The organism is Saccharothrix luteola (assembly GCF_020859565.1).
Lineage (GTDB): Bacteria > Actinomycetota > Actinomycetes > Mycobacteriales > Pseudonocardiaceae > Actinosynnema > Actinosynnema luteola.
Genome location: NZ_JAJHUO010000038.1, coordinates 29,973 through 87,184, shown reverse-complemented (window position 1 = coordinate 87,184; position 57,212 = coordinate 29,973). Strand labels below are relative to the sequence as shown.

Genomic DNA, 57,212 nt, shown 5'->3' with positions numbered 1-57,212 from the left:
TTCGTCAACACCCCGACCGGCATCGACCTCACCGGTCTCGTCGTGGGTCGGACGGTCCGCGTGACCGGTTTCAGCAGCCAGTTCGACACCCACTACGAGATCGACCCGCGATTCCCGGAGGACATCGCGGTGCGGTGACCGCGACCGGCCGGGTCGGGTCGTCCCCGAGCCCGGACCGGTCCGCCGGCGGCCGGATCACGCCACGGGACGGCCCATCCACCAGTTGCCCGGCGCGCCCGGGTCGGTGCTGGACCAGAACTCGACGCACGCGCGCGTGAACTCCTCGGCGGTGAGGTAGCCGTCGCCGTCCGAGTCGAGGTGCTCGAACGCCTCCGCGGCTTCGGCTTCGGTCAGGCCGGGGAAGTGCCCGCGCTGGAACACGAGGTACTCGGCCGGGCTCACCCGGCCGTCGACGTCGGTGTCGGCGATGGCCAGGAACGCCTCGGCGACCGCGCCGACGCTGGCCAGCGCGGCGTCCGGGTCGTCGGCGAGGGAGCCGGTGGAGGCGAGGAACTGCTCGCGCGAGATGGCCGTGCCGCCGCCCGGGATGTGCGGCAGGTGCAGGTCGTGCCAGATCCGCAGGTAGGCGTCGACGATGCGCTGCTCCTGCGGCGAGTCGGGCGCGTGCCCGAGGGCTTCCGCGGCCCTTCTGCCCATCAGGACGTGGTCCTGCTCGGTGAGCAGCCCGTCGCCGTCGACGTCCAGGTGGGTGAAGCCGTGGTTGATCTTCGCCTCGAGCATGTCGTTGACCGGCACGAAACCTCCGTACGGACGTGATCGGTTGACCGGGACGGCACACAGGATGGTGCCGTCGGGAGTGGCCGGGCAACGCCCGAAAGGGTCTCCGGGCGACTCGATCGGGTGGTGCGGCAACGACCTCTCAGCCTGCGGTCGCCGCGGCGCGCAGCCCGGCCGCCGAGCGCACGAGCGAGGCGATCGCCGGTGAGCGGCTCCCCGCCGGCCAGGCGATCACCGTGGTGACGTCCGGCGCGTCCACGACGGGCACGGCGACGTGGTCGGGCCACTGCCAGGCACGGCTGGAGGCGGGGATGACGAGCAGCGCCTTGCCGAGCGCCACGAGCTGGGCGAGCTGCGACTGGGTGCGCACCTCCGGTCCGGGACCGTCCGGGTAGGACCCGTCGAGCCGGGGCCAACGCGCGATCGGCAGGTCCGGCACGTCGCGGACCTCCGCCAGCGTGAGCGAATCGCGTGCCGCGAGCGGGTGCCCGGCGGGCAGGAGCGCGATCTGGCCCTCGACGTGGAGGTCCTCGGTGTCGAACCCGACGAGGTCGTCGAACGGGCGGTGCATGAGGGCCACGTCGGCGCTCCCGTCGCGCAGCAGCCCGGCCTGCTCGCCGACCTCGCACAGGAGGACGTCGACCGGCGCCGCACCGGGTTCGCGGGCGACCGCGTCGAGGAGCCGTTGCAGCAGCTCGTGGGACGCCCCGGCCTTCGTCACCAGCACCAGCGGCCGCTTCGGATCGCCTGCTCGCCGCGTCCGGCGCGCGGCGGCCGCGACCGCGTCGAGAGCCGCCCGGGACTCGCGGAGCATCACCCTGCCCGCGTCGGTGAGCGCCGCTCCACGACGGTCCCGGTCGAGGAGCCGGACGCCGAGCCGCTGCTCCAGCCGGCGGATCGCGCGCGACAGCGGCGGCTGCGCGATCCCGAGCCGATCGGCGGCACGGCCGAAGTGCAGTTCCTCGGCGACGGCGACGAAGTACCTGAGTTCGCGGGTCTCGAGGTCGGGCACGGGTGAAGCCTACCCGCGTGATACCCGGCGAGTATCAGCGCGTACCGGATCGATCTTGGACACGGGCGGGTGACGCGCCGAGCATGGGACGGGTGAACGACACGAAGATCGCGCTGGTCACCGGCGCGAACAAGGGAATCGGTCTCGCCATCGCGCTGGCCCTCGGGGCGATCGGCTTCACGGTCGCGGTGGGCGCGCGTGACGGGACCAGGCGCGAGGAGGCCGTCGAGCGGCTGCGTGCCGCGGGCGTCGACGCTTTCGGGGTCGCCCTCGAGGTCACCTCCGACGACAGCGTCGCGGCGGCGGCGGCGACCATCGAGCGCACGGCGGGACGACTCGACGTGCTCGTCAACAACGCGGGCATCTCCGGCCGACTCGACGGTGGCGCGCAGGACCCCACGACGCTCGACCTGGACGTCCTGCGCGCCGTCCTCGACACGAACGTGTTCGGCGTGGTCCGGGTGACGAACGCGATGCTCCCACTGCTGCACCGCGCGGGCTCGCCCCGCATCGTCAACATGTCGAGCAACATGGGCTCGCTCACGCTGCGAACCGGCCCGGTCATGGCCGCGTACGCGCCGTCGAAGTCGATGCTCAACAGCGTCACGGCCCAGTACGCCCGCCGGCTCGCCGACACGAACGTCATCGTGAACGCCGCCTGCCCCGGCTACGTCGCGACCGACTTCACCGGCTTCAGCGGAACGCGGACGCCCGAGCAGGGCGCCGCGATCGCGATCCGGCTCGCCACCCTGCCGGACAACGGTCCGCGCGGCGGCTTCTTCGACGACGAGGGCGCCATCCCCTGGTGATCAGGTCGCCCGGGGCTTCGTCAGTTCCGGTCGCTGATCGCGTCCACGACGGTGCGCACCAGCTCGACGTCCGCCGGCCGCAGCGCGGTGACCTCGCCGGCGTAGGACGCGTTCATGATCACGACCTGGTCGCCGACGTTGACCCGGGCGTCCAGCGCGTTGGCCTCGGTCACCATCACCCGGACGCCGTCGGCGAGGTCGGCGTGGGTGATCTGGTCCGGCGGGACGGCCGCCTTCGCCGCCCGCCCCGCGTCGGCGAGCAGGCTGACTTCGAGCTTCCCGCCGCCGCCGCTGAAGTGGCAGGTCATGCCGCCGCCCTCGGACACCACCGACCGGGCCATCACCAGCTTGGCGCCGACGACCTCGGCGGCGGGCTCCAGATCGACGTCCGCGCACCGGCCCTCCGGCGCCCCGTCGGGGATCGTCACCTCGTCGGGCAACCGTTCGAGGGCTGTCACGAGGATCACCGCGGCGGCGGCCCCGTCGGCCTTGGGCATCGCGCCGCGACCGTCCGTGTAGGTGTAGAACAGGTGCAGTCCCCTGTTCCCCGAGAGCGTCCGAACCTCGATGTAGTGGGTCGAGGTGCCGTTCGCCTTGTAGGCGACCGCTTCGGCGCGGTCGCCCAGCTTCGGGATCGCCTGCACGTTGCGGAAGTTCTTCGCGAACGGCGCGAAGAACCGCTCGGCATCCGTGTCGGCCACCGTGCCGATCTCCAGGCCGAGCATGCCCGGCACGTTCTCCGGGAAGTACGCGCACCCGGCACGACGACTGCCGTCGGACTGGGTCATCGCCGAACGGCCGGTGACGTGCACGGCGTTCACGCCGATCGCCTTGGCGACCTCGGCCGGTTCGACCAGTCCGCACTCGTCGAACCCGCTCTTCCGGTCCTTCCCGGCATCGGTCGACGCCGCACCGGACCGCGACTCGGGAACCGCCGCACCCGTGACCGCTTGACTGCAGCCCGTCACGATGAACAGCACCGCGACCCCCACCGCGGCACGCAGGCGAATCCCCGGCTTCATGCCCACCCCTCGGTTGGATGTGAAATGGCGGCGCCCCGCCCGCTGCCCCTCAACAGCGAGTACGCGCGCCGCCACCGTTGCCGATCAGGCTAGGCGGAACGCGGGGCCCGTGATGTCAGGTGAACGCCTGACACCTCGCCGGCCGCCGGACGACGAACCCGACCGCATCGAGAACCCGCCGGCGTCCCGGGCCCGTCGTACGGGTAGGGGGACGGAAGGAGCACGATGCAGGCGGCGTTGGAACGGGAGTACGTGGAGTACGTGCGGGCCGGCCTCGACCGGCTCCGCCGGTCCGCGTACCGGCTGTGCGGCGACGCGCACCACGGTGACGATCTCGTCCAACAGGCGATCACGAAGCTCTACGTCAACTGGCGGCGAGCGCGTGCTGCCGACAACACCGACGCCTACGTGCAGCGGATCCTGGTCCGCGTGTACCTGGACGAGCGCCGGTTGCGCTGGTCGGGCGTGTCGTTGTTCGCCTCCGCGCCCGAGGTCGCCGTCGAGCCGGACCACCGGGCCGACGACCGGGCCACCCTGCGTGCCGCGCTCGGCCGGCTGCCACGCCGGCTGTCCGTGGTGCTGGTGCTGCGGTTCCTGTTCGACATGTCGGTCGAGGACGTCGCCGGAGCGCTCGGCTGCAGCCCCGGCACGGTCAAGAGCCAGACCGCGCGCGGGCTGGCGACCATGCGGCGGCTGCTCGACGAGCGCCCGCTGCCCATCACCGCGAAGGAGGCCTGATCGTGGACCGACTGCTGGACCCGCTGCGCGACGAGGACCCGTTGCCACCGTCCGAGGTGGACATCGACCGGGCGATCCGGGTGGGACGCCGGCGGGTGCGGACGCGGTGGGTCGGCACAGGGGTGCTCGTGGCCGCGGTGGCGTTCCTGGTGCCCGTCCTCGGGCTGCCGGGCGGCGCGGGCTCGTCCGTCGATCCCGCCACGTCGTCGCAACGCGCGGCGGAACCCCGCGACTTCGACCCGATGCGGAGGGTGGTCACGGTCGCCGACGTGCCGGGGATCGTCACCGATTCCTATACCACCGCACGGCGCTGGCAGCGGATCAGCGTGCGCAACGCCGGGTGGACAGGGCTGGGGTCGGTCACGGTGCACGCCCCGGGCAGGCAGGCCGCGGACCCCGGGGGTGACGTGCTGCGGCCGGAGGCCGGCGCCCCGACCGAACCCGTCGACGGCCGGCCCGCCTACTGGGTCGACAGGCCGTCCGGTGACCTGCTCGCCTGGCAGTGGACCGACGGCGCCTGGGCGTTCGTCAGCTACCAGGACGTCAGGACCGAGGACGAGGCGGACCGCGACACCGCGCGCCGCATCGCGCTGGCCGTGCGGGTCGGCGCCGGCGAGCCGGTGACCATGCCGTTCACCGTCCCGCGCCCCGCGCCGTACCAGTTGGTCGGCACCACCGCGGACCTGCGCCCGCCCGGCGACCCGTTCGTGCGCACCGGGCTCCTCTTCGCCGCCGAGGACCCCGCCGACGCGGGTCAGTGCGTCGACTGCGTCGCGGTCGCCGTCGAGAACGGCGACCGGATGGCCTTGGGGAACGGGGTGAACCGGACCGTGGACGGTCACCCGGCGATGGTCGACGGGCGCAAGGTCACCATCTACGGGGTCGCCGCCGGGTTCGCGGTCGACGTCTGGGGCGGAGCCGCCGACGACGCCGCCTCGCTCGCCGTCGCCCGGAGCGTGCGGCTGGTGCCGACACCGGACGACAGGTCGACCTGGACGGCGCGACCACTCGGCTGACGACCGTGCCGTCGCGGCTGCGCGTCGACCGCCACCGCGGAGCAAATCGAGGTGGACGTGATCGATCACCGTGCGACAATCCGCGCGTGGACAGAGGGAACAACGTCCCGGGCGCGCACTTCCTGCTCTCGTTGATCGACCCGGACGACGCCGCGACCGTGCGGCGACGGCTCGGGATCGACGAGCCCGAGGCGAATCCCGCGCGGTGGTGGGCGTGGTGGCTCCAGCGGCTCCAGGCGCCGACGTCGGTGCTGCTGTGGATGCTGGAGCGGGACGACCCCGCCACGAATGCGCTGGCGTACCACCACCCGGACGCGACCGACGCGATCAGGCGCGACATCATCCGCGGCGTCCCGTTCGGCACGGCGAGCGGACCGCTGCCGGTCGTGCGGACGTGCGACACGCCCGGCTGCTCCCACGGCGCACCGCCGCTCGTCGTCGGCCCGGCCGGGCTCGTCGGCGAGCTGCGGCAGGCCCGGTCCATGGCCGCGGCACGGGTGGCGGCCGATGCGGTGGGCAGGGCCGACTGGCCCGAGATCGTCGACGCGGACCGCGTCGAGCCGCTGCCGGGGTACGCGCGCTGGGCGCTGTCGATCCGCGTCGACTGCCCGCCGGAGGTGCGTGCGCAGTTCGGGTCGCACCCGAAGTTCGCCCACCGGCTGAGGCGGGCGGGCATCGTCGGCGACCCGCGCGAGTACGTCGAGCGCTGGACGCCCGCGCGGTCCGTGCTCGACGTGCTCCAGGTCGGCACGGCCCTGTTCCCCGAACGCGCCCGTGAGGCCACGGACCTCCTGACGCCACTCGTCCGGCGTGAGCTGGGCGCGAACCCGGAGGCGTGGGCGGTGCTGGCCCAGGTGATGCCGACATTCACCGGCACGGCCCCGGAACTGGTGCGCACGTGCGGCGCGGTCGCCTTGGTCTAGGTGACGGGCGGCTGGATTCGAACCAGCGTGATCTGCCTTGGCAAGGCGGTGCGTCTGCCCCTGCGCTACGACCCGTCGCGTCGATCGTAGGTGACCAGCGGACAAGTGGGCGGAGGAGGAGTCATCAGCAGGCACAGCGTGAAGCGGCACGTCGTCGACCTGACGGACCGGCAGGCGCTGGTCTCCTGGCGACCGGCCGAGCCGTCGGTCGTCGCCGAGGCCGAGCGGCTCAAGGAGGCCGCGCTGCTGGACTTCGGCCTGACCGAGTCCGCGGTGGCGTCCTGGCTGTTCTCCAAGTGCCGCCACCAGCTCGCGACCACGGCGATCGACACGGCGGCGGTCGTCGCCTCCGGTGACGGCACGTGCCTGCTGCTGTTCAACCCCGACTTCTTCGTCGGCATCGGACTGGACGGCGTCAAGTTCGTGCTGTTCCACGAGGCGCGCCACCTGGTGCACCGGCACCTGTTCGCCGAACCGGAACTGCGCGAGGACCCGGTGTTCGCGATCGCCGCCGAGGTCGCGATCAACCACGTGGCCATGGTCCGGCTGCGCCGCGCCGCGCTCCCCCGGCTCGACGGGCGGCCGACCGGCGTCGACCCGAGGGAGGTCCACGCCGACTACGTCACCGACCTGACCGGCCAAGGCCTCGAACCACTGCCCTACGACGACTTCCTGGACACCGACCTGGCCGTCTACCGCGAGCTGAAGCGGATGCGCAACCCGCCGGTGCCCGCGCCCCTGTGCGTGCACCTCGTCCCGGGTCACGTCCCGGCCGACCAGCAGACCGTCGACGCGATCGCGTCCTCGGTCCTGCTCAACTCCCTGCTCGCCGCACGCCGGGGGCACGGGAGCGCCGAGGCCGAGCTGCTCGACCTGATGGACCGCACCGCGAGCGCGTCCGAGCGGGCCGCCCGGATCTGGGGCTCGCTCGGCGCGGGCGCGTTGCGCGGCACGACCGCGCGGACCGGCGTCGTCGACTGGTGGCAGCGGTGGCTGGTCGACGTGCTCGCGTCCAAGCTCCGCCAGGGCGAACGGCTCGTGTACCCGAGGAAGCGGGGCGCGGTGCTGGCCGCGCTCGGGCACGACCCCGTGCTGTCGCGGCGTGGCCCCGAGCGCGACAAGGTGCTGGTGATCGCCTACGACACGTCCGGCTCGATGCCGGACGGCGTGGTCGAGTGGATGACCGACCTGGTCGGCCGCATCGAGGGCGTCGAGGCGCACTGGCTGTCGTTCGACGCCGTGGTGATGCCGTTCGAACCCGGTCAGGCGGTGCTCGGTGGCGGCGGCACGAGCTTCCAGGCCGTCGTGGACTACGTCGAGGGCCGCACCGCGCTCGACGGCGTGCCGTTCGAGGAGCGGGCCGACGCGGTCGTCGTCCTGACCGACGGTCACGCACCGCACGTGACACCGGCCGAGCCCGACAAGTGGATCTGGCTGATCACGCCGGGCGGCGACGACTGGCCGGACGCCCACGACCCACCGATGGCCTGCCACCGCGTGCGGCCAGTGACCCGGACGGCAGGCCGATGAACGACACCAAGAGCAGACCGTGGCGGCCCAACGCGACCTACCCCGTGCCGCCCGAGGGCTGGACCGGCGGGTCGCGGTTGTCCGCGTTCATCGACGCGATGATCGACATCGGGCAGACCGGGCAGGTGTTCGGCGCGCACGGCATCGGCAAGACGGCCACGTTCTTCTCGCACGTCGCCGAGGCGTACCCGGACACCGAGCTGGTGTTCGTGCCCGCGGCCAACCTCACGCCCGACGACCTGCTGATCAACGCGCCGGTGCGCGACGCCGACACCGGTGAGCTCGTGCTGCGGCAGTTGGTGATGAGCCAGCTCAAGCCGGGCAAGCGGTTCGTGCTGCTGATCGACGACTCGTTGCAGGCCGGTGAGACGATCCAGTCGCAGCTGATGCAGATCGCCTGCGACTGGACGCTCGGCGAGCACGACCTGCGTGCCCTCGGCTGCGTCGGGGTGTTCCTCAGCGACAACGAGTCCCTCGCCGAGACCTCCACCCGCCGCGGCGACCTGGCGATCCTCGACCGGATGGTCACCGCCCGCGTCACCGCGAACGACACCGCGTGGCGCACCACGCTCGCGGCGAAGTACCGGGACTGGGACCTGCGCGGGGTGTTCGGCGTCTGGAACTCGCTCGACCCGGCGACGCGCGAGCTGCTGTCGCCGCGCACCGTCGACCACGTGCTCGCGAACGCCCGCGAGGGCTTCCCGCTGCGCTGGGGGTTGCCGCTGGTCAACGGCGAGCGGTTGCGGCTGGTGGAGCGGCGCGCGGACGGTCGGCGCGGACGGGACCGCGACCGCACCGCGGAGGTCCTCGACCGGATCGCCGCCGCGCTCGGGGTGCCCAACCCGGCCACGGTGCCGGACCCCGTGCGGCGGGTGCTGCGGGCGGCGGTGCGCAACCGGTGGAGCGTGCTGCTGCAAGGGCCGCCCGGCTGCGGCAAGACCCAGCTGGTGCGCCAGACGATCCGCGAGGAACTGGGCCGGGAGCCGCTGTACTTCTCGCTGCCGGTGACCAACGTCGAGGACCTGTGCGCGCCGATCCCGACCGCCGACGGCACGTTGGAGAACCTGATGGCCAGGCAGTTCACCGGTGGTGAGCCGAAGGCGATCGTGTGGGACGAGTACAACCGGCCCAAGGACAAGGCCGCGTTCGCCAAGCTGATGGAGATCACTCAGGAGTGGTCGCTGGCCGGCCGCCGGATCGAGAACCTCCGCGCGCAGGTGGCGATCCAGAACCCGCCGTACCACCTCGGCCGCAAACTCCTGGTGTCGCGCAACAACATCGCGCAGGCCACCAGGTTCACCGCGTCGCTCACCGTCGAGCCGGAGGACATCCCCGCCAACGAGTGGCTGATCGGCACTTACGGAGGTGTCGCCGAGACCGTGCTGGAGTGGTGGAAGCACGACATCGACGACGACGGCCGGGCGTGGATCACGAAGCGCACCATCGAGCGGCTGGTGAAGCTGCACGAGCGCGGCCTGCCGCTGGAGATGGCCACGATCTACCTAGGTGAGGGCGAGTACGCGCCCGTCCCGCTCACCGCGCTGGTCGACCGGCTGGCGCGGCGCGCGGTCACCGGGCTCGGCGAGCTGGCGCGGCAGGTCGACGCGTGGGAGGCCAGGTTGCGGCGGTCGCGCGAGGAGTCCGGCGAGGGCACGAACGACAGCGACGTGGTCCACCAGGTGCTCGCCAACGCCGAGCTGTCGCAGCTGCGCCGGTACCGCAAGGTGGTGGTCCGGCTGGTCGCGCTGCTACCGCCGAAGCTGCGGGCGACGTACCTGGTGGGTGTCGCCGAGGACCGGCAGCGGTTCTGGGTGGAGACGTTCGCCCGGATGGCGCGTCAGGGCTGACCGGGTGGTGGCCGGTCGGGCGGTGGCCGGCGGTGCACGCTGCGCACGGCGGACACGTCGGCGTGCGGCGCGGGTTGGTCCGGGATGTCCGCGCTCAACGCGTCCAACCTGCGCCGGACGCTCGTGGCGATGCCCTTGCCGAGCGCGAAACGCGTCGGCGTGACGGCCCGCAGCGCACCGTCGAGCAGCCGGTGCGCCTCGCCGCTGCGCAGCCCCGTGTCGCTCAGGACCAGGTGCCGCAACCCGTGCGGCCGTGCCGAGAGCGCCTCGGCGATCGTGGTCGTCGCGGTCCCGTCCAGCCGGTTGTCCCGCGCGCCGAGGACTCCCGCCGCCTTCACCCGGCCGAGGTCGCACACCTCGACGCCCGCCGCCACGGCCGCGACCACGAGCCGGGTGGCGGCGGCCGGTCCGATGCCGTTGCTGGCGACCGAGAGCCGCCGCAGCCGCCCACCCGGCACGAGCGCGTCCGCGATGGTCTCCGCGCCCCGGTCGCCGAGCCGCGCGGCGGACACGTACAGCTCGCTGACCACGTCGGCGCGCAGGAGGACGACGAGGTGCGCCGCACCCTCCGCGCCGAGCGGGTTGCCGCCGACGTAGAGGCGTTCGACCCGACGCCCGGCCGCGGCGGCGGTGACCAGCGCGTCCACCAGGACGGCGAGGCCCGGCGCGTCCAGCCCGGTCTGGACCAGGTCGAGGGTGCGCAGCGAACGGGCGGCCTCGACGATCCCCGCCGCGGCCTCGCCCGCGCCGCCGTCGAGCGGGTTGCGCTTGAGCCAGATCCCGGTGACCCGGGCCGCCTGCGGCGACGCGCGCAGGTTGTCCGCGATGTCGCAGGCGCCACCGGCGGTGATCCCGTTGCAGCCCAGGTACAGCGTCTCCACTTCCCGTTCGACGGCCCGACCCGCCACCTCGGCCGCACCCTCGTCGCCGAGCTCGTCGGTGCCCAGCAGCAGGTGCCGGACCACGCCGGGGCGCAGCGCGTCCGCGACCAGCCTGGCCCCGGTCGGCCCGAGCGCCTGCTTGCACAGGTCGAGGCGACCGTCCGGGAGGGCGGTCCCGGACGGGAAGTCCAGCCGCCGGTCGGTCGTGCCGCCGGTGCGCAGCCACGACAGCAGCGGTTCGAGGTCGCCGGTCGGGCGCGGACGCATCGGGCTCACCAGTCCACCTCGCGGTAGTCCTTGAGGAGGACGCCGGCGACCGGCGCGCCCGCTTCACCCCGCACGATCGGGTCGTAGACGCGCGCCGAGCCGTCGACGACGTCGAGCGGCGTGCGGAAACCTCGTTCGGCGAGCCGGGCCTTCTTCGGCGCCGGGTTCTCGTCGGTGATCCACCCGGTGTCCACCGCGCACATGTACACGCCCCGCCGGGCCAGGTCGGGGCCGCTGGTGCGGGTCAGCATGTTGAGCGCGGCCTTGGCCATGTTGGTGTGCGGGTGCCGGGCGGTCTTGTTCCGGACCGCGAACCGGCCCTCGACGGCCGAGACGTTGACGACGTAGCGACGCGGGAAGTCTGAGGCCAGCAGCAGCGGCAGCAGGCGGTCGCACAGCAGGGTCGGCGCGAGCGCGTTGACCAGCTGCGTTTCCAGCACCTCGGTCGGGTCCAGCTCGCCGATGTGCTGCGACCAGGAGTTGACCGGCGCGGTGTCGGGCAGCAACCCTGCCTCGTCCACCTCCACCCCTCCCGCCGCCGGTACGAGGGCGAGCGCCTGGCGGGTGTCGCCCAGCGCGGGCATCGGGCGGAACCCCGGCGCGAGGCGGACGTTCGCGGGCAGCACGCCGGTCTCGCCGCCGACCAGGGCCGCGTACGACTCGGGTGGTCGGCGCACGGTCTGGGCCGCGTTGTTGACCAGGATGTCGAGCGGTCTGCCCTCGGCGCGCAGCGACTCGCACAGGCCGAGCACCTGGCGCGGGTCGCACAGGTCGATGCCGACGACCGACAGCCGGTCCAGCCACGCCTCGCTGCCCGGCGCCGCCCGGAAGCGCCGCACCGCGTCGTGCGGGAAGCGCGTGGTCACGATCAGTTCCGCGCCGTCGCGCAGCATCATCAGCGCGAGGTGGAAGCCGATCTTCACCCGGCCGCCGGTGAGCAGCGCGCGGCGTCCCACCAGGTCCGCGCGCGCTGCCCGGCGCTCGGCGTTCTCCGCCGCGCAGGTCGGGCACAGCCGGTGGTAGAACGCGTCGGCCAGCCGGTACCCCGCCTTGCAGACGTAGCAGCGGCGGGGCCGGGCGAGCGGACGTGCCGGCGCGGCCGGCTCCACGTGCAGCGGGGCGTCGTCGCGCCGGTCGTGGCCGCCGGTGGCGGTGGTGGCGTCGACCGCCGCGTCGGCCGCCGCGCGCTCGGCGGCACGCACCTTCCTCCGCCGCTGCTTGCCGTCCCGGACGAACGACTCCGCGACCCGCTCCGCGCGCAGCCGCACCGGATCGTCGGCGGGCAGGGCGCGCAGCCTGGCGACGGCAGCGTGGAACGCCGCCTGCCCGTGCTCGTCCATCCCGCCCGTCTTCCCTGGTCGTTGTGGTCCCGGCAGGATTCGAACCTGCGTGTCCGCCTTGCGGAGACGGCGCGTCTGCCTCTGCGCTACGGGACCGGACAGCCTGCCCAGGCGGCCGGATTCGAACCGGCGTGACCCGCACTGCCAGTGCGGAGCGCCTGCCTCTGCGCTACGACCTGGGCATTGGGCGGCATCCTATCTCCGAGCCACACCGAGGTCGCCAGGCGGACCGAAGGCGATCGGGTGGACGGAGGTCAGGCGTCGAACCGCACCTTGGCCCACACGGTCGTGTGCCCCGCCGCCGAGACGACACCCCACTGCTCGACCAGGCCGTCGACGATCAGCAGCCCGGCTCCGAGGGGCCACGGCGCGGTGTGCCGGGGCGCGTGGTCGCGGACGCGGACCGTCAGGGTGTCGGTCCACGCGTCCGTCGTCAGTTCCAGCACGTAGGGCGGCTCGCCGTGGCATCGGGCGTTGTCCAGCAACTCGCCGACGACCACACCCACCCGCAGGACGTCCTGGCCGGGCCGACCGCCGACGCGGTCCCGCAACCACGACGCGACCTCGGGTGCCGATGGGGAGTCGTGGTCGTCCATGACCAGGACGACGGTGTCGTGGCCGCGTGCCGGGTCACGGGGTTGGCGCTCGAAGGACACGTTCCAGCATCCCGTGAACCGGCCGCGGCGAACCTGACGATCGCCTTGCGGTCGCCGGCGGCTTCACCCCGCGCAGGCACGGGTGGGGCCGATCGGGTCGTCCACCGCGAAGAATGGTCGACTCGCGTGGGTACCGCCCCCGCGAGTCGCCACACCATCATGCCCCGAACAGCGCCCGTCGGACCTGACGAACACCTGACGATCCCCCTCTCGGCCCAACGTGCGAGACGATGGACCGTTCAGGTGGTCAACCGACGACCCACCGCTGGACGGCGAGGCCGTTGCACGTCCACTGCTGCACCGGCGAACCCGCCGCCGTGCCCCAGTCCTTGTTGTCCAGGCACAGCCCGCTGTGCCGGTTGACCAGCGTGGTCGTGCCGTTGGTCGTGGTCAGCCGCCACTGCTGGACGGCGAGGCCGTTGCACGTCCACTGCTGCACCGGCGAGCCCGCCGCGGTGCCCCAGTCCTTGTTGTCCAGGCAGAGCCCGCTGTGGCCGTTGGCCACGGTGTAGTAGCCGTTGCCGACCGGAGTGAGGTACCAGTCCTGCACGGCGAGGTTGTTGCACGTCCACTGCCGCACCTCGGCGCCCGGTGTGGTGACGAGGTTGTAGTCGTCCAGGCAGAGGGTGCTGTGCTCGTTGCGGATCCGCACGCGCGGGCCGCCGCCGGTCTCACCGGACGGTCCCGGGAGCACGGTGGAGGTGGACACGGGTACGCCGAGGTTGGGCGTGCCGTCGGCGTTCCACGAGATCTTCTGCACCCGCGTGGTGCGCGTCTTGCCGCAGCCCTGGGACGCCGAGTCGTTGGCGTGGTAGGCGATCCAGGTCTCGGTGCCGTCCGGCGAGGTGAAGAACGAGTGGTGGCCGGGGCCGTAGACGCCGGCGGCGTCGTTGCGCTGGAAGATCGGGTTCGCGAACTTCGTCCAGGAGCTCTGCGCCAACGGGTCGCCACCGCGGTACTCCAGCATGCCCAGCTTGTAGTCGGCGGTGCCGCAGAAGCTCGCGGAGTAGGTCAGGAACGTCCGGCCGCCGCGCTGCAGGGCGAACGACCCCTCGTTGACCGGTTGCCCCTGCCGCTCCCACGCCAGGGTGGGCGCGGAGATGCGGGTGCCGTGGGTCGAGACCGTGGTCGGGCTGCTCATCGGCGCGATGTAGATCGACTGGAGCCCGTCGGCGTGGAAGGCCGAGTAGTGGAAGTACAGGGCTCCGTTCAGCTTGAGCACCGCACCGTCGATCGCCCAACCGTTGTTCGGCATCAGGTTGAGCACGCCACGATAGGTGTACGGGCCCGCCGGGTCGTTCGCGGCGCTCTCCAGCACGTGCGTGCGGCGCGACCCGTACCCGGACCGGGGTTCCACCGAGTAGTAGAGGTACCAGCGGGTGCCGATCTGCTCCAGGTGCGGGGCCCACATCGTGCAGCAGCCCTCGTTCTGGGTCGCGGTGAAGATCCGCGTCTCCGGCGCACTGCGCAGTCCGGCGATCGTGGACGACCGCCGCATCAGGATGTCGGACGTCCACGTCGTGGCGACGTAGTAGTACTGGCCGTTGTGCTGCACCAGCGTCGGGTCGGCGCTGTTGGGCGCGGGCACGACCGGGTTGGTGAACGACGGGCCGGGCGCGGCGTCGGCGCGGTCCTGGCTCACCAGGACCACGGACAGCGCGGCGACGAGGGCGACGACGAGCGACAGGGCTCGCGGGCCCGCACCACGCCGATGGGCAAGCATCATGGGAACTCCTGGGTGGGGAGCGGGGTGGGGTCGGACGCGCGACCAGCCGGTCGCTTCCGCCGGTCGGTCAGCGACCAGGCCTGTTAGCGTTAACATTCCCGCGCGGACGACAGCCCTTCGCGAAGAGGGTTCGTGACATGGCCGAGAACAGGCGAAGAGGGCCAGGGCTCCGCCACTAAGCCCTTCGACCAGAGAGGCCTACCGGGTGGAGGCCCCACCCGAAGAACACTGCCCGCGCATCGGTTTGTGCCGCAGAATCACGCTTCGCCTCCTTGCGAGCAAGATCCGACCACGCTCACGCCGGATGCCGGGCCCACACGATCGGGAGCGTTCGCAGCACCGTAGCGCAACGTTTTCGTCGCGAGCAAGACCCGATCGCCGCGCCTGGGCCGCGTTCGGTTAACGCTCACAACCGTCACCGCCGAGCCGATGGCGGCCTAGCCGAGCCGTAGGTCACGCCGGTCCGACCACCGTTAAACCGCTTTCATCGACCACTCCGGCGCGGCCAGGTGCCCATAGTCGCTGTTGCCGAACGAACCTCGCCCGACGACCGCATGTTGACAGCCGCTCCGACGGCCTGGTTCGCTACGTGCGAGGTAACCGTTTTCACGCGGTTACCGGTACGCAGCGCGCTCGCCGCCGGATCGACGCACGCCGCCACAACCCAACTGTCCGATCGTCAGGGTGCGCGCCACCCCGGCACGTCAAGGGACCATCATGAGACGACCGACAAAGACGTCCGCAGTCGTTGCCGTGACCGCAGTCCTGTCCGGTATCGCGGTGGCGGTGGTGTCCGCGCCCGCCGTGCACGCCGCGACCACCCGGTACGAGGCCGAGGCCTCCCCCGCCACCTGTGACGGCGCCGTCGCCTCGAACCACTCCGGCTACTCCGGCTCCGGGTTCTGCGACTCCACCGGCGCGGTCGGCGCGTCGGCGCGGTTCACGGTCGACGCGACCACCGCCGGCGCCGCGACCCTCGCCATCCGGTACGCGAACGGCTCCGCCAACCGGCCGGCGGACATCAGCGTCAACGGCGCGGTGGTGCAGGCCGGCTCCGCGTTCGACGGCACCGGCGCGTGGAACACCTGGGCGACCAAGACGCTCACCGTCCCGGTGACCGCGGGCGCCAACACCGTGCAGCTCGCCGCCACCACCACCGGCGGGCTGGCCAACATCGACTACCTCGACCTCACCACCACCGACGGCGGCTCCGACGGGGCCAGGCGGATGGAGAGCCTCGGCCGGGGCGTGGTGGCGGTGCGCTCCAGCAGCACCGAAGTCCTGGTCAGCTGGCGGCTGCTGGGGCTCGACCCGAGCGGGATCGGCTTCAACGTCTACCGGTCGACCGACGGCGGCGCCGAGGTCAAGCTCAACTCCTCCGTGCTGACCGGCGGCACCAACTTCACCGACGCCACGGCCAACGCCACCCGCGCCAACAGCTACCGGGTGCGCCCGGTGGTCAACGGCGTGGAGCAGGCGCCCAGCGGCGCATTCGCCCTGGCCGCGAACCGCGCGGTCGAGCCGGTGGTCCGGGTGCCGCTGCGCGCCGGCGGCGCGGTGAAGTTCCTCTGGGTCGGAGACCTGGACGGCGACGGCGAGTACGACTACGTGCTCGACCGGCAGACCTCGCCGCAGAAGATCGAGGCCTACCGCCGTGACGGCCGGTTCCTCTGGCAGGTCGACATGGGCCCCAACAGCACCAACCAGAACAACATCGAGGGCGGCTCGGCCACCATCGACGTCGGCCACAACGACGGCGTCACCGTCCAGGACCTCGACAGCGACGGCCGCGCCGAGGTCGCCGTGCGCATCGCCAACGGCGTCACCTTCGGCAACGGCGTCCGGTTCACCGACAGCAACGACAACCGCCAGCACATCGCCATCCTCGACGGCATGACCGGCGCGCCCCGCGCCACCGCGCCGGTGCCCACCGACTACCTGGCCGACGGCCCGATGTACGCCCGCTTCGGCGTCGGCTACCTCGACGGCGTCAACCCCAGCCTGGTGGCGTTCATGAAGAACCGGATCGGCAGCGGTGACTTCAACCTGATGTTCGCCGCCTGGCGGTTCACCGGCAACGCGCTGACCATGCAGTGGAAGTTCCTGCGCGGCAACCAGAACCTGCCCGACGGCCACAACACCCGCATCATCGACGTCGACGGTGACGGCCGCGACGAGATCGCCGAGATCGGGTTCGTGCTCAACGGCGACGGCCGCCTCCGCTACTCCCTCGGCCCGGCTGGCGTCGTGCACGGCGACCGCTTCCACATCGCCGACCTGGACCCCGCCCGTCCGGGGCTGGAGGGCTACGGCGTGCAGCAGGTCAACCCCAGCGGCCTGCGCGACTACTACTACGACGCCGCCAACGGCAACATCATCTGGCGCCACACCGAGCCCGGCACCGCCGACGTGGGCCGCGGCATGGCCGGCGACATCGACCCCCGTCACCCCGGCATGGAGGTCTGGGCGTTCTCCGGTCTCTACAACGCGGCGACCAACCGGCTCACCCAGTCGAGCACGTCACTGCAGCCGTGGCCGCAGCTCGGCCTGTACTGGGACGGCGACACCACCATGGAACTGCTCAACGACGGCAAGTTCGAGAAGTGGAACCCGACCAGCCCCACCACCACCAACAGCGTGCCGCGACTGCTCACGACCTCGCAGTACGGGGCGGTCGACGCGGCCCAGGGCAACTCGCCGGTCATCTACGGCGACATCCTCGGCGACTGGCGCGAAGAGGTCCTCTACACCAACGCCGCGTTCAACGAACTGATCATCTTCACCACCAACCGACCGAGCAGCACCAGGCTCTACACCCTCGCCCACAACCCGGCCTACCGCAACGCCATGACCCTCAAGGGTTACATGCAGTCCCACCACGTCGACTACTTCCTCGGCGCGAACATGGCCGCACCGCCCCGCCCGAACATCACCTACCCGTCGAGGTAGGCGCGTCCGGCACCGCCGCGTGACGTGAACCGCGGAGCCGCCCGCCGTCCCACCGGCGGCGGGCGGCTCCTCCTCGGATGGGCCGGCATCGGCAACCACCTCATCGGGTCACGACTGGGAGTGCGCCCGCCTGTCCGGACGGGTCGACGCGGTGCGCATCCCCAAGGAGTCGTTCCACGCGTTCCGGGTCACGCAGAGCCCCGTCGCGGACATCCACGTCATCGGTCACCGGACCTACCCCGCTGGCACCAGGAAGACCACGTACGTCATGGCCCCCGCCGCCGTCCGCCGGGTCCGGCTCCTGGTCAACGGGACGCAGGTGGGCGAGAGCGGCTCGCCGAGCTCGGACTTCCTCCACACCTTCCCGAACCACCACGGGCACGGCCACCGCACTGCGCCTGACCGCGCACACCGCGCCCGAGGGCCTGCGCGCGGACGGCAGCGACATCGCGTTCTTCGACGTCGAGGCCGTGGACGCGCAAGGCTGCCGGATGCCGACGCACCAGGCCAGGGTCGACTTCACCCCCACCGGGCCCGGACGGTTCCTCGGCGGGTTCAACCCCGGCAAGCCCGGCAGCGTCCACAAGTCCTACGTCGACACCGAAGCCGGGGTCAACCGCGTGTTCGTCAGCGCCTCACGCACCGCCGGCACCCTGCCCCTGCGTGCCACCAGCAGCGGGCTGACCGCGGCCTCGGCCACCACCACCTCCGCCGCCTTCACCACGACGGGAGCCCTGACCACCCGGATGCCCGCCGGCTGCTGACGCGCGCACGCCTGTTCGGCGAACCCTCAGGAGTCCTTCGCAGGTGGCAGACCGGCGCGATCGGGCATCGTCGCGGGGTCCTCCGAGTCACGCCGCGTGAGCACCAGGGGTTCGTCGTCGGTGATGGCGATCGTGTGCTCGGAGTGGGCCGTGCGCGAGCCGTCGGCCGACCGGATCGTCCAGCCGTCCTCGTCGTAGACGATCCGGTCGGTCGTGCGCGTGAACCACGGTTCGAGCGCGAGGGTCAGCCCCGGCCGGAGCTTCAGGCCGCGACCAGCCCGGCCCTTGTTGGACACGTGGAGGTCCTCGTGCATGGTGCGGCCGATGCCGTGGCCGCCGAACTCGGTGTTGACCGGGTAGCCGTAGTCGCGGGCCACCGCCCAGATCGCCGCCGAGATGTCACCCAGGTGGTTGCCCGGACGCGCCACCCGGATCGCCGCCTCCAACGCCTCCTCGGTGGCGCGGATGATCCGCAGGTCCTCCTCGGCGGGGGTGCCGACGATGACCGTGCGCGCCGAGTCGGCCACCCAACCGTCGATGCCGACCGCGAGGTCCGCGCTGAGCACGTCCCCGTCGCGCAGGGTGTAGTCGTGGGGCAGGCCGTGCAGGACGGCGTCGTTGACCGACAGGCAGATGACGTTGCGGAACGGGCCGCTCCCGAACGACGGCGAGTAGTCCCAGTAGCACGACTCGGCCCCGCGCCGTTCGATCATGCCGCGCACGTGGTGCTCCAGGTCCAGCAGGTTGACGCCCACCTCGGCGAGCCGGCCGACCTCGGCGAGCACCTCGGCGACGAAACGCCCGGCCACGTGCATGCGCTGGATCTCCGCCGGCGTCTTCAACTCGATCACGACACAACCTCGCGCCCCGGTGTTGGTATAGTTATACCATCACTGTAGCACTTGCAGGTATAACTATACCAACCCTATCCTGGGCACATGGTCCGCCAACCGCTCACGCCCGAGCAGATCGAAGCCGGCCGGCGCCTCGGCGCCCTGCTGCGCAGCGCGCGAGCGGAACGCGACCCAGGCGAAGTCGCGCACGCGGCCGGCATCTCGCCGGAGACCCTGCGCAAGATCGAGACCGGACGCCTGCCGTCACCCGGGTTCGGCACGATCGTCCGCCTCAGCGAGGCGCTCGACGTGCCGCTGCACGACCTGGCGGCCACCTGGCTCGGCGCCGACCAACCGCTGAAAGCCGTCTCGTAGCCACCTGACCGGGCGGCACTACCGCGGGCGCACGGCCCTGATCCACATGTGCCACGGGATCGGGTCGTTGCCGACCCGCGGTTCCCGCAGGGCCTCGATGAGCAGACCGGAGTCTTCCAAGGCCGTGGTGTAGGCGCTCAGCGGGTGGTTCCACCCCTGGAACTTCATCCGCATCCCGTCCCGCTCGACCTCCTCCTCGAAGCGGTGCCGGCCGAAGTAGGGGCGGTCGAGCACGAACACGCCGTCACGGCGGCTGCCGGTGTTCGTGATCGGGTGCGTGACCGCCAGGCAGAGCCTGCCACCCGGTTCGAGCACCCGGCCGATCTCGGCGACGGTGCCCGGCAGGTCGTCGACGTCCATCAACACGCAGTACGCGATGACGAGGTCGAAACTGTGGTCCGGGAAGGGGAGGTCCGCCGAATCGGCCAGCAGGTACCGCCCCTCGGGGTGAGCCTGTCGCGCCGCGTCCAGCAGGGTGGGCGAGGCGTCGATGCCGGTGACCCGGTGCCCGCGCTCGACGAGGTCGCGGGACACGCGGCCCTCGCCGCAGCCGAGGTCGAGAGTTGCCCGGCCGGCGGGCGGCACCAGCTCGAAGAACGCGTCGCGATAGCGCCAGTACGAGTCGAAGCCCGGTTTTCGCACCCAGGCGGTCCAGTTCCGCGCCTGCTCTTCCCAGTCCTGCCCGGCCGCGGTCAACGCATTGTCGGTCATTGGCCGCAGCCTAACGCGGGCCCGGAACGGGGCAATCGACTTTCCACGGCCACACCCGGGGCGTGCCGGTCTCAGCCGCACGACGGGAGGCGGACGGTGAACACCGCGCCACCCTCCGCCACCCGGCGAGCGACGCCGACCAAGCACGGCCTGGTCACCATCCAGCGCGTGGTCCGTGCCGTGCCGTAAGGAACCCCCGGACCGGCGACACCGCGACCACGGTCGTGCACGGGTCCGCCGCACCGGCCGCCCGGCATGACCCCCGGTGGTGCACCGCTCGGTGATCACCTGCACTATCGGGGCATGCGCAGCTCACTGTTCAACCACGCCGAGCGGTCCGTCGAGCCCGGCAGCTTCCAGTTGCAGAACGAACGCATGCTCAAGGTGGACCTCACCGGCAGCGGCGGGTTCTTCTTCGCCAAGCAGGGGTCGATGGTCGCCTACCAGGGCGATGTCGACTTCGCCTACGAGGGCGCCGGCGGCCTCGGCAAGCTGTTCAAGAAGGCCCTCACCGGTGAGGGCATGTCGTTGATGAAGGTGTCCGGCAGCGGGGACGTGTTCCTCGCCCAGGACGCCGACGAGGTGTTCGTGCTCTACCTGGAGGACGAGGGCGTCACCGTCAACGGCAAGAACGTGCTCGCGTTCGAGAGCACGCTCAAGTGGGACATCAACCGCGTCGAAGGCGCGTCGATGCTCAGCGGCGGCCTGTTCAACACGACGTTCACCGGCACCGGCGCGCTCGCCGTCACCGCTTTCGGCACGCCGGTCGTGCTGAACGTGGACGTGCCCACGTACGTCGACATGCAGTCCTCCGTCCTGTGGTCCACCTCGTTGCAGTCCTCGATCCGCAAGACCGCCAAGCTCGGCGCGGCCATCGGGCGCGGCTCCGGTGAGGCGTACCAGCTCGCGCTGTCCGGGCAGGGCATCGTCGTCGTGCAGGCGTCGGAAGGCCACCCGCCAGTGCCCAAGCAGTGACGCGCACCGCGGCCGGGCCCCACCACGCCCGGCCGCGGTCGACATCGCGGTCCGCCGGCCGGCCTCCGGGAGCCGAGTCGGGTGTCCTTTGTGGACGGCTGCCTGCCGTCCGGCGGTGGGTCGGTGGAGCCGAACGCGGGTAAGGGGCACGCCGGCCGGCCGAACGTTCGCACACGTCCCGGAGATTCGTCGCGGATCGTGGTGCCGAGCCAGTGGCGACGGGTACTTTGACCGGATGGTGACCGTTTCCGGGCTGGCCTTGTACCCGGTCAAGGGGTGTGGCGGTGTCGTCGTGGAGCGGGCCGAGGTCGCCCGGACCGGGCTGGTCCACGATCGGCTGTACGCGCCGGTCGGGGCGGACGGCGGGATCGTCTGGCAGGGCGAGGCGCCGCGACTGGCCGCGGTCCGGGTCCGGCTGCTGCACGACGGCGCGAAGCTGGCGCTGAGCGCGCCCGGCGCCGGCGAGCTGGTGCTGGACATGACCGCGGACGGCACGGCCCGGCCGGTGGACGTGGAGAAGTGGCCCGGCTCCGGCATCGACCAGGGCGACGAGGCGGCGCAGTGGCTGTCCGACGCGGTCGGCAAGGCGGTCCGCCTGGTACGCGAACCGGACCGGGCGAACCGCGCCCGCAACGGCACCGACCCGACCGCCCTGCTGGTCCTCTCGCTGTCCACACTGGACGGCCTGAACGCCCGGATCGCGAGGAAGGGCGCGCAACCGGTGCCGATGGACCGGTTCCGGCCCAACGTCGTGATCAGCGGCTGGCCCGAACCGCACACCGAGGACCGGGTCGCCCGGATGACGATCGGCGACACCGAGATCGGCTTCGGCGAACTGGCCATCCGCTGCGCGGTCACCCTCGTCGACCAGACGACCGGCGTCCGCGTCGGCCCCGAACCGCTGCGCACCCTGGCCGACTACCGCCGCGAGCCCGACGGCGTCAGCTTCGGCCTCAAAGCCGCCGTGCTCACCCCCGGTCACATCACCGTCGGCGACACGGTCACCGTCACCGAGTGGCGCTGACCCGACGACCGAGCCATCCCGGCCTCAGAGCCGCCGGGTGCGGAGCAGCGTCGCGAGCGTCGCGACGAGGGAATCAGCGGTGCGGCGCTGCCCGTGCGGGAACTCGGCCTGCTCCGGTGAGCCGAACCGGACGTCCATTCCGATCCTCGGGAGGTGCATGCCTGCCGTCGCCGCGCGCCAGCTGCTCACCGTGTCACGTGGGCCGACAGCCGCGCTCCCGCTGACCCGCGCGAGTCCCGCGACCCAGTCCACCCGGTCGTCCAGCACGTTCCACAGGCCCGCCAGCACGCCACCGGGCGCGAGGACCCTGGCCATCTCCGGTCCCGCGACGGTCAGGTCGAACCAGTGCAGGGCGTTGCCGGCCAGCACGGCGTCGACCGACGCGTCCGGCAGGGGGATCGCCTCGGCGCTGCCCGCCAGGGCACGGACGTCCGGCAGCGCGCGGCGCAACTCAGTCAGCATCGCCGCGTCCGGCTCGACCGCGACGACTTCGGCGCCGGACGCCACCAGCGCGGCCGTCAGCTTGCCGGTTCCGGCGCCGAGGTCGAGCACCCGGCGGCCGGGCGCGAACTCCACCGCCCACCGCACCGCGGCCCGCGCGTAGTCCGGGCGGTGCTCGGCGTACGCAGTCGCCGCCGTGCCGAACGACGAGCCGAGCAGTGGTCGTTCTCCCACTCCCCCACGCTACCGAAGTGCGGCGGCTAGACGGCCTCCAGGACGAAGAACAGGAAGCAGAGGAACGCCCCCGAGGGGAACTTCGCCAGCTCGTCGGGGAAGAGTTCGCGGGCTTCCGGCGCGGGGTGCGGTTCGCTGATGACGGCGGTGCGGAAGCCGGCCGCGGTGAAGGCGTCGGTCATCGCGTGCAGCGGCCTGTGCCAGCAGGTGAGCACGGCCGACTGGCCGTTGAAGCTGTACTCGCTCGACCACTTGCTGGTCGCGAAGTAGTCGGCTGCGGGATCCGCCAGTTTGATGATGATCGGGTGGTTGACGACCACGATCAGCCGCCCGCCCGGCTTCAGCACGCGCCGCAACTCGGCCAGCGGTCCGGCCCAGTCCTCCAGGTAGTGCAGCACCAGGGCCGCGACGGCGTCGTCGAACGCGGCGTCGGGGTACGGCAGCGGAGCGGTGATGTCGGCGACCCGCAGGTCCGCGTCGTCGCCCAGTCGCCGCCGGGCGAGCTCCACCATCTTGGCGCTGCGGTCGAACCCGGACACGAGGGCGCCCCGGTCGCGCAGCGCCGCGGTCACGGTGCCGGCGCCACAGCCGGCGTCGAGGATCCGCCGCCCGGCCACGTCCCCGGCGAGGTCGAGGACCGCGGGCAGGGTGTAGTGAGCGTTGACGAGGCTGGTCTCGTTCTCCGCCGCGTAGGCCTCGGCGAAGCCGTCGTAGTCGTTCTCCACGGCCACGTCGACAGGACTCTCGGGGTTGGCCGGCATGGACCCCATACTGCCGACTGATCAACCTGGCCGCCACGAGATCGCCGAGCCACTTGCGCAGCCCGGCTAGTGCGTTGACCACATACGTTCGCCGGGTTGGGGACACGCCGGACAAGATCCCCGACGGCGGTTCGTGGTGATCTCATGCTCGGTGGTGACGTAGTCGCCGCCGAGCATGAGGACGGGTCGATGGCCGAGCCGGTCAGAGCACGTCGATTAACCGAGGACGAGGGCCGCCGTCTGCTGAACTACGTGCGGCGCGGCAAGCAGGGCACGATCCGGATGCGCCGGGCGATGATCATCCTGGCGTCGTCGTCCGGGACGCCGGCGCCGTCGATCGCGCGGCTGGTCGCCGCCGACCCGGACACCGTCCGGGACGTGATCCACGACTTCAACACCCGCGGCCTGGCGGCGCTGGACCCTAGCTGGGCGGGAGGCCGTCCCCGCCTGATCGGCCCCGACGACATCGCGTTCGTCGTGGCGACGGCCAAGGCCCGCCCCGCGAGGGCGGGCCTGCCCTTCACCCGGTGGAGTCTGCGCAAACTCGCCGCCCACCTGCACCGCAACCCGCACCGGCGGGTCCGTATCGGTCGGGAACGGCTGCGGCAGGTCCTGCGCGAGCACGGGATCAGCTTCCAACGGACCCGGACCTGGAAGACCTCCAACGACCCCGCTTTCGACGCCAAACTCGACCGCATCGACGAGGTCCTCACCAGGTTCCCGCAGCGCTGCTTCGCCTTCGACCAGTTCGGACCACTCTCGATCCGGCCGCACCACGGCTCCGGCTGGGCACCACGCAAGCACCCCGACCGACTGCCGGCGACCTACCGGCGCACCCACGGCATCCGCTACTTCCACGGCTGCTACTCCATCGGCGACGACAAACTCTGGGGCGTCACCCGCCGCCGCAAGGGCGGCGACCACAGCCTGGCCGCCCTGAAATCGATCCGGGCGGCCAGACCGGACGGCGCACCGATCCACGTGATCATGGACAACCTGTCGGCCAACAAGACCCCGAGAATCCTCGGCTGGGCGGCCGACAACAACGTCGAGATCTGCCTGACCCCGACCTACGCCTCCTGGGCCAACCCGATCGAGCCGCAGTTCGGGCCGCTACGCACCTTCGTCATCGCCAACTCCGTTCATCCCAACCACACGGTGTTGGCCAGTGAGCTGCAACGACACCTCCGCTGGCGCAACGCCAACGCCCGCCACCCCGACGTCCTCGACGCCCAACGCCGCGAACGAGCCCGCATCCGCAGCGAACGCCACCAACGCTGGGGCCGACCACACGCAGCCTGACCAACCCGGCAAACTTAAGTGGTCAGCGCACTAGAGGTAGGAGACGAGCCGCTCGGCCAGCTCCGCCGGGTGGCTGACGGGGACGCAGTGCGGCCCGTCGATCTCGTCCGGTTCCAGGCCGAGCCGCTCGCGCGCGACCCGCCGCTGGAACTCCGGCGGGAAGAACCGGTCGTCCCGGCACAGCAGCACGCGGGTGGGCACGTCCGGCAGCGCGTCCAGTGGCCAGGGCTGGGTGGCCTCGGCGCTGACTTGCGAGCGGCCGTGCGACTGGGCCCGCGCCACGACGTCGGCCGGTACGCCGTTGAAGAACACCTCGGTGTCGTCGAGGCCCTCGGGGTGCTCGAACCCGGTGTTGCCCCACCAGTCACCCGGTACCTCCCCCGGCGCGGGCACCATCCCGGCGAGGAACACCAGGAGCCGCACGGGCAGCCGGGCGCACACCAGCGACGCTGTGAAGCCCCCGTAGGAGTGCCCCACGACGACGAGGTCCCGGCGGTCTCCGACGGCGGCCACGACGGTGTCGGAGAACTCGGCGAACCCCGCCGCGGGGTCGTCGATGGGCAGGTCGGGGGCCACGACGTCGTGCCCGCGCCGGCGCAGCTCGGGTTCGAGGCGCTCGAAGTCCCGACCGCTGCCGCCCCCGCCGTGGATCAACACGAAGGTGCTCATACCGACACCCTGCCATTCCCGGTCGCCGTCCTCCTGAGCAGGGCGGCGCACCACTGGAAGTGGCCGTCGCCGCCGTCGGAGGAGAACAGGTCGTACGTGGTGAGGGCGTACACGGCCTGGTAGAGCTCGAGGGTCTCGACGGGGTGGCCGAGCTCGTCGGCGAACAGTCGGGTGAGGGTGGCGGTGTGGTGGTGGGCGTGTGGTCCGTACATGTCCCAGACAGCGGCGGTGACAGCGGCCTCGAACGCGGGATCGCCGGCGGTGGTGAAGAAGCCGAAGTCGAGGACGGCGGTGGGGCGGCCGGTGTGGTCGACGTGGATGTTGGGCGGGACCAGGTCGCCGTGGACGGCGGTGACGGGTGGGTCGGGCAGGGCGGTGAGGGCGGCGACGACCTGCTCCACCGTGGCGGGCAGGCCCGGGACGTGGGCGGCGAGCAGGTCGCCGTGGCGCCGGGTGGCACGGCGGACGAGGGCGGCGAGCGCGTCGGGGAAGCGCGTGTGCCCCTGCCAGAGCGGCCGGTCGTCGCCCTGGACGGTGAGCTCTCGCATGGCGTCGGTGCCCGGGACGGTGGCGAGGCCGCGCAGGACCGTCAGCAGCGCGGCGGTCTCGGTGGCGGGCAGGTCGCGTTCGGCGGAGGCCGTGACGGGCTCGGAGCGGAAGGGGGTACCGGTCAGCTCGCGCTCGTAGGTGACGAGAACCCCTTCGTGGACCTCGCTGTCGAGGATCTCCGGCGTGGCGAAGGGCAACCGGTGGCGGGCGATGTCCACGTAGACCCGGCGCAAGAGGTCGAGGTCCGCCGGTGGCCGGCCGCTCCACACCTTGGCGACCAGTCCCTCGTCGAGCCGGTAGACGGCACCCTCGACCCCGGCGGCCAGGGGGCGCGGCGCGCGGTGGCCCCGACGGGTGAAGTACGCGACCCACTCGTCGGAGTGACGCTGGTGGTATTCGACCATGAGGGGAGTACACCCGCCCTTCCCCGTGCCCGCACCCGGATTTCGCCGGGCCCCGGTGTCACGAAGCGTCCCCACGCCGAGCCCACCACCGCCCACGCCGTTCCACTCCGGACGGTGAGGGTCGCATCGAGGGCCGGTCGCGAATCCCGTCGACCAAACCGTAGGCGAGGGCTTCCTCCGCGGTGAACCACCTGCCCCGGGCGGCATCCGCGGCGACCTGCTCGACGGACCGACCGGTCTGCGCCGCGACGATGGCCGTCATCTCCTCCGTCACCCGGTCGAGCAGGTCGAGCCGCACCGGGGTCGGGTGGGGTGGGCCGGCCGGCGCCCGCATCATGATCTTGGCGTGGGGTAGCGCGTACCTCTTGCCCGGCGCGCCGTCCGACAGCAGGACCTGGGCGATGCCGACGGCCAAGCCGGCGGCCCAGGTGACCACGTCGGGGCGGATGAGCCGCATCGTGTCGAAGATCGCCATGCCGGCGGTGACCAGGCCACCCGGCGAGTCGATGGAGAAGTGGATGTCCGCGGTCGGATCGGCCTGCTCCATGAGCAGGAGTTGGGCGACGATCCGGTCGGCTTGCGCGTCGTCGACCTCGGAGGTCAGCAGGACCACGCGTTCCCGCAGCAGTCGCCGGGTGTCGCGTCCGCTCAGCATGGCTTCGAGGGGAAGAGCATTCCCTCACCATAGGCAACGACGGACCGGCGGCAGGACCCGTGACCTGAACCTGCCAGACCCCACAGGCAGGACGAAGGGCTGCGGGGACGTCGCCCCGCAGCCCTTCGCCTCCCGTACCCGGTCAGCGGGCGGCGTGCTGGTCCGCCACCTCCGCGTCGGTCAGGGCGCGGTCCACGGCGTGGACCTCGTCGACCGAGCCGTGCCAGAAGTCGCCACGCACGCCGGCGTACTTGGCTCGGCCGATGGCCAACGGCCCGGTGCTCACCTCGTCCGGCCCGATCGGGATCGCCGCCGCACGCGCTCCGTCGACGTACAGGCGCGTCTCGCCCGCCGCCTCGTCGCGCACGCCGACCAGGTGGTACCAGCGGCCGAGCTCCGGCGTGGCGGCCAGCGTGGCACGCCGGCCGCCGGGGACGCTGAACGCCCACCGGCCCTGCCCGTACTGGAGGTAGAACGGGTTCTCCACGCGCCGGCCGTCCTGGCTGACGGCGGTGGCGTAGTTGTCGGGCAGCGAGTCCATCCGCACCCACGCCGACACCGAGTACGAGCCGGTGGTGTCGAGCACCGGTCCGACGGTCTGGGCGTAGTCGCCGTTCCCGTCGAACGTCAGCGCCTGCCCCCGCACGCCGGTCGTCCACGCCGCGTCCCCGGTGAGGGACAACGGGTTCGGCGCGCCGCTCGTGTCGTCGCCGTTGCCGTCCAACGACCAGGAGCCCTTGCCGTCGTACGTGCGCTCGGCCGCCGCGGCGCCGGCGGCGATGACCCGCTTGTTGATCTCGCGCACCGGACCCGGGTCGACCTTGATCTCACGCCGGTCGTAGGTCCACAGGCCGTTCAGCTCGGTCTCCACGTCGGTGATCTGCGTGTAGACCGACCCGGACAGCTCCGCGCCGGCCGCGTCGAGGTAGAACGCCTCGGTGTTCGACACGTACTTGGCGGTCAGCGCGGCCTTGTCGGGCACGCCGCTGTAGATCACGGCCGGCGCGCCGGGCCACTGGTGGCCGGGGGTGCGGAGGGTGAACCCGCCGTGCTCGCCGTCCATCGCGACGCGGGTGGCGTCCGGCCAGGCCGGGTCGGTGTTGTTGTAGTCGTGGTGGTCGATCACGTCACCCTTGCCCGAGTCACCCTTCGACGCGCAGCAGTTGACGCCGCTGTGCGCGTTGACGACCCGGGACGGGTCCGCGGTCTTGACCGACTCGGTGATGCGGCCGGTCTCCTCCCGGTCCCACTCGCCCCAACCCTCGTTGAACACGACCCAGCCGATGACGGCGGGCGAGTCGTGCAGCTGCTCCATGGCGCGCCTGCCCTCGGTGAGGAACGCCTGCTGCCCGGTCACGTCGGTGACGTTGACGTTCACGAAGTCCTGCCACACCAGCAGGCCGAGCTTGTCGGCGTGGTAGTACCAGCGGGCGGGCTCGACCTTGATGTGCTTGCGCAGCGCGTTGAACCCGAGGTCCTTCTGGGCCTTGATGTCCCACGCCAACGCCTCGTCGCTGGGCGCGGTGTTGAGGCCGTCGGGCCAGAAGCCCTGGTCCAGCATGGCCAGCGAGAACACCGGCTCGCCGTTGAGGACGAGCTTCGGGAAGCCGGCGACGTCGCGCACACCGATGGAACGCATGCCGAAGTAGCTCCCGACCTCGTCCCTGCTGCGACCGTCCTCCAGGGTCACGTCCAGGTCGTACAGGTACGGGTCGTCGGGGCTCCACAGGCGCGCGTTCGGCACCGGCAGGGTCAGGTCGGTGTTCGGCGCGCCGGTGACCGTGCCGACCTTCGTGCCCCGCTGGTCGCGGGCGGTGGCGGTGACCTTGGCGTTCGCCGAGGCCGTCGAGGACGACACGCGGACGGTGAGCGTGCCCTTGGCGATGTCCGGCGTGGTCTTCACGTCGTCGATCGCCTTGTCCGGCACGGGCTCCAGCCACACGGTCTGCCAGATCCCCGAGGACGCCGTGTAGACGATGCCGCCCGGGTTGCGGGACTGCTTGCCAATCGGCTGGTTGTCGCCGGTGGTGTCGGTGACCGCGACGATCAGCTCGTGCCTGCCGCCGCCGCGCAGGGCGTCGGTGATGTCGGCGGTGAACGCGGTGTAGCCGCCGGTGTGCTCGGCGACGAGCGTGCCGTCCACCCACACCCTGGCGTGGTGGTCGACCGCGCCGAAGTTGAGCTTGAGCCGCTGCCCCCGGCCGACCCGCCAGTCGCGCGGCACCTCGAACTGGCGGCGGTAGAACATGTGGTCCTCGTGCCGTTCCAGCCCGGAGAGCTGGGACTCCACCGGGAACGGCACGGTGATCCGCTCGGGCAGCCCGCGACCGAACGCGGGCTGCTGCCCCGCCGCGGCGGCGGAGAACTCCCACTGGCCGTTGAGGTTGAGCCACTTGTCCCGCTCCTGCTGGGGACGCGGGTACTCGGGCAGCGGGTTGTCCTTGTCGACCCGCTCGCCCCACTCGGTCCGGAGGCGCCGGGTGGAGGTGTTGGTCGCGCTGCGGATGATCCGGGGCACCGTGTCCGCGCCGACGACCAGGCCGCCCTCGCCGTCGTAGGTGACCCGGACGCGTTGCGGCTTCTGGACGGTCGCGCCGAGCCGCACGACGACCTTGGTGCGGTCGCGGCGGTCGACGGCGGCGGACTCGATCGGGAACGGCACGGTGTCGACCTCGACCTTGAGGTGCGACTCCAGGTCGCCGAGGTGGTGCACCTGCTCGTCGAACGCGGCCTCCAGCCTCCGGCCGTCCGGCGACACGGTGAGGCCGACCGGGTAGACCGGGAAGTCTACCGGCGGGAGGAACGCCGTCTCCGGCACCGGCTGCTTGGCCAGCGTCGGCGTCGACCAGCGCAGCCGCAGGTTCGCGCCGCCGACGTCCTGGAACAGCTCCATCCTGAAGTCGTGCCGCTCGCCCGCGACGAGGTGGACCGGCGCGCTGTGCTGCTCGACGTCCCAGTCGCCGACCCAGTGGTCGATGACCGGCGCGCCGTCGAGGAACAGGCGGAAGCCGTTGTCGCCGACGGCGTGGAAGGTGTAGTCGCCGGTGGCGGGCGCGGTGAGGCTGCCGGTCCAGCGGGCCGTGGTGTGCTCGGTGCGGCCGGTGAGCTGCTGGAACGTGCCGGTCAGGTCGGCGAAGTCGACGTTCGGGTCGAGGGTGGCCCCGCCGGACTCGGCGAAGTCGCGGGCGCCGGGTGCGGACATCCGGAAGTACTCGCCCTTGAGGCCGTGCGCAGGGGGCGCGGCGGCGGTCGCGGTTCCGGTGACGACGGGGATGAGCAGGAGTGCCAAGAGCAGGGCGGACAGCCGTCTGGCGGCAGGGGGCATGGAACTCTCCTCAGGGCTCGACTATGAGGCCCATCACAACGTCGTTCATCTATCCACAAACCCCCGCAGAAGACAACAAGAAAGCCCGCATTTGGGAGCGCTCCCACGACCTGACCACTCAATCCCCCACAAAGGTCCGGACCATCGAGGACCACCAGCACGCCTGATCGACCTCGCCGACCACCACGACGCCGACGCGGACCCCGAAGCCCGTTCCGACCGGACCGCGGGCGAGGTCACCGCGGACATCACCACCCGCCGGCCGACCCGGTCGCCAAGGGCTGGGTCCGCTACGGGCTCGTGCGCGACACCGGTGACGACGGCGGGCCCGTCCCGCAGTACCTCACGCGGGAGACGCCGACCGATCATGCCGCAGTCGCGCGACAGTCCGCGGTGAGCTGAGCGCGCACGGGATCACGCCGGTCACAGCACTAGGCCGCGCACTTCTCCTGGCCCGGGGAAAGGGCAGCACGCACCTCGCGGCTCAGTTCGCCGCTCCGCACGAGCTCGGTCGCCTTCTCCAGGTCCGGGGTCAGGTAGCGGTCGTCGGCCAAGGGCGCGATGTGCCGGCGGACGGCCTGGTGCAGCCGGTCCGTGCCCTTGCCCAACGGGAACGCGGCCATCTTGTCCTTGATCAGGTCGATGCCCTGGGCCGCCATCACCACGTGCACCGCCAGCACCGTCTCCAGGCGGTCGAGGTTGGCGTGCAGGGCGCGGACCGAGGCCATCGCCATCGTGTTGTGGTCCTCCTGCCCGAACTTCGCCGGACGGGACAGCGTGCCGGCGGGCGTGGCCAGCTGCTGCATCTCCGGCACCAGCGCCACCGCGACGGTCTGCACCTGCACCATGCCCGAGTTCAGACCGATCTCTCCCCCGGCGAGGTTGGCCGGCAGGTGGTAGCTCCACTTGTCGGACAGCAGCCGCGCGGACAGCTCCTGCGACAGCACACCGAGGTCGGCGATCTGGGCGTTGAGCGAGTCGACCTCGTGGCCGAGCAGCGCGGCGTCCCAGTTGCCGCCCATGACGAACTCGTAACCGCCGCCCGGCTTGGCGAACACCAGCGGGTTGGACGTGGAGGCGTTGGCCTCGCGCTCGATGTGGCCGCGGGCGTCGGTCAGCCGCTGCCGCAGCGCCCCGACGATGTGCGGGGTGGCGCGCACCGACACGGCGTCCTGGATGCGCGGGCCGTCGTCGCTGATCGCCTTGCGCCCCTCCTCGGTCATCCACCCCGTGCCGCAGATCAACGCCCTGGTGACGCGGGCGGCCTCGACCTCGGCGGGGATGCGCCGCTCGTCGTGGGTCCGGGCGTCGAACGCGCCCTGTTCGGCCCTGGTCGCCTCCAGGAACAACGCGAACGCGCCGTCGTAGGTGTCGACCAGCCGTTCGGCGCGCACCACGGCGTCGACGTACCGGGCGGTGACCACGCTGCTCCCGCTGATCAGCGGCAACGCCTCGCCCTGCGCCAGCTGGAACGTCGGCGCGACGCCCGCCGCGGCGAGGATCTCCGGCGCGGGCGCTTCCCGGCCCTTGAAGCGGGCGGGCGCGGGTTCGCCGGTCAGCACCAGACCCGCCGCGGCCATCGGCTGGAGGTCGCCGGTGCCCAACGACCCGATCTCCGGCATCCGCGGCGTGACGCCGGCGTTGACCAGCTCCAGGATCCGGTCGACGAACTCCGGCCGCACGCCCATCGCGCCGCGGGCCATCGTGTTGGCCCTCAGCACCAGCGCCAACCGCGCCACCCGGTCGTCCAGCGCGGGGCCGACACCGGCGGCGTGCGAGCGCAGCACCCGGCGCTGGAACTCCACCCGGTCGGCCTCGGGCAGCGGCTGGTCCTTCAACGGGCCCAACGCCTGGTTCCACCCGTACACGCGCTGCCCGGCCGCGAGCGCCGCCTCGGCGCCCTGTCGGGTCTTGACCATCTCCTGCCGGGCCTTCAGGCCGAGGCGGACGGTGACGCGGTCGGCCTCGAGCACCTCCACCAACTGCGACCAGGTCAACGAGTCGCCGTCCAGCTCCAGCGCGGGCGCGTGCTGCCGGGTCACCACGTCGGCGGGCGCGGCGGCCGTGCTCGACACCGTGACGGCGCCGACGGCGAGGACGACCAGAAACCGCCACGGGACCTGCATGCGCGCTCCTACCTCGTTCGAGGACCGGGTTCTCGCCGGGGATCCTGGCACCGGGAGCGTTCCTGGGCCGGGCGTGAGCGCGGGAACCGAACGATCGGGTGACGGACGGCCCGAGATCCACCCCCGGGGCGGGCTGGAACGGGTGTGTGCGGTCTGATGGGAAGCGGTCCGGCGGTGCCGACAGCTCGCGCACGATCAGGTCCCGCGGAACATGCACCGGAGCGAGGAGGAGCACGGGTGAGCACCAAGGCCAGCGAGAAGGTTCCGGCCCCTGACGCGTCCCGCGAGGAGGTCTTCGCGTGGAACGCGGCCGTGCTGGAGGAGTACCGGGCGAACGGCGGCCGGGTCGGCGGTGCGATGGCCGGCATGGACCTGCTGCTGCTGACCACGACCGGCGCGCGGTCGGGCAAGCCGAGGAGCATCCTCACGCTCTACTACGGCGACGGCGACCGCTACCTGGTGGTGGCCAGCAACTTCGGCAAGCCGCGCCACCCGGACTGGTACCACAACCTGGTGTCCACCCCCGAGGTCACCGTCGAGGTGGCAGGCGAGCAATTCGCCGCCCACGCGGTCGTCCTCGATGGCGCGGAGCGTGATCAGGCGTTCGACACGGTGGCGGGTCGGTACCCGTTCTACGCGGGCTACCAGGCCGGCGTGACCCGCACGATCCCCGTGGTCGCACTGATCCGCGCCGATCGGGCCTGACACCAATCGATACGCTCCCCGCCACACCTTCTCGTTGCGCAACATCTTCGCTACGGTCGCCCGGGAGCGTTCCCAGGCCAGCGTCGGACCGGATCGTGGAGGAACCCAGGTGCACACCACCCGCTATCGGTCGGCGATCGCCGGCGTGGCCGTCGTCGGCGTCACCGCGGCCCTGACCGCCGCCGCCCTCACCGCGCCCGCCCAAGCGGCCGCCGGCTGCCGGGTCGCCTACCAGGTGACCAACCAGTGGTCGGGTGGTTTCGGCGCGAACGTGAGCGTCACCAACCTCGGCGACCCGGTCCCGAGCTGGCGGTTGACGTGGTCGTTCGCCGCCGGTCAGAAGGTCACCCAGCTCTGGAACGGCACGGCGAGCCAATCCGGCGCGCGGGTCCAGGTCGACAGCCTGAGCTGGAACAGCCGCCTCGGCACGGGCGCGAGCGCCGGGTTCGGCTTCAACGGCTCGTGGACCGGCTCGAACCCGGCGCCCACCGACTTCGCGCTCAACGGCACCCCGTGCACCGGGACCACCGTCACGTCGACCACCACCACAACGACCACAACAACAACGACCACCACCACGCCGCCGGTGTCCGACATCCTCGGCCGGACGCACACCGTCGGCCGCGTCCGCGCCACCGCGGACACCGCGCGGTACACGTGGCCCGGCATCTACTTCGAGAGCCGCTTCCGCGGCACCGGTGTCGGCATCGTGCTCAACGACGCCGCCAACGACTACGACGTACAGGTCGACGGGCGGACCGTCGCCTCGCTGGTCACGCCCGGCCGGGTCACCCGGTGGATCAACGGGCTGACCGACGCCGAGCACACCGTCCGGCTCGTCAAGCGCACCGAGAGCGCCTGGGCAAGCGGCGAGTTCGGCGGGTTCCTGCCCGCCGCCGGTGGCGAGATCCTCGCCAAGCCCGCCGCGCGCACCCGCCAGGTCGAGTTCATCGGCGACTCGCTGACCGCCGGCTACGGCAACACCTCCACCACGCGTGACTGCTCGGCCAATGGCGGCGTCGACCGCAACACGAACACCGACCTCGCGTTCGGCCCCCTCGCCGCCCGCGCCCTCGGCGCCGACTACCAGGTCAACGCCCACTCCGGCCGCGGCATGGTCCGCAACTACAACGGCGGCGACCCGGACACCACCTTCCGCACCTACTACGACCGCGGCCTGCAGAACGTGCCCGGCGACGTGTGGCGCAACCCCGACACGTGGCGGCCCCAGCTCGTCGTCGTCGGCCTGGGCACCAACGACTTCTCCACCGCGATCAACCCCGGCGAGCCGTGGACCCAGGAGAGCCTGACCGCCGCCTACCGGACCGCGTACCTGGGCTTCCTCGACAAGCTCCGCACCCAGTACGGCCCCGACACCGTCATCGTGGTCAGCGCCACGAACCTGTTCGCCGACACCGCGCGGCAGGTCGTCACCACGCGCAACGCGGGCGGCGACGACCTGGTCCGCTTCTGGAACTACGACGACCCGCGCCTGGACCGGCTCGGCTGCGACTGGCACTTCTCGCTCAACGACCACCGGCTCATCAGCACCCTGCTCGCCGACTACATCACCACCCTCCCGCTCGACTGGTGACCGGCGCGGTCAGGGGCGGAAGACGGTCAGCGTGGTCGGGCCGGTGAGGCTGGCGATCCCGGTGCCCGCGCACTGCAGGACGTCCGGTGTCACCAGCACGGCCACCTGTTCCGCGCTCGCGCCCGCGAACGTGCCGCCGGTGATCAGGCCCGTGTTGGTGATCACGGCCTGGCCGGCGACGTCGCTGACCGTCCAGTTGTAGGCGAACGTCGTCGGCGCGGCCAGCGGGTTGCTCCACGTGTACGTGCGCGACGCCGCGCCGGCGGTGAGCAGCGTCGCGCACGACACGGTGTCGGTGAACACCTGGCCGTAGGACCCGCTCGGTGCGAGCAGGTTCGTGCAGGTGGGGAAGACCCCGGTGAGGTTGCCGCGCACGACCTGCGGCGTGTTCGTGATGGGCGGGTCGTAGGTGACCGCCCACGTTCCGACGCAAACCTGCTCCACGGCCACCGCGTTGGCCGCGCCGGTCGTGGCGACCACGCTCCCGGCCACCATGAGCACCAACGCCAATAACATGCCCGACTTCCTTGCCATGACACCCAACCCTTCCTCGGTGACGCCCTACTCGCAGCCGATGCCGTCCTTGTCGTTCCCGTCCAGCCGGTACACATCCGGACCAACGACCGTGACCGGTCCGCTCACGTACTCGGGCCCATTGCCGGATCCGCCCTCGCAGTCGACGTCTTCGGCGATCGGCACGCATGGCGTGTAACTGGGGTGGCAGCCCTGGTTCGGTGGCGGTGGCGGTGGCGGTGGCGCCTGCGGCTCCGGGTTGGGCTGCGGCTCCGGGTTGGGCTGCGGTGCCGGTTCGGCGGTCGTCGTTGTGGTGGTTGTTGTTGTCGTGGTGGTGGTCGTAGTCGTGGGCGGCACGGTGGTTGTCGGCGGCACGGTGGTTGTTGTGCTGGGCGTGGTCGTGCTCAGCGTGGCAGCAGAGTCCGTTGTGGATGGTTGCTCCTCGGCGAAGGTCCCGATGACGACGATCAGGAACACCACCGCCCCGGCGGCGATCCACATCGGACGGCGGGACTTCCGCTTCGACGGAGGGGCGGAGGTCGCCGGCGGCTCGACGGCCGACGGGTCGCGCGGCAGGTGGACCACGACCTCGTGACCGTGCTCGCCAACGCGGATCACCGCCTCGCAGCCCGGTTTCCCACCAGCGTCGATCACCTGGCCCATGAGGTCCGCGTAACGCCGTGACATCAGGTACGTCAGCTCGCCGACCCGCCGGCCGTCCAACCTGACTTCGATGGCGTACTGACCCTGGTACTTGCCCGAGTCGATCGTGCACCACGCCAGTTCGACCACCACGCGCCACGTCCCGCCCGGCGCGACGGGGTACCTCGCCAGCCACTCCTGGTGGTCCTGCTCGCCGGTGACCACGACCGGCACCTCGGCCTTCAGCATGACCAGGCCTGCTGCAGGGTCCTCCATGAGGCACCCCCTAACACCGGACGGACGTGTACGCATGTCATCGGCGCGGCTCTGACCACCGTTACCGCCGAGCAAGAGTAACTGAACACTCACCAGTCCAAACACCCCACGCTCTCAGCATCCCTTGACAGAAAGCCCTTCTGCACGATGAGCTGTGAGCGTAGTGAGTGACTAACCAATCACCTACCTGGAGCCGTCATGAGCGCCCCTGCCCTCGAACGCCGAACGTCCTCCCCGGCCACAGCCCTGACCGCCTCCGCGGTGCTGGCGGTGGCGAACGCGATCACCTTCCTGGTCCTCGCCGGCCGGCCCAACCCGGGCATGGCGGCTCTCTCGGTCCTCCCCCTGGCGGCCGCCGCACTGCTGTGGCGACGGGTCCAGGTCGCGCCGGTCGTGACGATCGCCGTGGCGGCCCTGGTCGTGTTCATCCGGCCGGTCGACCTGGCGTTCGACCTGGTCCGCCCCGGTGACGTGCTGCCGTTCGCGGTCGCGGCGGTCCTCGTCACGGCTGCCGGGGTGGCGATCGTCTCGTCGCTGGTCCTGGTGTTGCGACCGAGCACCGGCACCGGTGAGCGGCTCGTCGGCCTTGGCGGTGGCACGGCCGTCGGGGTGGCGTTGGCGGCGACCTTGCTGGTGGTGTGGCCGCAGTCCGACGACACCGGCTCGCTCACCGACGAGCAGCTCGCCGCGCTGCCGACCGTGGACATGACGAACTTCAAGTTCTCCCCCGCCCAGCTGCGCGTCGGTCGAGGTCAGCCGGTGGCGTTCAAGTTCACCAACGACACCGACGACAACCACACGTTCACGATCACCGAGCTGGGCGTCGACATCGAGGTGCCCAGTGGCCGGACCCGGATCGCCGTCGTGGACGCCCGACCGGGCCAGTACGCGGTGCACTGCGCGGCCGGCGACCACCAGGAGAAGGGCATGGTCGGCCGGTTGACCGTCACCGAGGACGCGCTGACGTCCACCGCCGCGCCCGAGACGTCCTCCGGGGCGCACCACCATGGCTGAGCGGAAGGTCTCCCGTCGGACCGCGCTGATCGCGGGCGGCCTGACCGCCGGAGCGCTCGTCGCGGGCGGTGTGCCGCTCCTGCGCGCCACCCTCGCCGCGCCCGCCGACGGCCCGGCGCTGCCCCGGCACCCCACCCTGCCGTTGCACGCGGGCGAGGACGGCGTGCTGCGCGGCGAACTGGTCGCCACCGCGTCCGGGAACTCCGTGCGCTACAACGGTTCCGCGCCCGGCCCGCTGGTCAAGCTCCGCGAAGGCGACCGGGTCCGGCTCGGGTTCCGCAACGACCTCGACGCCGACAGCAGCCTCCACCTGCACGGCCTGCCGCTCGCACCGGCGGTGGACGCACCGCTGACCCACCTGTCCCCCGGCGCGACGAGCACGCAGGAGTTCGCCGTGCCCGAAGGCGTGGCCGGCACCTACTGGTACCACCCGCACGCCCACGGCGACGTCGAACGGCAGCTGCTCGCGGGCCTGGCCGGACCGATCGTCGTCACGGGCGCGACCGACGAACTGCTGAAGGCGTGCGACGACCGGCTGCTCATGTTCACCCGCACCGGCCGGGACATCAGCGTCAACGGCACCGTGCGGCCCGTGTTCGTACCCACCAGCGGCCGGACCCGACTACGCCTGCTCAACGCCACCGCCGGCGATCACCTGCTGGTCGGCGTGCTGCGATCAGGCGACCGCACCCCGGTGCACCTGGTCGCGACCGACGGCGGTTTCGTCGCCGAGCCGGTCGAGCTGACCGAAGTCCTGCTGGCGCCCGGCGAACGCGCCGAGGTGCTGGTGGACACCACCGTCGCCGGTCGCCTGGAGCTCACCGCGCTGCCGTACTCGGTCTACGGCGAGGGCGGCGCCGCGAGCACCGCGTTCCGCCTGGCCGCGCTGCACGTGCCAGCGGGCCTGCCTCCCGTCGCCCTGCCCGCACGGCTGCGCGACGTGGAGGCGCTGGACGAGGCGAAAGCCGCGCGCCGCCGCCGGATCGTGTTCGGCGGCACCGGAACCGACCACTTCACGCTGGACGGCAAGACCTTCGACCACCACCGCGTGGACCTGGAGGCCCGCCTGGACACGCTGGAGGTCTGGGACGTCGTCAACGACCACACCACCGACCACCCGTTCCACCTGCACAGCTACTCGTTCCAGGTCCTGTCCCGCGACGGCGCTCCCGAACCCCGGCGAGCCTGGCGCGACACCGTCAACGTCCCACCGGGCGGCACGGTCACGATCGCCGTCCCGTTCCGCGGCGAACCGGGCCGCACGGTCTACCACTGCCACATCGCCTCCCACGAAGACCTGGGCATGATGGGCGTGCTGGAGGTCGTCCGGTGACCACCCCCAGCGGTGGGGGCGTGTGCGGATGACCGGGTCGGCGGATGGTGGCCGTGCGCCGTGAACGGGAGCGTTGCGGTTACAAACCTGGGGAGGTTCTCGTCCATGAGACGCACAAGATCCATCGCCGCCACGCTCACCGCCCTGCTCGTCGGCACCGCGCTCGCAGCGGTCGCACCACTGCCCGCCACCGCCGCGCCCACCGACGACACCGTGATCAACCAGAAGCTGCAAGCCCTGGTCCAGCCGGTGCTGACCGCCTCGGCCAACAGCCAACTCCGCGCGCTCGTGCGCTACCTCGCCGGCAGCCGATCCCACGGCGACACCGACGCGCTGTTGCGGGAGGTCGTCGAAGCCGCCGAGGACTCCTACGTCGTCAACCCGTACGAGCCGTGGTGGGTCGAGCTGAAGACGGCCGTCGCGAGCTTGCGGAGCGTCAACGGCTTCTCCTACGAACCGCAGATCCACATCCCCCGTGCCGACGAGGGCGTCACCACCGGTGACAACGTCGTGCTGACCGTGGCGCCCGCCGACGAACGGGCCACCAGCGCTCCCGGCTACGTCCTCTCGCCCACCGGCGGCGTCCGACAACTGCCGTACGCGATCGACGAGGGCTATGCCGCCACCAAGGAGGTGTGGGTGCTGTCGGTCCACGAACCGACCTCCGCCCTGCCGGCCCTTCAGGCCGAGGAGGTGCGCGGACAGGCGGTGTGCGACCCGACCGGGTTGCGCCGCGACAACGGTCTGGAGCACCTGCACCAGTGGCGCGTGCCGGACCGCGCCGCGTTCGGCAGCTGGTTCGAGGGCGAGCGGGAGATGCGGGTGCTGGTCGTCACGACCACGGGAACCGTCCTGCGCCGGATCGTGCTGCCCGGCGTGGGCCAGGGGGACATCGGCTCGTGGCAGTCGTCAGGGGCCTTCGTCACCACGTGGGACCGCTCGGCGCTCGGCGACGTGCTCGCCTACCAGTGGTACGAGGAGGACGGCGGTCCGCGGGTCGACGTGCCCCTGTCCATCCCGACCCCAGGCGGCACGATCAACGCGAACGTCACCTGGGGCCGGCGTGACGACAACGCGGGCCACGCCGTGGTGCGGTTCGCCGACTCCACGCACCGCGAGTACGACACAGGTCAGGTCCGGTTCACGACGTGCAGCCAGGGCGGCGACGGCACGACGGGCAACCTCGCGTGCGCGAGCACCGCGTCGGCGTCCAGCACGCACGTCGGCTACTCCCCCGAGCGCGTGAACGACTGCGTCCGCGACACCCTGCTGGGCGGCCCGCACAGCTGGGCCAACGCGCCCGGCACGTGGCCGCCGACCAGTCCGGAGTGGGTGCAGGTCGACTTCGGCAGCGCCAAGACCGTTCGCCGGGTCGTCGTCCACACCAGCGAGGGCTACCCGATCCGGGCGTTCCAGGTGCAGGTGTGGGACGGCACGGCGTTCGTGACCGTCGCGGGCGTCACCGACAACACGTCCTTGAGCGTCTCCCTCACCTTCCCCGCCCGGACCTCGCGGCTGGTCCGGATCAGCGCCTCGCAGGGCCCCGCCCACCAGCCCGGCTACGTGCGGGTCAACGAGCTGGAGGTCTACTCCACCTGACCGAATGCGATCGTAAGCACAAATCGCTTGTTCGAACGCACACGATTTGCGACGGTTGCTCACGTGAAGAGCGCCGACCGCCACCGGGTGATCATCGAACGGCTCCGCTCCGGCGCGCAGGTCGCCGTGGCGGAGCTGGCGGCGGCCACCGGCGCGTCGGAGATGACCATCCGCCGTGACCTGGACCTGCTCGCGGCGGGCGGTGTGCTCCGCCGGGTGCACGGCGGTGCGGTGCCGCTGAGCCCGGCGGGCGTCGAGCCGCCGTTCACGGCGCGCACGGCGACCGCGAACGACGCGAAACGCGCCATCGCCGCGGCGGCCGTCGAGCTGATCCGCGACGGCGAGACGATCGTGCTGGACAGCGGCACGACGGCGGTCGAGGTGGCCAAGCTGCTGCGTGGTCGCCCGGTCACCGTCATGCCGCTGTCCCTGCACGCGGTGCGCGAGCTGCTCGACGCGCCCGAGGTGCGGCTCCTGCTGCCCGGCGGTGAGCCGAGGCCCGGTGAGCTGGCGATGGTCGGCCCGCTGGCGCTGGCGTCGCTGCGCGCCCTGCGGTTCGACGTCGCCGTGCTCAGCCCGTGCGCGTTCGACCTGGACGCCGGGCTCACCGCGCACAACCTGGCCGACGCCGAGGTCAAGCAGCAGGCCATGGCCGTGTCCGGCCGCACGATCGTGCTCGCCGACGCCACGAAGTTCGACCGCACGGCGCTCGCCCACGTCTGCCCCGCCGACCGCCCGGACGTGCTGGTCACCGATTCCGACTCCCCCGCCGACGTGCGCCGCGAGCTGGCCGCACGCGGGGTGCTCGTGGACGTAGCCGAACGACTGGAGAACCTGTGACGACCGCCCTGCCGCGCGCCGCACGCGTCGCGACGTGGATCTACTTCACCCTCAACGGGTTCGCCGTCGGCCTGTGGGTGGTGCACATCCCGAACGTGGAACGCGCGACCGGCATCTCGCACAGCACCCTCGGCGGGCTGCTGCTCGTGCTCGGCGCGGCGGCGTTCGTCGGCATGCAGGTCGCCGGTCCGCTCGCCGACCGGCTCGGCCAGCGCAAGCTCCTGCCGGCGGCCGGGGTGCTCCTCGGCATCGCCCTGTTCTTCCCGGGCCTGGCCACGTCGTGGTGGACGTTGGGCCTGGCCCTGGCGTGCTTCGGCTTCGGCAACGGCACGATCGACGTGGCGATGAACTCGCACGCCGTGGTCGTCGAACGGGCCTACCCGCGGCCGATCATGGCGTCGTTCCACGCGATGTGGTCGATCGGCGGCGCGATCGCGGCGGTCGTCGGCGCGGTGACGTTGAACGCCGACGTGCCCACGACGGTGACGTTGAGCGCCTGCGGCGTGTTCACCATCGTGGTGTCGCTGCTGACCGGCCGGTTCCTGATGGACGGCCGCCCCGAGCCGGAAGCGGCCTCGGCGGAGGCGCCGGCGGCCAAGCCGTCGACCAAGCTGGTGTGGCTGCTGGGCGCCATCGCGTTCGCCATGATGCTCGCCGAGGGCGTCGCCAACGACTGGGCCGCGCTGCACGCCGAGGACGTCCTCGGCACGTCCACCAGCACGGCGGCGTTCGCCTACGGGTCGTTCGCGGTGGCGATGACCGTGGGCCGGTTCGCCACCGACCGGGTCGCCGCGCTCGTCGGGCCGGTCGCGATCGTGCGGTACGGGGCGGCGCTGGCCGCGTTCGGGCTCGTGCTCGTGGTGTTCTCGCCGTGGGTGTGGTTGGCGTTCGCGGGCTGGGCGTTGTTCGGCCTGGGGCTGTCGGGCAGCGTGCCGCAGCTGTTCTCGGCCGCCGGCAACCTGGACAAGCGGTCGTCGGGCGCGTTGATGGCCCGGGTCGTCGGTCTCGGCTACGTGGGTCTGCTCGCGGGTCCGGCGCTGATCGGCGGTCTGGCCCACTGGATCCCGCTGAACGTGGCGTTCCTCGTGCCGGTGGCGTTGTGCCTGCTGGCGGTGGGTTTCGCGGGCGTCCTCGCGCCGCGCCCGGCGCCGGCGGAGGAGCACATCGGGTCGAGCTGACCCGCGTCGTCCGAGAACGCGGCCCTGCGATCCTGATCGGTGTGGACCGAGCGCGCCCGCCGTGCCGATCTTCGAGTGTGGTGGTCGGACCGGGTTGGCCCGGAAGGGCTAGGGTGGGTGGCCGGACCAGCGACGAGGATCTCCACAGCATGGCGCACCCATCCCACCCGTCCCGACCCGTCCGCGCGGTCCTGGTGGAGGACCACCACATGGTGGCCGAGGCGATCCGGCTGGCCTGGGCGGACTCGGGCGAGGTCGAGGTCGTGGCCACGGTCGGCTCGGTGGCCGCCGCGATGGCCGAGGTCCGCACGCACCGGCCCGCCGTGGTGCTGCTGGACCGCAGGCTGCCCGACGGTGACGGCCTGGACGCGATCGCCGGCTTCGAGGAGTGGGGCGCGCGGGTGCTGGTGCTGACCGGCGAGGCGACCGTGTCCGTCGCCGCCCGCGCCGCCGAGGCAGGCGCCGCGGGCCTCGTGCTCAAGTCCGCCCGCCTGGAGGAGCTGACCGACGCCGTGCTGCGGGTGGCGGCCGGTGAGGTCGTGTTCGACGGCGGGCTGCTCGCGGGCGTGCTGGACAAGCTCACCGGGCGCGCCAAGGGCAACGGGGTGCCGCTCACGGTCCGTGAACGGCAGGCGCTGCTGCTCATGGCCGAGGGCGCGACCACGGACGAGATCGGCGAACGCATGGGCGTCGCCCGCAACACCGTGCGCAACCACGTGCAGCGGGTGCTGGAGAAGCTCGGTGCCAGGTCGAAGCTTGAGGCGGTGGCGATCGCCCGCCGCGACGGCCTGCTCGACTAGTGCAGCTGCACTAGTGCCGACGGTGACGGTGCGTCTGGGCACCGGCCGCTCGATACCCCAGAGTACGGACGTGGAACTCTCGGTGTCTGGCCCGGTCGCTGAGTTCAGCGCGCCGATCGACCGGGGAGCGGCGGGCCTGGCCCGCGATTTCGTCCGCAAGACCCTCAGCGACCTCGGCTACCTCGGCGACCACGGCGACGTCGTGCTCGTCGCCTCCGAACTGGTCTCCAACGCCCTGCGGCACACGGCCACCATCCCCGTCGTCCGGCTGGCGGGCGACGCGCGCCGGCTCCGGGTCGAGGTCGAGGACGGCAGCCCGGTCCTGCCGCGCCCACGGCTGTCCGCCACCGTCGGCGGGTGGGGCCTGCAGCTCGTCCAGCAGCTGACCACGGCCTGGGGCGCGCACGCCGAACGCGGCGGCAAGGTCGTGTGGTGCGAGATGACCGCCGACGTGGCGTCCTGACGTCGGAGCGCCGGCCCGTGGCACCGCCGCAGAGCATCGTGCACAGTGACGCCATGGCCGCCGCTGATCACCCCGCCCAGCCCGCGCTCGAACCACCGGCCGAGGACGCGTACCGCCTGCTCGTGGACAGCGTGATCGACTACGCGATCTTCATGCTCGACCCCACGGGCCGCGTGATCAGCTGGAACGCGGGCGCGGAGCGGATCAAGGGCTACTCGGCCGAGGACATCATCGGCAAGCACTTCTCGACCTTCTACCCGCCCGAGGACCTCGACGCGCGCAAGCCGTGGTACGAGCTGGAGGTCGCCGCCGAGGTCGGCCGGTTCGAGGACGAGGGCTGGCGCCTGCGCAAGGACGGCAGCCGCTTCTGGGCCAACGTCATCATCACCGCCCTGTTCGAGAAGTCCGGCCGCCTGCGCGGGTTCGCCAAGGTCACCCGCGACATGACCGAGCGGATGCGGGCCGAGGAGGCGCTGCGGGCGAGCGAGGAGCGGTTCCGTCTGCTCGTGCAGGGCGTGATCGACTACGCCATCTTCATGCTCGACCCGACCGGCCGGGTGATCAGCTGGAACGCGGGCGCGGAGCGGATCAAGGGCTACTCGGCCGAGGAGATCGTCGGCGAGCACTTCTCGACCTTCTACCCGCCCGAGGACCTGGTGGCGCGCAAGCCGTGGCGCGAGCTCGAAGTGGCCGCCGAGGTCGGCCGGTTCGAGGACGAGGGCTGGCGCCTGCGCAAGGACGGCAGCCGCTTCTGGGCCAACGTCATCATCACCGCCCTGACCGACGCGGCGGGCCGCCTGCGCGGGTTCGCCAAGGTCACCCGCGACATGACCGAACACCGACGGGTCGAGCGGACGTTGACCGAGCAGCGCAGGCTCGTCGGCCACCTCGTGGAGGCGCAGGAGCTGGAACGGCGCCGCATCGCCTGGGACGTGCACGACGATTCGATCCAGTCCATGGTCGCCGTCGGCATGCGGCTGCAACTGCTGGCCAACCGACTGCCCGAGCAGGACGCCGCCGTCGTGCGGCAGTTGGACGAAGCGGTGCGGGCGTCCATCGGACGGCTGCGCAACCTGGTGTTCCGGCTGCGCCCACCGGAACTCGACCGGCACAGCCTGGCGCAGGCCCTCGACCACTACCTCACCGACCTCGCCGGACCGCGGGGCATGACCTACCGGCTGCGGCACGCGCTGGACCAGGAGCCGCCCGTCGAGTCCGCGATCACGATCTTCCGCATCTGCCAGGAAGCGCTCGTCAACGTCCGCAAGCACGCGCGGGCGTCCGCGGTCGAGGTGTCGTTGACCTCGGTCGACGGCGGCACGCTGGTGGAGGTCGCGGACAACGGCATCGGTGTCGGTGCGCACGTCGACACCGACGCGGGCGTGCCCGCCGACCGACCGGCGACCGACCACTTCGGCATGATCGAGATGCGTGAGCGCGCGGAGACCGCGGGCGGCTGGTGGTCGGTGGGACGTGGCCCCGACGGCGGCACGGCGGTGCGGTTCTGGATCCCGGACTCACCCGGCGGTGAGCCGTGACAGGACCCAAGCTCAGCGTGGTGATCTCGGACGACGACCCGATGATCCGCGACGCGTTGCGCGAGGTGCTCGACGCCGAGCCGGACTTCGAGGTCGTCGCGGTGGCACGCGACGCGGACGAGGCGATCGAGCTGGTCGAGCGCCACTGCCCGGCCGTCGTCGTGCTCGACGTCCGCATGCCCGGCGGTGGCGGTGGCCGGGCCGCGCGGGAGATCAGGCTCCGGTCGCCGAACACCGGGGTCCTGGCGCTGACGGCCTTCGCCGATCGCGAGACGTTCCGCGAGTTCACGTCGGTCGGTGTCGGTGAGCACCTGGTCAAAGGCGTGTCGAACAGCGACATCGTGGCGGCCGTCCGCCGGTTGGGACGGCAGGGGCGCGACGGTCGCAGGGGTGCGTCTCCGCTACCCGGCACGTAGCGTCGACCTGGTACAACTGTGGGCGACACCGCATCACACCCGGGAGACGTCGTGGCCGAGCCGATGGGGCACCCCTCACCGATCCTCGACATCCGTGTCACCCGAGCGGGCGACGTCCTCGTCGTCGGCGTGGCGGGTGAGCTGGACATCGACACCATCCCCGAGGTCCGCGCCACCATCGCGTCGGGCCTCGTCGAGCACCCGTCCGCGCTGGTCCTCGACCTGTCCGAGGTGAGCTTCTTCAGCTCCGCCGGCTTGTCGCTGCTGCTGGAGGTCCGCAGTCGCGTCGACACCCTCGCGGTCGTCGCGACCGGGCGCGCCGTGCTGAGGCCGATCCAGCTGACCTTCCTCGGACCGCTGCTGACGGTGTTCGACTCGGTCGACGACGCGCTGGCGTCGGTGGCGTCGACCCGGGGCGTCCGCCGGGACTGAGTCGCCCGATCGGGTCTGCCCGACCGGGACGGTCGGCATCGCGCGCGGTCCTCCCACCGGACGCCGCACCGACAAGATCGGCCGAGCCGAGGCCTTCTCCTGAATTGTCGAGCGCACACGCGTTCGAGCGCCCCCACGGTGGTCACGGGCGGCACCTGCCTCGTCCGAGTGGTCCTGTCGAGGATCGGCGTGCGGTGGCCGCCGAGAGTTACATGATGAGGCGTGGCCGCCGCGCGCGCAGTCGTCCATCGGCCCGCGAAAGCACCGGGCGGCGCCACTCGAAGAATCCTCACGAGAAGGGACGCACGATGACCAAGCGCGTGTACGAGGCACCGGTCCTGATCCGCTCAGGTGCCTTCTCGAGGGTGACCGGCCTGCTGCAGCGCAACGGCCGGGACCGCCTCATCTTCAGCAAGAACTGACGCCGCCGACGCGTTGATGTCGGCGCCGAATCGCACGCCGGGCCACGGCGAGGTCGGCTTCGCGGTCCTGCCGGACTGCGAGGGCGCGCTCGCCGTGGCCCCTTTCCGGGGCGCGGCCGACCTGATCGTCACGCACGCCTCGGGACGGCCCTGGCTCGTGGCCCGGCGCCCCGGCGGCGAGATCACCGCGGCCGAGGCGGGGCCGACCAGGCTGGCGGTCATCGGGTGCTGCCCGGTGACGGCGGCGGAACTCACCCTCGAGGCCGAGCGGTTGCGCGACGTGGCCGACGTCGACCGGTTGGCGCGCCGACTGCCCGGCAGCTTCCACCTCGTGGCCTCGGTGGACGGGCGGCTGCGTGCCCAGGGCAGTGCCTCCGGGATGCGGTTGGTGTTCCACGCCGTCGTCGCGGGTGTCACCGTCGTCGCCGATCGGGCCGATCTCCTCGCCGGGCTCGCCGGGGCGGAACTCGACGAGCAGCAGGTCGCGGTGCGGCTGCTGTTTCCCGTGCCGCACCCCTTGGCGGACACCCCGATGTGGCGAGGAGTGCGTTCGGTCGCGCCCGAGGACTACCTGGTGGTCGAGCCGGACGGCGTCCGCACCCGCCAGTCCCGCTGGTGGCACCCGCCCGAGCCGTCCCGGTCGATCGCGGACGGCGCCGTGCGGGCGGGCCAGGCGCTCGCGGAAGCGGTCGACGCGCGCACCCGGCCAGGCGGCGTGGTGAGCTGCGACCTGTCGGGCGGCCTGGACTCGACGTCCGTGTGCTTCCTCGCCGCCCGGGGGAACGCCGAGGTCATCGCCTTCACCTGGCCCGGCCTGGACGACGCGGACGACGACTTCGCATGGGCCCGCCGCGCAGCCGCGCACCTACCCGGCGTGGTCCACGACAGCCTGCCCGCCGAACGGTCCCCCTTGGTGTACGCCGGATTGCGGGACATCGACGACGCCGTGGACGAGCCCACCATCGGCGTGATGGACCAAGCGCGGTTGTCGGCCCACCTGCCCCGGCTCGCGGCCAAGGGGGCGCGCCTGCACCTCACCGGCATCGGCGGCGACCACGTCGCCTGGTGCTCGGACGCCTACCACCACACGCTGTTGCGCCGCCGACCGCTGTTCGCGCTCGGACGACTGCGCGGTTATCGCTCGTTGTGGCACTCGCCGTGGATGCCGATGATCCGCGCGTTGGCCGACAACCGGCCCTATCACGCCTGGCTGGCCGACGCCGCCGACGACCTGCGGTCGCCCATGGCCGACGTCGCCACCACCGGTCTCGGGTGGGGCATGCCGCCCCGGCTCTTCCCGTGGGTGACGGACGAGGCCGTGGACCTGGCACGGGGAGCCCTGCTGGCCGCCGCGCCGGACGCGCGACCGCTGGCGCCGACGAGAGGGCTGCACGCCGACCTGGAGCAGATCCGCAGCAGCAACCGCATCATCCGGCACTGGGAGCAGATCACCGCGAGCGCCGGGCTGCCGATCACGTCCCCGTTCATGGACGACCGCGTGATCGAGGCCTTCCTGTCCGTGCGGCCCGAGGACCGCGTCACCCCGTGGTCCTACAAGCCCGTCCTGAAGGAGGCGATGCGCGGCGTCGTCGCCGATGAGTGCCTGGAGCGCACCACCAAAGCCCAATCCGCCCTCGACGACGCCGAGGGCCTGCGCGAGCACCGCGGCGACCTGTTGGCGTTGTGGGAGGACTCCCGGTTGGCCGACCTCGGACTGGTCGACGCGCGACAGCTCCGGGCGCTCGCCGTCCGACCGTCCACACCGGACCTGAGCAGGGCCACCCTCTACACGACCATCGGCTGCGAGGTCTGGCTGCGCGCGCTGGCGCGCTCCACCACCCCCGCCTGAAGGGAGATCGGCATGCCCCTCCGGATCCGCGACGGTGTGTCCACGGCGGACACCGAGTACGGCACCGTGCTGCTCGACGAGCGCACCGGCGAGTACTGGCAGCTCAACCCGACCGGCGCGGAGGTGGTGCGCCTGCTCATGGCCGGCCGCACGCCCGCCGAGGCGGTGCAGGCGCTCACCGAGCAGTTCGACGTGGACGAACCCCAAGCGAGGAACGACGTCGAGACGTTGCTCGACAGCCTGCGCTCGGCCGACCTGGTCACGTCGTGACGAGCCCCGGCGCCATCACCCGGCCTCCCCGCCGGGACATCGCCCTGCCACGACGGGTGGCCGCGCGGCTGGCGGTCGCCGCGGTCCGCCCGATCGCGCGGTGGTCGCCGGCGCGCATCCGGGCAGTGCTCACCGTGCTCCGGCGCGGAGCCCGACCCGCCACCCACGCCGAGGCGAAACGGGCGCGCGACGCGGTGCTCGCGATCAGCCTCACGTGCGCCGGGCCGCAAGGGTGCCTGCCCCGTTCGCTGGCGACGGCGCTGCTGTGCCGCATGACGGGCACGTGGCCGACGTGGTGCGCCGGCGCGCGGAAGAGGCCGCCGTTCGGCGCGCACGCCTGGGTCGAGGTGGACGGTCGGCTGGTGGACGAGCAGGTGCCCGCCGACTACTTCATCCGCCTCATCGTGGTGCCACCGGCGCCCTCGCGGAGGTCCGGAGGATGAGCCGCGGGCCCGACGCGCCGGGCGCGCGGGTCAGGGATCTGCTCGGGCTCGTGCGCGGCCACCGGAAGGCCGTGCTGGTCGCCGTGCTGCTCACCCTGGTGGGCGCGGTCCTGGGTCTGGCGCAACCGCTGCTCGCGCGGGAGGCCATCACCCAAGCGGGCACGGGCCGGGCGGCGTGGGGACTCGTCGCCGTCCTCGCCGCCCTGTTCGTCGCCCAGGCGCTCCTCGGCGCCTTCGGCCGGTTCCTGCTGGAACGCACGGGCGAGGGCATCGTGCTGGGACTGCGCCGGTCGCTGATCGGGCACCTGCTGAAGCTGCCCATACCGGTCTACGACGAACGCCGGATCGGCGACCTGGTGTCCCGGACCGGCGCCGACACGACCGTGCTGCGCGACGTGGTCGCCCAGTCGTTCGTCGACCTGGTCACCGGTGTCATCACCACGGCCGGGATCGTGGCCCTGATGGTGTGGCTCGACGTCACGCTGTTCGTCCTGGTGTTCGTGACCGTCGCGGCCGGTGCGCTGCTCGTGGTCGGCGCCGTGCGGGGCATGCGCGCGGCCAGTGAGCGGACCCAGGCCAGCGTCGGCGCGATGGCGGCCGACCTCGACCGCGCGCTCGGCGCCATCCGGACCGTGCGGGCCAGCCGTGCGGAGCAGCGGGAGACCGAGCGCATCGGGCGGCAGGCCGACTCCGCCTACCGCTCCGGCGTGCGCACCGCGAGGCTGGCCTGCGTCGCCGATCCCGCCGTCGAACTGGCGGCCAACGGCACGCTCCTGCTGGTGCTGCTCGTGGGTGGCGTCCGCGTCGCGCGTGACGCCGCCTCACTGGGTGACCTGGTGGCGTTCCTGTTGTACGCGAGCTACCTCGCCGTTCCGCTGGCGTCGACGTTCCACGCCGTGACCACCATCCAGCGCGGCATGGGCGCGTTGCAGCGCGTGTGGGAGGTCCTGGCCCTGCCCGTCGAGGAGAACCGGGCGAGTTCCCCCGTCGCCGCGGAGCCCGCTCGGACGACCGCGGTGCTGGAGTTCCGGGACGTGCGGTTCCACTACCCCGACCGCCCGGTGCTGCACGGCGTGTCGTTCGAGGTGCCGCCCCGCTCCCTGGTCGCGCTCGCGGGCAGGTCGGGAGAGGGCAAGTCCACGGTCCTCGCCCTGGTCGAGCGCTTCTACGACCCCCAAGGCGGGTCGATCCTGCTCGAAGGCCGCGACGTGCGCGAGCTGAGCCGGGCGCAGTGCCGGGCACGACTTGCTTTCGTGGAGCAGAACACCCCGGTGTTGCACGGCACGCTGCGGGACAACATCACCTACGCGGACCCCGACGCCGACGTGGCCGAGATCGACCGCGTGGTGCGCCTGGCCGACCTCGGTGACCTCGTCGCCCGCCTGCCCGCCGGACTGGACACGGAGGTCGGCGACCGCGGTTGCACGCTGTCCGGTGGGGAACGCCAACGAGTCGCGCTGGCCCGCGCGCTGCTCACCAAGCCCTCGTTGCTGCTGCTGGACGAACCCACTTCGCAACTGGACGCCATGACCGAAGCCGTCCTGGCCGAGACCGTCGCCCGCGTCGCCGCCGAGTGCGCCCTGCTCGTCATCGCGCACCGGCCGTCGACGCTGCGCAGCGCGGATTGCGTGGTGCTGCTCGACGGCGGTCGCGTGGCCGCACGGGGAACGCCGGCGCAACTGCTGAGCGACAGCGAGTTGTACCGGCGACTCGCCACGTGACAGGGCGTCGGCGGCCACCCCCCGGTGGCAGGTCGTGGTGGGCCTGCGTCCCCGTGACGGGGCAATCCGTTCACCCGACGCGGGCTCGTCCGGGGCATCGGGCAGTGGCGGGGCGCGGCCGTGCCTACGGTTGGGCCGATCCGGATCCCGTCCGAGGAGGCCCGATGGACCGGCGCGCGTTCCACCGATCCGTGCTGCTCACGGCGATCTCCACGCCGCTGGTGACCGCCGGTCCGGCCCACGCCCGACCGGCACGGGGCGTGCCGCGCCGCTCGGTGGTCGAGTACGGGTTGCCGCACGCCGAGCAGACGCACGAACTGGTGCGGGTTCCCGGGCTGCCGCTGGTGCTCGTGTCGCAGATGTCCAACAGCCACCTGGTCAAGGTCCGGCTCGACCCGGCGGGCGAGCAGGTCCAGGCGGTGCGGGCGCACCCGTTGGGTGAAGCGCACTCCATGCTGCACGGCCTGGCGGTGTCGCAGCGCCACCCCGGCCTGGTGTGGGCCACCCACGAGGGCGACAACCGGCTCCTGCTGGTGGACCCCAACGGCCCGGACGTCGACGCGCCACCCCGCGTGCTGCGCACGATCGACGTCCCCGGCGGCGGGCAGGGGCCGCACTACGTCGGCGAGTACGGCGACCAGCTGTGGGTGAGCCTCAAGACCAGCAACCACGTGCTGTCGATCGACCACGCCGACCCGTCCCGGTTCCGGCTCTACGAGGCCCGCCCGAACCCGATCTTCGTCGCCCGGCACCCCGAATCCGGCGAGTTCTACGCCAGCCAGGACGACGCGAGCCAGGTCCTGCGCATCAACCCCCGGACCCGCGACACCGCCCAACTGGACGTCCCCGACCGGCCGGTGGGGCTGGTGGCCGGTCCGGTCGGCCTGTGGGTCGCGCTGCTGGGCACCAGCGATCACGGCATCGGCACGTTCGGCCGCATCGACGCCGACGGCTCCACCACGTGGTTCCGGTTGCGGTCCTCGGAGGTCACCGACGCGGGACTGCTGCACATCGCGTTCGACCCCGCCGGCGGGCCGAGCGCGTGGCTGCTCGGGTCGTCGATCGTCTCCGACGACGTGCTCGACGTGGTCGTGCGAGTCACGTTCGACCCGGACTACACCGAGGTCGTCGGCGAGGAGGTCACCGTGCTGCCCACCCAGCACTGCAAGGCGCACCGCCTGCTCCCCCTGTCCCGCAGCCTGCTCGTCACCGAGCTGACCAGCTCCACCCTGGCCCAGCTCACCACCGAGTCGTGGGACCGCCCCACCGACCCCGCGCCGGGCGACCCGAGCTGAGCCGTCACCCGCAGGGATTGCCCCGGTCGACCCCCGGCGGCAGTCGGTCCACTTCGGACGGTGTGTAGTCGCGACCGGCGGCGGCGCACAACGCCGGGAACCAGCGGGACGGTTCGAGGTCCAGCGAGACGAAGCCCTGCTTGTTCGCGGCGATCAGCCGGGAGCCCGCCACCACAGGTCTGACCGTGTCGTCGGGCAGCCGGAACTCGCCGAGCAGGCGTGCCGTTCCCGGGTCCCACACCTGGATCAGCTCGTCCTCGCCGGAGGCGAGCAGCTTCCCGTCCGGGGTGAACCCGAGGGGCGCCACGTGCGCGGTGAGCGGGATCGCCGCCGAGGTGGTGCCGGAGTCCGTGTCGTGCACGTAGGCGCGGCCCGACGAGTACTGGATCGCGATGCGTGGCCGGTGCAGCGCCGCGGCGACCATGGTCGAGTCCGGTTCGGGTGCGATGTCGGCGCCCTTGGCCCGGCTCGCCAGGTCCCACCACCGCTGGCCGTGCGGCGTGTTGACGAGGACGCGGTCGGGATCGGGTGTGCGCAGGACGACGCCGCGTTCCGCCGCCTCCAGCAGCTCGCGCGCGGTGTCGCCGACCGGCAGCGGCTCCCCGATCGGCGAGCCGCTGTCGAGGTTCCACCGGGTGAGCAGCCCCGCGTACAAGGTCACGGCGGTGCGGTCGTCCACGGCGGCCACCGAACGCCGCCAGAGCCGGTCGCCCTGGTCACCGAGCTCCGCGGGCCGGGGCAGCCGGACCCGGCGCAACTCCGCCAGGTCGCGGGTGTCCAGCACGAGCAGCTCCGGACCGTCGAACAGGAGCAGCCGGGCGTTGTCCGGGGTGAACTGCAGGAACAACCGGCCCGGAGGCAACAGGTCCGGCACGCGCGCCAGCCGCCGCCGGGTGCGGGTGTCGACCAGCGACAGGCCGGGCACCTGGTCGCTCGCGCCCTCCACCACCGCCATCAGCGAGCCGTCCGCGCTGTACGCCGGGTTGACCAGGTCGTTCGTGCCCGCGTACGCCGACTGCTGGGAACCGACCTCCTCGATCGGGCGCGGTGGTCTCATCCGCACCACCGCCCGGCCGCGCACGTGCCGGATGTCGGGCGTGCCGTCCGGTGACCGCAGCACGACCGTGCCGCCGCCGACCTCCTGGTCCGCGGTCAGGTCCGAACTCGGTGTCGAGGACTGGTAGGCCCGGCCGTCACGCGGGTCGAGGTACGTCACCAGGCCGAAGCTGCCCGACTCGACGCCCGGGTCGAACGCCAGGTACTCGCCGGTGAGGTCGGTGGCCACGTCGCCGCAGTCCGGCGCGGCCCGGCGGAACACCTCCGCACCGCTGAACACGTCCCGCCCGGCGAGCACGTCGTGCGCGCACGACAGCACCATGCGCCCCTGGCGGGCCGTGGTGGACAGCCCCGGCGTCGCACGCACCTCCGCCCCGGTCTCGAGCGACCGCACGGCGAACACCGTGCCGTCGGCCCGCGCTTCGAGCAACGCCACCACGCCGAGCTCGTCGTCCACCGCGGCGACGCCGAGCACCTCGGCCGGCGGCGGCGCGAACCCCTCCACGCGGGACCGCCGCGCCACGTCCCACACCTCCACCAACGACTTGTTGACCAGGACGACGTGCCCGCCCGACGGTGAGATCTCCAGGCCGGCGTCGTCCAGCGGGTCCGGCTCCGCGGAGGCGGGGCGCACCAGGACCGGTTCGCCGCGCTCGCGCAGGTCCCACACCCGGATCGCCGCCGCCGCGTCGGCCACCGCGACCCGCGTGCCGTCGTCGCTGACCCGGATGCCCTCCACGCCGTCGACCGTGCCGAGCGGCCACGACTCCGGCGCGTCGCCCCGCGGGCCACGCCACGCGGTCAACGCCCCGGACGCGGTCGCGGACACGGCGACGTCGCCGCTCGGGGTCGTGGCGATTACCTCCATCGGCACGGCGAACCGGTCCACGTCCACCTCGGCCACGTCGTGGAACACGGCCTGCTGCCGCACCAGCGCGCCGTAGCCGACCGCCGGGTCGTGCCGCCAGGACGCCAGCGCGAACTGCAACGCGCTCATCGCGGAGATCCCGGCCTCGCGCTCGGCGAGGTCGTACAGCAGCTGCGCGCCCTGCCGCCGCACGGTGGTGTCCAGCTCCTGGTTCGCCGAGACCGTGCGGGCGGTGAGCAGCCCCGACACCAGCAGCAGCGCCGCCATGACCGCCACGGCCGCGCGCCGCGTCCTGGTCGACCGGCGCCGCACGGCCTGACCGGCGGCCACGTAGTCGTGCTCGCGCCGGTCCACGTCGGCCGGGCGCTGGTCGAGCCACTGCCACGCGGTGGCGAGCTGCCCGCCGCGCAGCACCAGGCTCCGGTCACAGCCCTCGCGCTCCCACTGGTCGGCGCGTTCACGCACCTGCGCGTGCCAGGCCAGGAACTCGCGGTCGGCCTCCAGCCACCCGCGCAGGGTCCGCCAGTTGCGCAGCAGGGCTTCGTGCGCCGGGGCGAGCACCCGCGGCTGGCCGGGGTCCTCGCGGACGACCAGCAGCCGCGCGCCCAGCAGCACGTCCACCACCCGGCGCAGGTCCTCGGGCACCTCGTCCACCCTGGTGGGGCGCAACGCGAAGCCGTCGTCGGTGGGTCGGGTCAGGCGCACCAGCAACCGCCGCACCGGGTCCCGCTCGGCCGGGTCGAGGTCGCGGTAGAACCGCTCGGCGTGGCCGGCCAACGCGCCCGCGACACCACCGAGCTCGTCGTAGGCGCGCAACGTGAGCCGACCGGCCTCCTGCGCCTTCCACAGCTCGGTGAGGGTGAACTCGACCAGCGGCAGCAGGCCCGTGCCGTCCCGCGCGTCGGCGAGCACGCGGTCGACCACGCCGTCCTGGTAGGCCACGCCGGGGGTGAGCGCCACGGGCCGCTCCACGGCCTGTCGCAGCCGGTCTCCGCTCAGGGGCGCGAGGAACATCGTCGCGTCGTCCAGCGCGGGCACGCCGCCGGCCGCCAGCAGCCCGTCCAGGGAACCCGCGCGCAGCGTCAGCACGACCCGCGGTCCGTCCGGCGCGGCGGTCAGCTCGTCCAGCAGCCGCAGCACCTCCCGCGCGGTGGCCGGGTCGGTCGTGACGACCTCCTCGAACTGGTCGATCACGAGCACCGCGCCGGGCACGGCGACCGGGCGCAGCACGGCCAGCAGGTCGTCCGCCGTCTGGCCGGGCACGGGCCGGACCAGGGCCACCGGCCTGCCCGCCGCTTCCAGCCGCGGCCGGAGCCCGGCGTCCACCAACGACGACTTGCCGCACCCCGACGGCCCGACCACCAGCACGACCCGCTGCCGCGCCACCCGTTCGGCGAGCCGGTCGACCTCGTCGTCGCGCCCGAAGAAGTACCGCGCGTCCTCGGCGCGGAACGCCCGCAGGCCCCGGAACGGGCACGGTGGCGCCACCGCGCCCGAGACCTCGACCAGCGCCTCGGACGGGATCAGGTAGGCGGTGCCCGAGCCGCGGTCGGCGGCCACCGTCATGCCGATCACCGCCGCCAGCTCCTCGCTCCACACCGGCGAGCCGCTGAACCCGCGCGCGATGCGCGGCCCGTCGTCGGCCTGCATCTGCACCCACCCGGTGCCCTGGCGCTCGCGCAGGCTGCCGCCGACCCAGACGCCGTCCTCGTGGCCCGCCGGGAACCCGGGCACGCGGAACCGCCGGCCCCACGGGTTCTCCGCCGCGCCGAGGACCAACGTAGCGGCGCCCTCCGGCGGCGGCTCGGTCAACCGCAGCAGCGCGATGTCGCCGCGACCGTCCGCCAGCACCGGCCGCCACGCCTCCACCCGCGCGGTGCGGGCCGGCACGCCCGGCAGCATCGGGAAGTCCACCCGCACCGGCCCCGGCGGCGGCCCGGCGCCGTCGCCCACGACGTGCGCACACGTGCACACCAGGTCCGGCGCGACCAGGAAGCCGGCGCCCACCACCGAACCCCGACCGTCGCGCACCCGCACGACAGCCGCAGGCAACGCACGCGCTGACTCCATCGACGCATCCCCCCGCGCACCAACATCCCCAGGACCATTCTTCCCAATGCGCACGCCCGAATGCCACGCACGATCGGGTGATCTTGAGACGGCCGGCGCGGTCGCCGACGACCGCTCCGCACCCCCTGCGGAGTTCGATAGGCTTCCGAAACTTTTCACCGCCCCCGAGGCGCCGCCGGACCGCGAAATGCCGACACCAGGGCCGATGAATTCAAGACATGCCTGCGGCAGGCAAATTTGCGCAAATTTACGATAAGGGTTTCGCAACCTTACGAGAATTGTTGACAGCACGCCGGAGTCAGCCAAACACTGTCTGCATCGACAGACCCTGGACCGATGTCGATCGGGTCACCCACGCGACTGGAGGCAACCGACCGTCGAATGCGACGACGCGGTGAACGCCTGATCGCAGTGTACGACACCGGGAGCGCCGTGGCCGCCATTGCGGCCACCGCAGGCCTGCCCGGTCCGCTGCACGACGGGTGACCTTTCGCTGGCCTCAACGAGGAGGAAGCAAACCCATGGAAGACAACGCCCCTGCGCACCCGATCAGCCGCAGGACGTTCATCGGCGGCGCCGGAGCCCTGGCGCTCGGCTCCGGGCTGATCCTGCCCGGCACCGCCCACGCCCAAACCGTCACCACGAACCAGACGGGCACCCACAACGGCTACTACTACTCGTTCTGGACCGACGCCCAGAACACCGTCTCCATGACCATGGGGTCGGGCGGGCAGTACAGCACCTCGTGGCGGAACACCGGAAACTTCGTGTGCGGCAAGGGTTGGAGCACCGGGTCCCGCCGGACCGTGCGCTACTCGGGCAGCTTCAACCCCTCGGGCAACGGTTACCTGTGCCTCTACGGCTGGACGTCGGGCCCGCTCGTCGAGTACTACATCGTGGACAGCTGGGGCAACTACCGGCCCACCGGCACGCACCGGGGCACGGTCACCAGCGACGGCGGCACGTACGACATCTACCACACGATGCGCTACAACGCCCCGTCCGTCGAAGGCACCAAGACGTTCGCGCAGTTCTGGAGCGTCCGCCAGCAGCGGCGGGTCGGCGGCACCATCACCACCGGCAACCACTTCGACGCGTGGAGCCGGGCCGGCATGCAGCTGGGCAGCTTCCGCTACTACATGATCATGGCGACCGAGGGTTACCAGAGCAGCGGCAACTCGAACATCACCGTCAGCTAGGAACCCGGACCCGGTGGCGCGGCGGCACCGGAGCCGCCGCGCCCCGGCGCGGTCCCCACACCCTTTCGGGCCCA

General features: G+C 72.3%; 51 protein-coding genes and 3 tRNA genes (1 of these 54 only partly in view). 32 read left to right on the top strand and 22 right to left on the bottom strand.

Going from position 1 to position 57,212, the window contains the following annotated elements; all coding sequences use genetic code 11:
• Positions 1-138: the 3' end of a single stranded DNA-binding domain-containing protein gene (locus tag LNK82_RS39970; RefSeq protein ID WP_230572070.1), read on the top strand. It extends 525 nt beyond the left edge of the window; only the last 138 of its 663 coding nucleotides appear in the window; the start codon falls outside the window, past its left edge; its stop codon occupies positions 136-138.
• Positions 139-195: 57 nt separating this feature from the next.
• On the opposite strand, the gene LNK82_RS39965 is transcribed toward LNK82_RS39970, so the two are convergent.
• Both LNK82_RS39965 and LNK82_RS39960 read right to left on the bottom strand, forming a co-directional pair.
• Positions 196-756 carry an EF-hand domain-containing protein gene (locus LNK82_RS39965; RefSeq protein WP_230572069.1) on the bottom strand — a complete coding sequence of 187 codons (561 nt, stop codon included), beginning with the start codon at positions 754-756 and terminating at the stop codon, positions 196-198.
• Between the two features lie 124 nt (positions 757-880).
• Positions 881-1,750 carry a LysR family transcriptional regulator gene (locus LNK82_RS39960; protein ID WP_230572068.1) on the bottom strand — a complete coding sequence of 290 codons (870 nt, stop codon included), beginning with the start codon at positions 1,748-1,750 and terminating at the stop codon, positions 881-883.
• Positions 1,751-1,833: 83 nt separating this feature from the next.
• Between LNK82_RS39960 and LNK82_RS39955 the strand changes: the two genes are divergently transcribed.
• Positions 1,834-2,559, top strand: coding sequence for an SDR family oxidoreductase (locus tag LNK82_RS39955; protein ID WP_230572067.1), 726 nt, complete (start codon positions 1,834-1,836; stop codon positions 2,557-2,559).
• A gap of 20 nt (positions 2,560-2,579) precedes the next feature.
• On the opposite strand, the gene LNK82_RS39950 is transcribed toward LNK82_RS39955, so the two are convergent.
• Positions 2,580-3,581, bottom strand: a complete 1,002-nt coding sequence (locus LNK82_RS39950; RefSeq protein WP_230572066.1) for a hypothetical protein — start codon at positions 3,579-3,581, stop codon at positions 2,580-2,582.
• Between the two features lie 225 nt (positions 3,582-3,806).
• Between LNK82_RS39950 and LNK82_RS39945 the strand changes: the two genes are divergently transcribed.
• The 3 genes from LNK82_RS39945 to LNK82_RS39935 all read left to right on the top strand — a co-directional run bounded on the left by LNK82_RS39945 (position 3,807) and on the right by LNK82_RS39935 (position 6,258).
• Positions 3,807-4,319 (top strand): SigE family RNA polymerase sigma factor, encoded by a 513-nt coding sequence (locus tag LNK82_RS39945; RefSeq protein ID WP_230572065.1) that lies wholly within the window; start codon positions 3,807-3,809, stop codon positions 4,317-4,319.
• Between the two features lie 2 nt (positions 4,320-4,321).
• The gene (locus LNK82_RS39940; RefSeq protein WP_230572064.1) at positions 4,322-5,335 is read left to right on the top strand and encodes a hypothetical protein; all 1,014 of its coding nucleotides are present in this window, start codon (positions 4,322-4,324) and stop codon (positions 5,333-5,335) included.
• Positions 5,336-5,421: 86 nt separating this feature from the next.
• Positions 5,422-6,258, top strand: a complete 837-nt coding sequence (locus LNK82_RS39935) for a hypothetical protein (RefSeq protein WP_230572063.1) — start codon at positions 5,422-5,424, stop codon at positions 6,256-6,258.
• 1 nt (position 6,259) lies between these two features.
• Here LNK82_RS39935 and LNK82_RS39930 read toward each other — a convergent pair.
• Positions 6,260-6,335 (bottom strand) — tRNA-Gly (locus LNK82_RS39930).
• Positions 6,336-6,396: 61 nt separating this feature from the next.
• On the opposite strand from LNK82_RS39930, the gene LNK82_RS39925 reads away from it, so the two are divergent.
• Together LNK82_RS39925 and LNK82_RS39920 are read left to right on the top strand one after the other, a co-directional pair.
• Complete coding sequence (locus tag LNK82_RS39925) at positions 6,397-7,788, top strand: vWA domain-containing protein (protein ID WP_230572062.1); 1,392 nt, start codon at positions 6,397-6,399, stop codon at positions 7,786-7,788.
• Positions 7,785-9,635, top strand: coding sequence for an AAA family ATPase (locus LNK82_RS39920; protein ID WP_230572061.1), 1,851 nt, complete (start codon positions 7,785-7,787; stop codon positions 9,633-9,635). The genes LNK82_RS39925 and LNK82_RS39920 overlap by 4 nt, the downstream gene beginning before the upstream one ends.
• Here the strand turns inward: LNK82_RS39920 and LNK82_RS39915 are convergent.
• From LNK82_RS39915 to LNK82_RS39890, 6 genes are all read right to left on the bottom strand, one after another.
• Positions 9,626-10,783, bottom strand: coding sequence for a leucine-rich repeat domain-containing protein (locus LNK82_RS39915; RefSeq protein ID WP_230572077.1), 1,158 nt, complete (start codon positions 10,781-10,783; stop codon positions 9,626-9,628). The genes LNK82_RS39920 and LNK82_RS39915 overlap by 10 nt on opposite strands.
• Before the next feature lie 5 nt (positions 10,784-10,788).
• Positions 10,789-12,123, bottom strand: a complete 1,335-nt coding sequence (locus LNK82_RS39910) for an SDR family NAD(P)-dependent oxidoreductase (protein ID WP_230572060.1) — start codon at positions 12,121-12,123, stop codon at positions 10,789-10,791.
• A 24-nt stretch (positions 12,124-12,147) separates the two neighbouring features.
• Positions 12,148-12,219: transfer RNA gene (locus LNK82_RS39905), tRNA-Ala, on the bottom strand.
• 10 nt (positions 12,220-12,229) lie between these two features.
• Positions 12,230-12,303 (bottom strand) — tRNA-Ala (locus LNK82_RS39900).
• 74 nt (positions 12,304-12,377) lie between these two features.
• On the bottom strand, positions 12,378-12,779 hold the full coding sequence (locus tag LNK82_RS39895) for an ATP-binding protein (RefSeq protein WP_230572059.1): 402 nt from the start codon (positions 12,777-12,779) through the stop codon (positions 12,378-12,380).
• A gap of 247 nt (positions 12,780-13,026) precedes the next feature.
• Positions 13,027-14,505, bottom strand: coding sequence for a glycoside hydrolase family 43 protein (locus tag LNK82_RS39890; RefSeq protein WP_230572058.1), 1,479 nt, complete (start codon positions 14,503-14,505; stop codon positions 13,027-13,029).
• A gap of 753 nt (positions 14,506-15,258) precedes the next feature.
• Between LNK82_RS39890 and LNK82_RS39885 the strand changes: the two genes are divergently transcribed.
• Together LNK82_RS39885 and LNK82_RS39880 are read left to right on the top strand one after the other, a co-directional pair.
• On the top strand, positions 15,259-17,454 hold the full coding sequence (locus LNK82_RS39885; protein WP_230572057.1) for a rhamnogalacturonan lyase family protein: 2,196 nt from the start codon (positions 15,259-15,261) through the stop codon (positions 17,452-17,454).
• Between the two features lie 77 nt (positions 17,455-17,531).
• Positions 17,532-18,218, top strand: coding sequence for a hypothetical protein (locus LNK82_RS39880; protein WP_230572056.1), 687 nt, complete (start codon positions 17,532-17,534; stop codon positions 18,216-18,218).
• Positions 18,219-18,244: 26 nt separating this feature from the next.
• Here LNK82_RS39880 and map read toward each other — a convergent pair whose 3' ends face one another.
• The gene (map, locus tag LNK82_RS39875) at positions 18,245-19,069 is read right to left on the bottom strand and encodes a type I methionyl aminopeptidase (RefSeq protein ID WP_230572055.1); all 825 of its coding nucleotides are present in this window, start codon (positions 19,067-19,069) and stop codon (positions 18,245-18,247) included.
• A gap of 87 nt (positions 19,070-19,156) precedes the next feature.
• Here map and LNK82_RS39870 point away from each other — a divergent pair, with 87 nt between their 5' ends.
• Entirely contained in the window at positions 19,157-19,426 is a 270-nt protein-coding gene (locus LNK82_RS39870) for a helix-turn-helix transcriptional regulator (protein ID WP_230572054.1), read from the top strand.
• An 18-nt stretch (positions 19,427-19,444) separates the two neighbouring features.
• Here LNK82_RS39870 and LNK82_RS39865 read toward each other — a convergent pair whose 3' ends face one another.
• A complete protein-coding gene (locus LNK82_RS39865) occupies positions 19,445-20,137 on the bottom strand; it encodes a class I SAM-dependent methyltransferase (protein WP_230572053.1) in 693 nt (230 codons plus the stop codon).
• 303 nt (positions 20,138-20,440) lie between these two features.
• Between LNK82_RS39865 and LNK82_RS39860 the strand changes: the two genes are divergently transcribed.
• Both LNK82_RS39860 and LNK82_RS39855 read left to right on the top strand, forming a co-directional pair.
• On the top strand, positions 20,441-21,112 hold the full coding sequence (locus LNK82_RS39860; RefSeq protein ID WP_230572052.1) for an AIM24 family protein: 672 nt from the start codon (positions 20,441-20,443) through the stop codon (positions 21,110-21,112).
• A gap of 235 nt (positions 21,113-21,347) precedes the next feature.
• On the top strand, positions 21,348-22,136 hold the full coding sequence (locus LNK82_RS39855; RefSeq protein WP_230572051.1) for an MOSC domain-containing protein: 789 nt from the start codon (positions 21,348-21,350) through the stop codon (positions 22,134-22,136).
• Between the two features lie 24 nt (positions 22,137-22,160).
• Here LNK82_RS39855 and LNK82_RS39850 read toward each other — a convergent pair whose 3' ends face one another.
• The gene (locus tag LNK82_RS39850) at positions 22,161-22,811 is read right to left on the bottom strand and encodes a class I SAM-dependent methyltransferase (protein WP_230572050.1); all 651 of its coding nucleotides are present in this window, start codon (positions 22,809-22,811) and stop codon (positions 22,161-22,163) included.
• 26 nt (positions 22,812-22,837) lie between these two features.
• Positions 22,838-23,572, bottom strand: a complete 735-nt coding sequence (locus LNK82_RS39845) for a class I SAM-dependent methyltransferase (RefSeq protein WP_230572049.1) — start codon at positions 23,570-23,572, stop codon at positions 22,838-22,840.
• A gap of 189 nt (positions 23,573-23,761) precedes the next feature.
• On the opposite strand from LNK82_RS39845, the gene LNK82_RS39840 reads away from it, so the two are divergent.
• Positions 23,762-24,874 carry an IS630 family transposase gene (locus LNK82_RS39840; protein ID WP_308257467.1) on the top strand — a complete coding sequence of 371 codons (1,113 nt, stop codon included), beginning with the start codon at positions 23,762-23,764 and terminating at the stop codon, positions 24,872-24,874.
• A 30-nt stretch (positions 24,875-24,904) separates the two neighbouring features.
• Here LNK82_RS39840 and LNK82_RS39835 read toward each other — a convergent pair whose 3' ends face one another.
• The 5 genes from LNK82_RS39835 to LNK82_RS39815 form a co-directional block, all read right to left on the bottom strand.
• Entirely contained in the window at positions 24,905-25,543 is a 639-nt protein-coding gene (locus tag LNK82_RS39835) for an alpha/beta fold hydrolase (protein WP_230572047.1), read from the bottom strand.
• Complete coding sequence (locus LNK82_RS39830; protein ID WP_230572046.1) at positions 25,540-26,496, bottom strand: phosphotransferase family protein; 957 nt, start codon at positions 26,494-26,496, stop codon at positions 25,540-25,542. Before LNK82_RS39830 ends, LNK82_RS39835 begins: the two co-directional genes overlap by 4 nt.
• A 58-nt stretch (positions 26,497-26,554) precedes the next feature.
• On the bottom strand, positions 26,555-27,151 hold the full coding sequence (locus LNK82_RS39825) for a ClpP family protease (RefSeq protein WP_230572045.1): 597 nt from the start codon (positions 27,149-27,151) through the stop codon (positions 26,555-26,557).
• Positions 27,152-27,293: 142 nt separating this feature from the next.
• The gene (locus tag LNK82_RS39820; protein WP_230572044.1) at positions 27,294-30,476 is read right to left on the bottom strand and encodes a LamG-like jellyroll fold domain-containing protein; all 3,183 of its coding nucleotides are present in this window, start codon (positions 30,474-30,476) and stop codon (positions 27,294-27,296) included.
• Positions 30,477-30,907: 431 nt separating this feature from the next.
• Positions 30,908-32,602, bottom strand: coding sequence for an HAL/PAL/TAL family ammonia-lyase (locus tag LNK82_RS39815; RefSeq protein ID WP_230572043.1), 1,695 nt, complete (start codon positions 32,600-32,602; stop codon positions 30,908-30,910).
• 237 nt (positions 32,603-32,839) lie between these two features.
• Between LNK82_RS39815 and LNK82_RS39810 the strand changes: the two genes are divergently transcribed.
• Together LNK82_RS39810 and LNK82_RS39805 are read left to right on the top strand one after the other, a co-directional pair.
• Positions 32,840-33,307, top strand: coding sequence for a nitroreductase family deazaflavin-dependent oxidoreductase (locus LNK82_RS39810; protein WP_230572042.1), 468 nt, complete (start codon positions 32,840-32,842; stop codon positions 33,305-33,307).
• Positions 33,308-33,416: 109 nt separating this feature from the next.
• Positions 33,417-34,901 carry a cellulose binding domain-containing protein gene (locus LNK82_RS39805; RefSeq protein ID WP_230572041.1) on the top strand — a complete coding sequence of 495 codons (1,485 nt, stop codon included), beginning with the start codon at positions 33,417-33,419 and terminating at the stop codon, positions 34,899-34,901.
• Between the two features lie 9 nt (positions 34,902-34,910).
• On the opposite strand, the gene LNK82_RS39800 is transcribed toward LNK82_RS39805, so the two are convergent.
• Both LNK82_RS39800 and LNK82_RS39795 read right to left on the bottom strand, forming a co-directional pair.
• Positions 34,911-35,435 carry a hypothetical protein gene (locus LNK82_RS39800; RefSeq protein WP_230572040.1) on the bottom strand — a complete coding sequence of 175 codons (525 nt, stop codon included), beginning with the start codon at positions 35,433-35,435 and terminating at the stop codon, positions 34,911-34,913.
• 27 nt (positions 35,436-35,462) lie between these two features.
• Positions 35,463-36,332 carry a hypothetical protein gene (locus LNK82_RS39795; protein WP_230572039.1) on the bottom strand — a complete coding sequence of 290 codons (870 nt, stop codon included), beginning with the start codon at positions 36,330-36,332 and terminating at the stop codon, positions 35,463-35,465.
• Between the two features lie 198 nt (positions 36,333-36,530).
• On the opposite strand from LNK82_RS39795, the gene LNK82_RS39790 reads away from it, so the two are divergent.
• From LNK82_RS39790 to LNK82_RS39715, 16 genes are all read left to right on the top strand, one after another.
• On the top strand, positions 36,531-37,346 hold the full coding sequence (locus tag LNK82_RS39790; RefSeq protein ID WP_230572038.1) for a cupredoxin domain-containing protein: 816 nt from the start codon (positions 36,531-36,533) through the stop codon (positions 37,344-37,346).
• Positions 37,339-38,679 carry a multicopper oxidase family protein gene (locus LNK82_RS39785; protein WP_230572037.1) on the top strand — a complete coding sequence of 447 codons (1,341 nt, stop codon included), beginning with the start codon at positions 37,339-37,341 and terminating at the stop codon, positions 38,677-38,679. The genes LNK82_RS39790 and LNK82_RS39785 overlap by 8 nt, the downstream gene beginning before the upstream one ends.
• A gap of 105 nt (positions 38,680-38,784) precedes the next feature.
• Entirely contained in the window at positions 38,785-40,278 is a 1,494-nt protein-coding gene (locus LNK82_RS39780; RefSeq protein ID WP_230572036.1) for a discoidin domain-containing protein, read from the top strand.
• A 63-nt stretch (positions 40,279-40,341) separates the two neighbouring features.
• Positions 40,342-41,118 carry a DeoR/GlpR family DNA-binding transcription regulator gene (locus tag LNK82_RS39775; protein ID WP_230572035.1) on the top strand — a complete coding sequence of 259 codons (777 nt, stop codon included), beginning with the start codon at positions 40,342-40,344 and terminating at the stop codon, positions 41,116-41,118.
• Positions 41,115-42,296, top strand: coding sequence for an MFS transporter (locus tag LNK82_RS39770; RefSeq protein ID WP_372470776.1), 1,182 nt, complete (start codon positions 41,115-41,117; stop codon positions 42,294-42,296). The genes LNK82_RS39775 and LNK82_RS39770 overlap by 4 nt, the downstream gene beginning before the upstream one ends.
• A 149-nt stretch (positions 42,297-42,445) precedes the next feature.
• Positions 42,446-43,096, top strand: coding sequence for a response regulator transcription factor (locus tag LNK82_RS39765; protein ID WP_230572034.1), 651 nt, complete (start codon positions 42,446-42,448; stop codon positions 43,094-43,096).
• A gap of 70 nt (positions 43,097-43,166) precedes the next feature.
• Positions 43,167-43,559: an ATP-binding protein gene (locus LNK82_RS39760; protein ID WP_230572033.1), complete on the top strand. Its 393-nt coding sequence runs from the start codon at positions 43,167-43,169 to the stop codon at positions 43,557-43,559.
• Between the two features lie 53 nt (positions 43,560-43,612).
• Positions 43,613-45,097, top strand: a complete 1,485-nt coding sequence (locus LNK82_RS39755; protein WP_230572032.1) for a PAS domain-containing sensor histidine kinase — start codon at positions 43,613-43,615, stop codon at positions 45,095-45,097.
• Positions 45,094-45,513 carry a response regulator gene (locus LNK82_RS39750; RefSeq protein ID WP_230572031.1) on the top strand — a complete coding sequence of 140 codons (420 nt, stop codon included), beginning with the start codon at positions 45,094-45,096 and terminating at the stop codon, positions 45,511-45,513. The genes LNK82_RS39755 and LNK82_RS39750 overlap by 4 nt, the downstream gene beginning before the upstream one ends.
• 51 nt (positions 45,514-45,564) lie before the next feature.
• On the top strand, positions 45,565-45,945 hold the full coding sequence (locus tag LNK82_RS39745; protein ID WP_230572030.1) for an STAS domain-containing protein: 381 nt from the start codon (positions 45,565-45,567) through the stop codon (positions 45,943-45,945).
• Positions 45,946-46,253: 308 nt separating this feature from the next.
• The gene (locus LNK82_RS39740) at positions 46,254-46,367 is read left to right on the top strand and encodes a keywimysin-related RiPP (RefSeq protein ID WP_230572029.1); all 114 of its coding nucleotides are present in this window, start codon (positions 46,254-46,256) and stop codon (positions 46,365-46,367) included.
• Positions 46,368-46,383: 16 nt separating this feature from the next.
• Entirely contained in the window at positions 46,384-48,216 is a 1,833-nt protein-coding gene (locus LNK82_RS39735) for an asparagine synthase-related protein (RefSeq protein ID WP_308257464.1), read from the top strand.
• A gap of 12 nt (positions 48,217-48,228) precedes the next feature.
• Positions 48,229-48,486 (top strand): lasso peptide biosynthesis PqqD family chaperone, encoded by a 258-nt coding sequence (locus LNK82_RS39730; protein ID WP_230572028.1) that lies wholly within the window; start codon positions 48,229-48,231, stop codon positions 48,484-48,486.
• A complete protein-coding gene (locus tag LNK82_RS39725; RefSeq protein ID WP_230572027.1) occupies positions 48,483-48,929 on the top strand; it encodes a lasso peptide biosynthesis B2 protein in 447 nt (148 codons plus the stop codon). The genes LNK82_RS39730 and LNK82_RS39725 overlap by 4 nt, the downstream gene beginning before the upstream one ends.
• Positions 48,926-50,650: an ABC transporter ATP-binding protein gene (locus LNK82_RS39720; RefSeq protein ID WP_230572026.1), complete on the top strand. Its 1,725-nt coding sequence runs from the start codon at positions 48,926-48,928 to the stop codon at positions 50,648-50,650. Before LNK82_RS39725 ends, LNK82_RS39720 begins: the two co-directional genes overlap by 4 nt.
• Positions 50,651-50,814: 164 nt before the next feature.
• Positions 50,815-51,945: an NHL repeat-containing protein gene (locus tag LNK82_RS39715; protein ID WP_230572025.1), complete on the top strand. Its 1,131-nt coding sequence runs from the start codon at positions 50,815-50,817 to the stop codon at positions 51,943-51,945.
• A 4-nt stretch (positions 51,946-51,949) separates the two neighbouring features.
• On the opposite strand, the gene LNK82_RS47310 is transcribed toward LNK82_RS39715, so the two are convergent.
• Positions 51,950-55,939: a serine protease gene (locus tag LNK82_RS47310; RefSeq protein ID WP_268997864.1), complete on the bottom strand. Its 3,990-nt coding sequence runs from the start codon at positions 55,937-55,939 to the stop codon at positions 51,950-51,952.
• 521 nt (positions 55,940-56,460) lie between these two features.
• On the opposite strand from LNK82_RS47310, the gene xynA reads away from it, so the two are divergent.
• Positions 56,461-57,138 carry an endo-1,4-beta-xylanase XynA gene (xynA, locus tag LNK82_RS39705; RefSeq protein ID WP_230572024.1) on the top strand — a complete coding sequence of 226 codons (678 nt, stop codon included), beginning with the start codon at positions 56,461-56,463 and terminating at the stop codon, positions 57,136-57,138.
• Positions 57,139-57,212 lie beyond the last annotated feature (74 nt).

Excerpts from the sequence above, each read along its gene's own strand:
- LNK82_RS39955 (WP_230572067.1), top strand. The coding sequence starts at position 1,834 with ATGGGACGGGTGAACGACACGAAGATCGCGCTGGTCACCGGCGCGAAC.
- LNK82_RS39950 (WP_230572066.1), bottom strand. The coding sequence starts at position 3,581 with ATGAAGCCGGGGATTCGCCTGCGTGCCGCGGTGGGGGTCGCGGTGCTG.
- LNK82_RS39945 (WP_230572065.1), top strand. The coding sequence starts at position 3,807 with ATGCAGGCGGCGTTGGAACGGGAGTACGTGGAGTACGTGCGGGCCGGC.
- LNK82_RS39920 (WP_230572061.1), top strand. The coding sequence starts at position 7,785 with ATGAACGACACCAAGAGCAGACCGTGGCGGCCCAACGCGACCTACCCC.
- LNK82_RS39915 (WP_230572077.1), bottom strand. The coding sequence starts at position 10,783 with ATGCGTCCGCGCCCGACCGGCGACCTCGAACCGCTGCTGTCGTGGCTG.
- LNK82_RS39910 (WP_230572060.1), bottom strand. The coding sequence starts at position 12,123 with ATGGACGAGCACGGGCAGGCGGCGTTCCACGCTGCCGTCGCCAGGCTG.
- LNK82_RS39890 (WP_230572058.1), bottom strand. The coding sequence starts at position 14,505 with ATGATGCTTGCCCATCGGCGTGGTGCGGGCCCGCGAGCCCTGTCGCTC.
- LNK82_RS39880 (WP_230572056.1), top strand. The coding sequence starts at position 17,532 with ATGGGCCGGCATCGGCAACCACCTCATCGGGTCACGACTGGGAGTGCG.
- LNK82_RS39870 (WP_230572054.1), top strand. The coding sequence starts at position 19,157 with ATGGTCCGCCAACCGCTCACGCCCGAGCAGATCGAAGCCGGCCGGCGC.
- LNK82_RS39865 (WP_230572053.1), bottom strand. The coding sequence starts at position 20,137 with ATGACCGACAATGCGTTGACCGCGGCCGGGCAGGACTGGGAAGAGCAG.
- LNK82_RS39860 (WP_230572052.1), top strand. The coding sequence starts at position 20,441 with ATGCGCAGCTCACTGTTCAACCACGCCGAGCGGTCCGTCGAGCCCGGC.
- LNK82_RS39855 (WP_230572051.1), top strand. The coding sequence starts at position 21,348 with ATGGTGACCGTTTCCGGGCTGGCCTTGTACCCGGTCAAGGGGTGTGGC.
- LNK82_RS39845 (WP_230572049.1), bottom strand. The coding sequence starts at position 23,572 with ATGCCGGCCAACCCCGAGAGTCCTGTCGACGTGGCCGTGGAGAACGAC.
- LNK82_RS39840 (WP_308257467.1), top strand. The coding sequence starts at position 23,762 with ATGGCCGAGCCGGTCAGAGCACGTCGATTAACCGAGGACGAGGGCCGC.
- LNK82_RS39835 (WP_230572047.1), bottom strand. The coding sequence starts at position 25,543 with ATGAGCACCTTCGTGTTGATCCACGGCGGGGGCGGCAGCGGTCGGGAC.
- LNK82_RS39830 (WP_230572046.1), bottom strand. The coding sequence starts at position 26,496 with ATGGTCGAATACCACCAGCGTCACTCCGACGAGTGGGTCGCGTACTTC.
- LNK82_RS39825 (WP_230572045.1), bottom strand. The coding sequence starts at position 27,151 with ATGCTGAGCGGACGCGACACCCGGCGACTGCTGCGGGAACGCGTGGTC.
- LNK82_RS39820 (WP_230572044.1), bottom strand. The coding sequence starts at position 30,476 with ATGCCCCCTGCCGCCAGACGGCTGTCCGCCCTGCTCTTGGCACTCCTG.
- LNK82_RS39815 (WP_230572043.1), bottom strand. The coding sequence starts at position 32,602 with ATGCAGGTCCCGTGGCGGTTTCTGGTCGTCCTCGCCGTCGGCGCCGTC.
- LNK82_RS39800 (WP_230572040.1), bottom strand. The coding sequence starts at position 35,435 with ATGGCAAGGAAGTCGGGCATGTTATTGGCGTTGGTGCTCATGGTGGCC.
- LNK82_RS39795 (WP_230572039.1), bottom strand. The coding sequence starts at position 36,332 with ATGGAGGACCCTGCAGCAGGCCTGGTCATGCTGAAGGCCGAGGTGCCG.
- LNK82_RS39790 (WP_230572038.1), top strand. The coding sequence starts at position 36,531 with ATGAGCGCCCCTGCCCTCGAACGCCGAACGTCCTCCCCGGCCACAGCC.
- LNK82_RS39785 (WP_230572037.1), top strand. The coding sequence starts at position 37,339 with ATGGCTGAGCGGAAGGTCTCCCGTCGGACCGCGCTGATCGCGGGCGGC.
- LNK82_RS39780 (WP_230572036.1), top strand. The coding sequence starts at position 38,785 with ATGAGACGCACAAGATCCATCGCCGCCACGCTCACCGCCCTGCTCGTC.
- LNK82_RS39765 (WP_230572034.1), top strand. The coding sequence starts at position 42,446 with ATGGCGCACCCATCCCACCCGTCCCGACCCGTCCGCGCGGTCCTGGTG.
- LNK82_RS39755 (WP_230572032.1), top strand. The coding sequence starts at position 43,613 with ATGGCCGCCGCTGATCACCCCGCCCAGCCCGCGCTCGAACCACCGGCC.
- LNK82_RS39740 (WP_230572029.1), top strand. The coding sequence starts at position 46,254 with ATGACCAAGCGCGTGTACGAGGCACCGGTCCTGATCCGCTCAGGTGCC.
- LNK82_RS39735 (WP_308257464.1), top strand. The coding sequence starts at position 46,384 with ATGTCGGCGCCGAATCGCACGCCGGGCCACGGCGAGGTCGGCTTCGCG.
- LNK82_RS39730 (WP_230572028.1), top strand. The coding sequence starts at position 48,229 with ATGCCCCTCCGGATCCGCGACGGTGTGTCCACGGCGGACACCGAGTAC.
- LNK82_RS39720 (WP_230572026.1), top strand. The coding sequence starts at position 48,926 with ATGAGCCGCGGGCCCGACGCGCCGGGCGCGCGGGTCAGGGATCTGCTC.
- LNK82_RS39715 (WP_230572025.1), top strand. The coding sequence starts at position 50,815 with ATGGACCGGCGCGCGTTCCACCGATCCGTGCTGCTCACGGCGATCTCC.
- LNK82_RS47310 (WP_268997864.1), bottom strand. The coding sequence starts at position 55,939 with ATGGAGTCAGCGCGTGCGTTGCCTGCGGCTGTCGTGCGGGTGCGCGAC.
- xynA (WP_230572024.1), top strand. The coding sequence starts at position 56,461 with ATGGAAGACAACGCCCCTGCGCACCCGATCAGCCGCAGGACGTTCATC.